The organism is Gardnerella sp. Marseille-Q9185 (assembly GCF_046508745.1).
Lineage (GTDB): Bacteria > Actinomycetota > Actinomycetes > Actinomycetales > Bifidobacteriaceae > Bifidobacterium > Bifidobacterium greenwoodii.
In genome coordinates, this window is record NZ_JBKFWK010000005.1 from 1 (window position 1) to 57,671 (window position 57,671).

Genomic DNA, 57,671 nt, shown 5'->3' on the forward strand with positions numbered 1-57,671 from the left:
GGTATAACTGCATTACATTCCCAATACTTACCAAAGGCTCGAAAATAGAGTGAACCGCCTAAATGCTTTATGGTATCGCGATGAAGCAGAAGTCCTTTTTGAGATACTGAACGAATTGCATCTTTACTTTTCCTGTCCAAAAATCGAACATTGAACTGTTTTATAACAATTTGTTTTTTACGTATCGAAATTCTGATGTAATAAACTAAAGAAGCATATTTTCGCATGTTCAAATATAGTTCTTCGATTAATTCAATAACTTCACAGATGATTTCATCGTTAATATTTTCAGGAATATCGTTACTAGATATATTGCATATGGATCTTCCTTTTAATCCACAAGATGTATTGATTGAGTCGTTCATTTGTAGTGTATCTTCAATGTGCTGAATAAACTCGCTTCGAGCATCTTGCTTAGCAGTATTTCCACGTAGAATGTCGATAATATTATGACCTTCTTCAAAAGCCTGATCTGCCAAATCATTTATTGCCTCAATAGCACTTCGCTGTTTTTTAGAAATAGACTTGTCAAGTAATGCTATTTTACTTTGTAGTGCAATATCTGCAATCTTATTAGTTAATCTATCGTGCATTCGCACAGCCAGATGAAGATTATTAATTGTTTGCTTATCTTTTTCATAAAGAACCATTTTTTGGTGAGAAATGCGCAAAATAATACCAGTGCAAACGCAAAATATATTTATTAAAAGGTAAGCAATAAGATACTTGAAAGACAAAGTTGATAAGTATCGGTATGCAACGTAGTGTAATGCATCTATTACTAAGAATAAAGGTAGTGTAAATTGAATCGGATATAAATACGAAATAAAAACAAATGATATGATGAGCCCGAAAGTTACTGGTGGAAGATTCAGACTAGGAATAACAAGAATGCTGAGGTGTACAAAAATATAGCACATGCTCATAAAATGCGGGAGCAAGCAAAGAAACAAATTTATAGCAGCAAGAATCATGTAAACTATGACAAGTTGTATTGTGCTATTGTCGCTATTTGAGTAAATATATGCATCCATTGCGCTCGACAAACATCCCAATAGTAAAAATGTTTTATTGTCAATAATCTTTTCTCGCAAACGACGCATTAAGAAAATAATCATTGTGTATCATTTCCTAAATATTCATCATGCAGCCATGTGGTAATAAGTTGTGAACGATTTGTCACATTCAATTTTTTGAACACGCGACGAAGGATAGTTTCCACAGTACAAGTTTCAACAAATAAACGTTTAGCGATTTGCGCATTAGTCATTCCTTTACTGCACAACTTTACAATTTCAGTCTCATGATCCGTTAAAGCAAGGCGTCCATTTTTTGGCTTATTTTGCAAACGTTGAAATGCTGTCGTCGTGTCGTCAAAATGAAAATCGCCTATTATTTGTGGCTTGAACGTGCCATGGGCAATACTGCTAAGCATGGCGCAAATAGTTTCTGGGTGGTTCTTTCCAACAATGCCTTGCGCGCCTGCTGTTGATGCTTTTAAAGCATAATCGTTGATAGGGAATGAAGTTATAGCAATTATTATTGGGAGTGAGTATCTTCTTCGCAATTCGTATAATATTTTAATTCCCGAAACCCCAGACATATACATGTCAATTAGCAGCACGTCTGGGCATTGATTTTGACAAAACTGAATTGCTTGATCGGCGTGCGCGGATAACCAGCAAATATTGCAGGACGGAACAACCTGTTCAATATATGTTTTTAGGCCGTGTAGACAAAAACAATCATCATCAACAATGCCAACAGTAATACGCTTTGCTATCATACTGCTCCTTTAGAAAAGCATTATTTAAGTAATAATAATACTTGAATTTGTATGATGAATATCTTGTCTAGGAAAACCTTTACAAAGCAGATTGTATAAAGGTAGTTGCTTGGAGCTTACGGGGGTTACTCCGCAGCGAATAAGTTCGCTTAAAGCTTAGTGATTTAATCACAATGTGGTTGAGGCTATGCGCAAGTAAGTCGCTCGGTAGTGTATAAACTCTATGCAAAATAAATCATTCTCTGGTATTATGCAAGCTCCAAAAATCATAAATAAAATCATCATTTAGTGTGATGCAAACTCTTTACGGCGATTATAAGCTATTAACCAAAAGCTGAAATTCTAAATAAAGTGGTAATCATAAAAGCGTTAATTGCAGCATTACCGAGCCCTTTATTTATTTTGGATCAGTTTGAGAGGCTTGTTTCGACGCATCCTATGCGTTTACGAGTTTGGAGAGTAAGGAGCTTTGTGTTATGCGTAAGTTTACGAAAGTATTCTTGTTCGCTGCTCTGCCAGTGTGTTTGCTTACTGCGTGCTCTGGTAGAGCAGTTGATAATAGTCAGCAGCAGGCATCACATGATTCAGTTCCACTTGTTTCAGTCAAAAAACAGCCTTTAACACAAGTTGTGTCGGGTAAAGCAGCAATAGAACAATCGTCTACCTTTGTTATCACTGCTGTAAGTAGAGGGAATTTTTCTCCATCGGTAAAAGCAGGAAGTGTTGTAAAAGCTGGAAGTGTTCTAGGCTACAATGCTGGTAACAAAATTATTGCTCCCGTAGACGCTAAAGTTGTGTCAGTAGCTGAATCATCTGCGGACGTGCCTAAATCTTTCCCGCTATTCACTCTTAAATATGAAGGTTTTTCAATAAGCCTTAATGCAAAAGCTTTACTTCGTTCTTCGGATATTACAGATGTTAAAGGTCGCTTCCAAGTTGAAGACGGTGTTGGACCAACCAATTGTTTGCAAATAGTACAAAGCGGTGGAACTTCTACCGATGTTGCAGCTTCGGGTAGTGGCAAGAATGATAATGCTGATTCAACTCAAACAGATGAGTCGAGTGCGCAAAGTGCACCTAGTGTATCGTCAAAAGTTTTAACGTGTTTAATAGATAAAAGCGCAGAAGTAGAATCAGGCCAAAATGCGACGCTTGTTTTTAATGGCAAGCATAAACAATCGGTTTTAACTCTGCCTGTTAGTGCGGTTGCTGGAAGAGTTCAAAAAGGCTTAGTCTCATACAAGAAAGGCGATAATTGGGAGAGTAAAGAAGTTGGTCTTGGAATCAGTGACGGCGCTAATATTGAAATTACGTCTGGTTTGCATGAGGGTGATGTTGTAGCAGGTGTTTCTCCTGATCTCATTCCAGGAGTGCAATGATTATGGGAAACAATCCTGTTCCACTGGTTGAACTACAAGACGTGTCAGCGCGTGTAAAACTAGGCAATGGCGAATGGCTTACCACTGTCAACTCTACGTCTATGTTACTTAATCAAGGTGAAACATACGCGGTAGTTGGCAGGTCTGGTTCCGGCAAAACGAGTCTTATTTCTATTATTGGATTTTTGAATAAAAATTTTACTGGAAAATACTATTATTCTGGCAAGTCAATCCAAAAGTGTAGTGATAATACAGTATCGCATATGCGCGCTCGAAATATTGGTTTTGTTTTTCAAAACTATTCGCTTATTAAGCATTTAAGCATTAGAGAAAATGTTGAGTTGCCGCTTTTGTATGCAGGTCTACAACAAAGCAAGCAGACAAGAAGAAAAACGATAGAAGAAGCATTATGTGCTGTTGGATTGCAAGATAAACTAAATGAATACCCTGGAAGTCTATCAGGCGGTGAACAGCAGAGAGTCGCGATTGCGCGTGCTCTCGTTACTAATCCCGAATTACTTATTTGCGATGAGCCAACTGGTGCGCTCGATAGTAGTACGGGAGAAAAAGTGCTTCAAGTGTTGCATGATCGTGTTCAAGAATCTGGAACAACATTACTATTAGTCACTCATGATATGAAAGTGGCTCGTTCTTGCTCTCACATTTTTACTATGGAAGGCGGTGTTCTTTATGATCATGCTGCTTAAAGATTTGCGCCTGTCTCCTATGAGATCCTTCCTTACAGGTTTTTCAATGTTTATAGGCATCATTGCCGTTATTGCGTCAGTGCTTATTGGCACGGTTGGTAAGGGCTATCTTATTGCAACTAACGAGCAGCTAAACGGTCGTAGACCAACATACGAGATTACTTTTTCAGCACAAAATTTTGACGAATATTCAGTATTTGACAAATTCTTAAATCGCATTGAATCCGCAAACCGTAATGCTAACGTTATGCTACAACCAAACACTGGACTACTGTTTAGCGCTTCTATGCCAGCTTTGAAGAGTGTAAAAATAAGCGAAGAATATAAGACTGGCAATCTTCAATATGTTGATGCTGTTTACACTACGGCAGGATACAACAGAGTTTATAACTTACCTATTGTAAGTGGAAGATGGTTTAGTAATAGCAATAAAAGCAACGCATTAGAAATGGTAGTAAACCAATCTGCTAGCAAAAGATACAAGATTGGTGAAGTAGCGTTTATTACTTCTCGCAAAACAACACAAATGAGTCCTATAAGGATTGTTGGAGTTGTGAATGATGGCGTAGACTCGGCAAAAATATATGTGAATATTCTAGGCTTGTTACGTTATGCTCCAACTCTTTGGGAATATTCTGGAAAAGAAGCTCAGGGTTCAATCTACTGGTTAAATAAAGAAAATCGTTCTCAAAAATCAATTAAATCTTATGTTTCAGATACTCTTTATGACTGTTGTGGTGGGCAAGTAAACGAAATTAGAAGACATGATAATAGTGATGATTACGAGAATGTGATAATAGTATTGCAATTAAGTTTTGCTATCGTAGCAGCATTATTGCTTTTTGTTTCCGCGTTAGGTTTAATCAATATTGGTTTAGCATCGTTGGAGCAGCGCACGCATGAACTGCTTATACGCAGAGCTTTGGGTGCTACTAGATGGTCGATTGCTTCACTCGTGTTAGGCAGTGCGATTATTTTAGCGCTGATAGTTTCGATTGCTGCTGTTGCTGTTTCTTTTGGTCTTGTGTCTATAGCATCAAGTTTTTGGGATGCAGCAAGCCCAGTTAGTCCGCCAGTTTACCCATATGAAGCCGCTATTGGAGCTGTTATTGCGGCTTTTATCACAGCACTTGCTGGAAGTGTGGTGCCGGCAATAAAAGCATCGCGTTTACAACCAGCATTAGCATTGCGTTAATTTTCAAAAAATAAGAAAGAAGGAATAATGAATAATCATACTATTGGTAAAGCAACTCTTATTGTTGGTGTGCTTAGTGCGCTTCTTATGCTTAATGCGTGTGGAGGAATAGGCAACAATAATGCGAGTGGTGTGGATGGTGCGCGCTCGCAAAATAGTTCGTCTAGAGAGACTGTTGATTTTGCTCATATAGAGAAGGAGTATCAGGAATCTGTGGCAAAGCTTAGTTGGCCTGAAAAATATAAAGCTCCTGCAAACTTGGTTGGAGAAGAAAAAGACAGCCAGTTCCAGAGTGGATATGGTGATACGCAAGCATCTAATTATTATCAGTGTGCTTGGGAACGGCAATGGTTAGACACGTATGCTAGTGATGAGCAAGCGGCAAGTAAAGCTTTGCATGAGCTCGAAAAAGTGCCTAGCATGCCGTTTATGGGTCCAGACCGTTGTGATGATGCAACGCGAAACTTTTTCAAAGAGCATATGCGTAAAGCAAAACTAGGAGATCCGTCAGGATTCCAACAGGATGTGCAAACTAATTGTCCTGTGATGTAATTGCATTTGCATAGCTTTATTGTGCTTTCGCACTAAATAGCTTGTTATATGATTCTTTTTACCCATGCTGATGGTGTCCAATAATCTTTGGTAAGCATTGATGGGTATGTTTGTTTACGAGCTTGAATAATCCATAAGGCTATACCTGTTGAAACAAGTATTACGCCAGAAGCAATCATTATGAATAATGATGAATTTAGATTTCCCCATGCTAGTACGCTTGCATACCCTACGATAATGCCGCATTGCTCCATAATAGAAGTAAAAGTAGTAGTTGCGCCGAGAATGTGTGTTGGTATGCCATCGAGAAGAGCTGTTTGCCCATAGACAATAGTGGCGTCAAAAATAATACCTGCAATGAAAGCAGAGCAAAGAAAAAGAGCAATCCAATTATTAAGTGCGAAAATAAGTAAAGGAATAGAAAGGAACCCAGGTAATAAAATAGAGTATAAAATCTCATAATGTAGCACAATATATTTGCATAATAGCGAACCTACAATCATGCCAATGTTAAATATGCTGACTATTGACCCCCACGTGGATGCCGAATGAAAAAGTGTGAGACAATGGTGTGCTCCCATTAGTCTGAATGCAGCAAGCCATGATCCAGATTGTAATGCTGATACTACTCCTAAGACTATTAACCATGGTGTAGATTTCATATAGTGTAGAGAAGCTGCAAAACCAGCAGTTTTATTGCTTCCTGTCTTCGTATTGTTTGAGCTATTTTGTGCTTGCTGGTTTAGATTAACTAACAGTAGAGGTAGCGCCGCTAGTATCATCACAATAGCAATGCTCGTAAAGAAAATGAGCGGATTACATATATCAACAAATATGCCAGTAATCGCAGGTGCAGCAAGCCTGCTGAGATTAATCCACATACGCATGCTTGCCAAAAACTTGGTTTTTTCGCCAGTTGGTGCGCTATATGCCATTAATACTTTTTGATTAGGCGAAGAAAATGCAGTAAAGAACCCGAATATTATGCCGAGTAGTGTAACCGTAATAGCAATAAGATTATGCTGTGCTACTAAAGCGAAACCGTATCCAGTACACAACAAGGCAAAACAAAACGTTAGAGCTATAAACAATCTAGTTGGTGGATATTTATCTGCAATAATGCCGCCAAGCGGTGCTGCTACGCAGGTCATAAGTGCTACGGACACTGCGTTAAGCGCTGCGTGAGATAAGTCGACATGTATTAAAAGATATAGACTTACGCCAAATCTACAGCTCGTTAAAAGAAAAGCATTAAGCGATAAAACGGATATAATCAAACCCGATCGTACTCGTGCTACAGCGCTCATTGCTTACTCTTCTTACTTTTCTTTCTTTCATATTAAGAATGATATGTGTCTTTTGATATGTACACCTTTATTTACACCTTTTTATGGACTGTGAGCGAAATGAGTGTTTTGTTGCAGTTTATAGGCAGGGGTTGCGGCTACTGGCGATAGTAGGAGAGGAAGCTAGAGAGTTTGCTCATTGCGTCGCGGAGTGTTTGCAAGCGCGGCAAGTAGACTACGCGGAAGTAGCCTGGAGTCTGCCAATTAAAGCCTTTTCCATGCACAATCAGCAACTTTTGATCGCGAAGCAAATCAAGCGCAAACTGTTCGTCGTCGTGAATGTTGTAGCGAGCAGGATCAAGCTTTACAAACATGTAGAAAGCAGCGTCTGGCCGCTCAACGCTTACGCCGTCCATCTCCTGAAGCGCGTTATAGCAATACTCGCGCTGCTCGTACACGCGCCCACCCGGCTCCAAATACTTTTCAACGCTCTGGTATCCGCCCAAAGCAGTCTGAATAATCGATTGCGCAGGAACGTTCGAGCACAAACGCATATTAGACAGCATGTTAAGTCCCATAATGTAGTCGCGAGCCTTGGATTTATCTCCCGAAAGGCTCATCCAACCAATGCGGAAGCCAGCAATCATATGCGACTTAGAAAGTCCGCTAAAAGTTACGCAGAACACGTCTGGAGCAAGAGAAGCAATCGAAATATGCTTCTTGCCGTCCATAACAAGACGGTCGTAAATCTCGTCCGCAAAAATAATCAGATTAAACTCGCGCGCAATCTTAACAATCTCTTCCAAAACTTCGCGACTATACAGCACGCCCGTAGGATTATTTGGGTTAATAATCACGATTGCTTTAGTGCGAGGCGTGATTTTAGAGCGAATGTCGGCAATATCCGGGTACCAATGCGACTTTTCGTCACACATGTAGTGCACAGGAGTGCCGCCGGCCAAGCTCGCGCACGCAGTCCACAACGGATAATCTGGGCTTGGTATAAGAATCTCGTCGCCGCAATCAAGCAGCGCTTGCATAGAAAGGTTAATCAGCTCGGAAACACCGTTGCCAGTGTAAATATCTTCCATTTGCACGCCTGGAATGCCCTTGAGCTGGTCGTATTGCATAATTGCTTTGCGCGCAGAGAAAAGTCCGCGACTATCCGAGTAGCCTTCGCAGTCAATAAGCTGCTGCTGCATGTCGTAAATTACCTCGTCTGGAGCGCGGAAGCCAAAAGGCGCAGGATTTCCAATGTTGAGCTTTAAAATATGCGTTCCATTTGCTTCCATGCGGTTTGCTTCTTCAACAACAGGACCGCGAACGTCGTAAAGCACGTGTTCGAGTTTTGTGGATTTGTTGAAGTTTCTATGTTTGAGTGTTTGTGAAAGTTCAGCTTCTGTAAGCTGTGGATGATTTAATTGTGATTCTTCTGCAGACTGGCAGTTTTGCTCGATTTTTGCACAAGAATGACCGCCTTTGATTCCGTCGCCGCTGATTCCAAGAATTTCAGCAAGCATGTTACGTACGTCTTTGCGAGGCTCAGTTTTGCCGCTTAAATACTGGCTTAACTGGCTTTTGCCAAGTTTATGGCCGTTTTTTGATGCAAGCTCGATTACGTCAATCTGCTTGTATCCCTTGCGTTTCATAGCTTTCTTAAGCTCGTCAGCAAAATTCTGTGCCATAATCTGTCTTTCTCGTAAAACCAGCATTTATAAATTGAACAAGTTCACAATAAAGTTCAAAATATAAGTATTAAATTGAATTATTTGCCCAATAATAGTAGCTGAAATTGTTTTTGTATAGTAATTTTTCAAAAAATGACGAAAAATAGTAGAAAAATTGAACTAAAGTATAAGAAATTGAATTTATTTTGAACTTTCGTGAATGTGTTTTGTGGCTTAAGTTTAGGAATAATGCGTGATTTACGCTATTGCGTACGTCTTGTATAAGCTCTGTTAAGCGGTTTGATACCATAAAGGCTATGTATTTCTTTACTCCGAGGCGCTGCGAATCTACCCAAAAAATCATGTATAAGAATAAAGGGCAGGCTCTTATGGCAGCGGAGCAAAGTTTACGAGAGCGCGGAACACAGTTGTGGGTTTATGCTTGCGAATATTGCGGATGCTGGCATTTGACGCATAAGAATCCGGTAGATCGCATGTATTCCGATATGCGCTCGCCGTCTGCAAGTACGAAGCCTAAATCTAGAAAGCGTGGATACAAGCCAAGACGGCGCTAAGTTAAAGTGGTGCTAAGTTAAGGCGGAGCTAATTACGCAACGTTAAAACCTTGCCTTGCAACTTGCTCAACATCCTCTGCCTCATGCTTTTTAGCGCTATTATCAGTTGCTAACGCAACAATTTGCGCACTAAAAGCATCAACTGGTCGGCTAGCGTTTCGCAAATCGTAATATTGATGCACGCGATTGTCGAAATCAGCAAGATTTTCTAATAATTCAGCGTCGTCAGCAGGGTAAGTGTTTTCAAAAATCTGCATGTTAGTGCTCATTCGCGGCTTTAATTCCGGATTTTGCGCAGGCTTACCAATTGCCAAGCCGAGCACAGGGTACGTGTATTCAGGCAAATTCAAAATATCAATAAGCTGAGTTCTACTGTTCAAAATTGAACCAAGAATTACGCAACCAAGTCCCAAAGATTCCGCGGCAGTTTCCATGGCATGAAGGGCTAAAATAACGTCATTTTGTGCTTGAGTAAAGCGGTAACGAGTTTTAAGCATGAAGTCGTCGCTGCTGGCGTCGATGCCATTTTTTTGCGCGATTGCAGCGTTTCTGTGTTGGTCGATAATAAAAACGTACAACAGCGGAGCAGTGGCAATATATGTTTGATTGCCGATTTCGGAAAGCTTCTGCTTAATTGAGTTATCCGTAATTTTAATCGCTGACCAGTCGTTCAAAAACTGGCTGCAAGCGGCTCGCTGGGCTACGGTTTCAAGAGTTGCGACTGTATCTTCGTCAATTGCTTCGTTGCAAAAAGCGCGAATAGAGCGGCGGTTTAGTAAAGTATCAATAGTTTCGTTATGGCGTAAGTTTTGCACGTTGCTTTTATCCCTTATCTTATTTTTCTTTTTCTTATTTCTGCATTCTCAGTTCATTTGTTCAAAATCAGAATTTATTTTTTCTAAATTGGCGCTTTCTTTGCCTTCGCGCAATATAAGATAAGGTTCCGCTGCTTACTAAGCGACCAACAATCGTAGTAAGAATCGCAGAAAATACTGCAAAACCAATAGACATTAGCAACGGCTCTTCTTGCTTAACACGTTGCTTTTGCGCAATTTTTTCTTTAGAAAGATTGTTAGAACGATTATTAGAGTTTAAATTGATTTTCTTAGTATCAACATGTTTTTTCCATATTACGTGCGCAATTTGCCCGGCAATAAACGTTGCAAAAGACGGAAGCGCGGCTTTAAGCAACGAATCTCCTAAAGTATTTGGGTTTTTTAATCGGCGCTCGCGAAGCACATCAATCTTATGATTTGCTGCATTAAGTCGCTGTACTGTAGCTTGAGCTGCGCGATGATTGCGAGCGAATTTATTATTTGCCGATGATAATTGCGTCATATTTTCTATGTTAGTGGTAACGAAATACCAATTTTGGCGGTAACATAGAACAGTAATCTTGATTTGCAGCAGTGTGGATGCATTTTGAGAATTGTTTACGTAAAAATAAGTCGTGCTGTGCGGCGCCCGGCGCGATAGAAGGGTACTTGGCGCGCTAAAGGAATGTGAAGCTATGCAAACTAATGGCACTCAAGAATCGAATGATGAAAAGTGTGAAGAACTTGGACGTTTAGTGCTGCTTCGTCACGGCCAAACAGCTTGGAGTGTGTCCGGTCAACACACTGGGCGCACAGATTTGCCGCTTACTGAAGTTGGTGTTGAACAAGCAAAAGAAGCTGGGGAGCGTTTGCGTAAGGAATTTCCGAAAGGTTTTAATACAGATTGTGTGCTTGTTAGCCCGCTTCGTCGCGCGCAGCAAACAGCTCAGGGCGCTGGATATTCTCCATATACTTTGTGTGAAGGGGTTGTTGAGTGGGATTATGGGGCAGCAGAAGGTCGCACGCGCGCTGATATTGCTGAATTAAGTGGAGTTGAGGCTTGGGATGTGTGGAAGCACGGCCCTAAAGCACTTCCTGCGCATATGATTACTGATGCTAAAGAAACTTTGCCAAATGGCGAAAATGTTTCAGTGCACCGTACGTCTGGTGAAACTTTGCAAGAAGTTGCAGAGCGCACGCAAAGCGTTATTGATGCTGCAATGCCTAAACTTAAGCAGGGTAAAAATGTGCTTGTGGTTGCGCATGCTCATGTTTTGCGCATACTAACTACTCGCTGGCTTGGAGTAAATCCTGAATTTGCGCGACTTCTTCGTATGGATACTGCGCATTATTCTGTTTTGGGCGAGTACAAAGGCGACAATGTGATTGTGCATTGGAATTGCTGAAATACAGTTTAGAATTTCAGATATTTTCAGATATTTTATTGCGATTTGCGCAAATTTTTTTTTGCAAAGATATTTATATATTTGAGTCTCGCGTTTGCTGTAATATTAGCTCACTATTGTGATTTATTCAGTATTCAATAGCAGTAATTAGTTAGTTCGTAAGAGATTAGCAGTGTGTGGAAAGGTTCGATGATGAGTCGTTCAGTTAAGTCGATTATTGCGCTAGTGGTTTGCGCTGTTTTGGCGGCTTGCGCGTTTACTGCTTTTGGTTTTTCTAAGTCTTTTGGCGCAAATACCGATAGGTCTGCTAATGGGAAGGTTATTTTCTTCAATTTGAAGCCTGAAGCTACTGCTGCATGGGAAGAAGTTGCTAGAAAGTACAAGGATGAAACTGGTGTTACAGTAAGCATAGTTACACCAACTGGTGGTCAGTATGAAAAGAGACTTAAAACTGAAGTAGAGAAAAATGCAAATAAGCCAGATGACATGCCTACGTTATTCCAGATTAACGGTCCTGTTGGCTACGCTAACTGGAAGGATTACACTGCTGATTTAACTAATTCTCCTCTTTATACGCAACTTAGCAATAAAAATCTTGCTTTTATGGATAACGGTAAGCCGGTTGCTGTGCCATATGTTACTGAAAATTACGGCTTGATTTACAACAAGGCTTTGCTTGCTAGGTATGCGGATCTTAAAGATGCAAAGTTGAAGCCGGAAGAAGACGGAAAATCTTTTGAAGATCAAATAACTTCTTTCGGTAAGTTGAAGGCTGTTGCAGACGATTTGCAAAAGCGCAAGGATGAGCTTGGGATTGACGGTGCTTTTGCGTCTGCAGGTTTTGATTTGAGCTCAGACTGGCGTTTTAAGACGCATCTTGCAAATATGCCTTTGTATTATCAATTCGTTAAGAATAACGTTAATGGTCAGCCTCAGTCAATTAATTACGACTATGTTGATAATTTCAGGAAGATTTTTGACCTTTATATTTCTGATTCCACAACTCCTGTAAGTCAGTTAAGCACTAAAACTGGTGAGGATGCTGTTTATGAGTTTGCTCTTGGTAAAGCTGTGTTCTACCAGAATGGTACTTGGGCTTGGGGTGATCTTTCAAAAGCTGGCATAAAGCCTGCCGATGTTGGCATGCTCCCAATTTACATTGGTGCTAGGGGCGAAGAGAAGCAAGGCATGGCTACCGGTTCTGAAAACTATTGGTGCATTAATAAAAAGGCTTCAAAAAAGAATCAGCAGGCTACTAATGCCTTCCTTAGTTGGTTACTTACTTCAAATTATGGTAAGGATGCTTTAGCTAATAAGATGGGTTTTGCTACTCCTTTCATAGGTTTCCCTAAAGCAGAAAATCCTCTTGTTCAGGCCGCTGTTGAGTACACTGCTAAGCCAGGCAAAGTGCCTGTTAAGTGGGTGTTTCTTACTATGCCATCTAACGGTTGGAAAGACGATGTTGGCTCTGATCTGCTTACATACGCTCAAGCGACAAAAGACGGTATGACTTCTATTGGCGCTGAAAAGGCGTGGGATACTCTTAAATCCGCGTTTGTTAACGGCTGGGCTAAGGAATATAAGATTGCTCATGGGCGTAGTTAGCTTAATTAAATAATTTGTTTTGAACTATAATCCTCAAGGGGTTGCGCAATCGTTTACTAAATTGTTGCGTAATCCCTTTAATTATTTTCAAAAATACCTGCCAATTTCATTAAAGATATTATTATGTGCAGTTTTTATGGCGACACGCGTTAATTTAGGTTATGCCATCGTTTGCAATATTCAAATATTTGAGGCATAATAAGTATTGTCGATAAGGACACCTAGTGGTGTGGCAGTCCAATGAAGGGATTGTCGGCATACGAGAAAGGTTCGATGATGAATCGTACGATTAAGTCAACAATTGCACTGGTAGCTTGCTCAGCGATGGCTTTTGGCGCTCTCGCAGCTTGCGGTTCCTCTTCCAGCGAAAAAGCCGCTGAGAAGGGCAAGGTTTACTTCCTGAACTTCAAGCCAGAAGCTGCAAACCAGTGGAAGGAAGTTGCTAAGGAATATACCAAGAAGACTGGCGTTCAGGTAAAGGTTCAGACCGCTGCTTCTGGTACATACGAGCAGTCTTTGAAGAGCGAAATCAGCAAGGGCGACGAAGCTCCTACACTCTTCCAGATTAACGGTCCAGTCGGTTATGCAAGCTGGAAAGATTACACTGCTGATTTGAAGGATACCGAGCTTTACAACCAGCTCCAGAACAAGGATATTGCTCTTAAGGATGGAGATAAGGTTGTTGGTGTTCCATACGCAATGGAAACCTACGGCTTGATTTACAACAAGGCTTTGCTCAAGAAGTACACCGAGCTTAAGGATGCTAAGGTTAAGTCTGCTGAAGAAATCAACTCCTTCGACAAGTTGAAGGCTGTTGCTGACGACATTCAGAAGCATAAGGCAGATCTTGGTGTTGATGGTGCATTTACTTCTGCAGGTTTCGATTCCAGCTCTGACTGGCGCTTCAAGACCCACCTTGCAAATCTTCCTCTGTACTACGAGTTCAAGGAAGATCACGTTACCAAGCAGCCTGCAAAGGTTAAGGGTACGTTCCTTGATGGTTACAAGAAGATCTTCGATCTCTACATCAATGATTCCACCACTCCTGCAACTCAGCTCAGCTCCAAGACTGGTGAAGATGCAAACGCTGAATTCTCCCAGAACAAGGCTGTGTTCTATCAGAATGGTACTTGGGCTTGGGGTGACCTCTCCAAGGCTGGTATGAAGGCTGAAGATCTTGGCATGCTCCCAATTTACATTGGTGCTAAGGGCGAAGAGAAGCAGGGCTTGGCCACCGGTTCTGAGAATTACTGGTGCATCAACGATAAGGCTTCTGACGCAAACAAGAAGGCTACTAAGGACTTCTTGAAGTGGCTGCTTACTTCCGATGCTGGTAAGGATGCTTTGTCCAAGCAGATGGGCTTCACAACTCCATTCAAGAGCTTCGCAGACATTAAGTCCGACAACCCATTGACTCAGGCAGCTGTTGAGGATGCAAAGTCCGGTAAGACCCCAGTAAGCTGGAACTTCACCGTCATGCCATCTGACAACTGGAAGAACGATCTTGGTTCCGCTTTGCTTGAGTACGCTCAGGGCACTGGCAAGTGGGATAAGGTCAAGACCGCATTCGTTGATGGCTGGGCTAAGGAATATGCTCAGGCTCACGAAGACGATGAGTGATCTAAAATAAATTAATAAACGTTACACCTCTGACGTAAGTAAGCAAAGGTGACGTAAGCGAATCCGCTAGGATACTGACACAGTTTAGTGTTAAGTCCTAGCGGATTTTTGTTATTTAAATAGTGTGTAGGAATTATAAAAAGCTACTCGCTTAAATAAAATAAAATATTTACTCGCTTAATAAAGCCGCTGTGCTTGAGCGCACAATAAGTTGAGCTGGCACAATTCTATAAGGATTGTCAACTTCCTGACCGTTTATAAGCGAAAGTGTTATTTTAGCTGCAGTTGCCGCAATTTCAACCGGATCTTGCCTAATAGTAGTTAAACCAGTTTCATGAGCGTAAAAACTATCGTCAAAACCAATAATTGATACATCGCTAGGAGTTGCATAACCGCTACGAGCAAGCTGGAACATAAGAGGTATTGCAATTCCGTCTTCCTGGCAAGCAATAGCAGTTGGCATTATTGCGTTTCCAAGAAGCATAGAAACTATAGCGCTTATTCTGTCTAAATTAGCTGGAGCAACAATTTCAATTGGCGTAAGTGCGTTCTTTTTGCACTCGTCAATGAATGAATGATAACGTTGCAAAACGCTGAAATGTAGTGAAACATCGCGAGTAGTGCGAACATAAGCAATATTGTGATGCCCTAATCCAATCAAGTGACGTGCCATAAGACGCGCGCCTTGATCATCGTCAATATTAATAGTTGCATCAAAATCGCAGTCCTTAGGATGCAAGCAATTTATGCCAACAATAGGCACTCCTGTAGTTTTAAGCTGCTCAATTTCGTTAGTGTTTACGTCAAAAGAGCATACAACAACAGCGTCTGCGTTTCGTCTAGTTGGAAGCATTGTGAAAAATTCGTTGCGTTCTTCACTACTAGAAATCTGGAAAATAGATAAATCGTAGCCTGCGCTGTGAAATACTTGGTTAAGACCTTGAATAATAGATGCGCTGAACCATAGGCGGATTTGGTCGCTTACAAGTAAAGCTATGCGCAAAGTTCGGCCGGATTTTAATGCTGCTGCAGATTTGGAAATAGAAAAGTTCAACTTTTCTGCGATTTCCAATACCTTGTTGCGAGTTGAAGCTGAAACTAAATCTGGGCGTGTAAATGAACGAGACACGGTAGAAACAGACACGTGTGCTTTATCTGCAACATCTTGAATATTTGCCGGCATGTGAACTCCTTTATTCCCATACACCAAACGTTTTAACACGGCATCGTGTAGGTTGTTTGATACGAACTTTTGTGGTTCGTAATAAACAAACGTTTGCAACCGTTTCCATTTTAGCAGATTTTGTTAAAAAGCCAATGATAGCAAGCAATTTTTTAATTATAGAATCGCAATTTGTTATAAATTCTTTGCAAGAAAATGACAACGTTTGACATCGCTCATTCATGTAGTAGAATGAAGATATTGGTTCGGACATCGACGTCTATGGTGACGTCGCACTCAAGGAGGAGAAAGTGACGAGTCATGATTAGTATGAGCGGAAAAGCAATACGTAAATGGTGGGCGTTATTCGCTTTGCCAACATTTGCGGCTTTTATTATTGGTTTTGTTGTGCCGTTTATTATGGGCGTGTATTTGAGTTTTACTAGATTCCATGCTGTTACGGATAGTAAATTCATTGGCGTTCGTAATTACGTTAAGGCGTTTAAGGATCCTCATTTCCTTCATTCGCTAATGTTCACTATAGCGTTTACTGTTGTAACAACTGTTCTTATTAACGTAATTGCTTTTGCAATTGCCTATATGCTTACTAAGAAGTTCAGTGGATCAAACGTTTTCCGCACTGTGTTCTTTATGCCAAATCTTATTGGCGGCATTGTGCTGGGCTATGTTTGGCAGCTGGTACTTAATGGTATTTTGGCATACTTCGGCCGTTCTATTACATATTCTGCCGTGTATGGCTTCTGGGGATTGGTTCTGCTTATTTGCTGGCAGCAAATCGGCTATATGATGATTATTTATATTGCTGGTTTGCAAGCTCTTCCAGGAGATGTTATTGAGGCTGCAGCAGTTGATGGCGCAACCCCGATGCAAACGCTGTTTAAGATTACAATACCTCTTATGATGCCTTCGATTACTGTTTGCACATTCTTAACAGTTACCAACGGTTTCAAGCTATTCGATCAGAACTTGGCTTTGACGAACGGTATGCCTTCTCATAAGTCTGAAATGTTGGCTTTGAACATTTTCAACACTTTCTACGGGCGTACAAATGGTGAAGGCGTTGGTCAGGCAAAAGCAGTTGTGTTCTTCGTGATTGTAGCTGTTATTGCTTTGATTCAGAATATGCTTACTAGGTCTAAGGAGGTAGTGGCATGAACGAGAAAATGAAGCATCCGGTACTTTGGACAATCTTCTTTACCGTCGTAAGCTTACTTTGGATTTTCCCAATCGCTATAGTTTTTATAAATTCCTTCAAGTCGAAGATTTATATTGCTAGCGAGCCTTTTAGCTTTGATCCAAAAACGTTTATTGGGCTTGGTAACTACTCCCTAGGTATTGAGCGCACGAATCTTATAATGAGCTTCTGGTGGACTATAGTAATTACCGTTGGAGCTGTGATTTTAATTCTGCTTTGCACATCAATGTGCGCATGGTGGATTGTTAGAGTCAACAATTGGTTCGCTGTAATGCTTTACGTGCTGTTCCTATTTAACATGATTGTGCCATTCCAAATGGTTATGTTCACTCTTTCCGACATCACTAACAAGCTCGGATTGAACACTCCATGGGGCTTGTGGATTATCTACTTAGGCTTCGGCGCTGGTCTTGCAGTGTTTATTTTCACTGGTGTAATTAAGGGAATACCACAAGAACTTGAAGAGTCTGCAATGATTGATGGCGCTTCTGTGCCGCGCATATTCTTCCAGATTATTATTCCAATTATGCGACCAGCAATTGTGTCTGTGTCTATTCTGCAAACTATGTGGATTTGGAACGACTTCCTGCTTCCGTACCTTACCTTGGACTTGAACAAGTACAAGACGGTTTCAATTGCAGTTCAGTATTTGAAGGGTGGCTATGGTTCCGTTGAAATGGGTGCCATGATGGGCTGCTTGGTTCTTGCCATTCTTCCAATTATTATCTTCTACCTCATCTGCCAGAAGTATATTATCAAAGGCGTTATGTCAGGTGCGGTAAAAGGCTGAGATTTCTTCTCCTCCAAAATCTCAAGTGGTTAAAATAATGGTGGTGACTACGGTCGTAAGATTTGTAAGTCACCACCATTGTATTGTTGGTAGGGGTATTGTTAGTAAGAGTATTGCTAGTAAGTCAGCTATAAATAGCGCAAACAGAAACGTAAAGGAGATATATTAAATGTTCTCGTTTGGAAGCCCGGATTCAAAGTTTGCGCAAGGTATGGAAACATTTGCTAATACAGTGTGGCTTACCATACTTATGATTGTTACTAGCATACCTTTAATCACCATTGGTGCAGCTGTTAGCGCAGCGCACGACGCTGCAAGACGTGTAGAAAATGCTGAAGGACACATGACTTCTGCATACTTCCGCGCATTTGCCAGCAACTTTTTGAAATCAACTGTAATCTGGATTGTAATGGCTCCATTTTTGGCTCTTATATTATGGGCTTGGATTGCAGTTAGAATACCACCGCTTTTAATACCGCAATTTGCAATAAGCATAATCTGGATTCTTATAGCAGAATGGGTTTTCGCATTACAAGCGCGTTTTGAAAATTCTATTGGCAAAACTATTCTGAATGCTTTTATTTTCAGCGTTGCATACTGGCAAGCAACGCTTGGAATGATTATTGTTGACGCTATTTTTATAGGTCTTGTGGCTGCATCAGTTATTTACTTTCCGCAAGGCTTACCTTTGCTATTATTCATTGGTTGGGGATCGACTATTATGCTTCACACGCCTTTGTTGGAGCGTGTTTTCGCAAAGTATATTAAGAAGTGATTTATGCAAATAATTAATGAGGCGAGCATCATCGTAGACGCTCGCCTCACATAGGACATCATTGCAAGAAATATTTTAATTTGCTACTATGCAAACCATATTCCTTGCGGGGAATTGAGTCGGTTCTCAGTAAACCAACGTTTTAATTATACTCACTTCCTTGTATTTTCGCCGCGCATAACCGCTGTCATAGAAAGCACTCGTGGCGACTTAAATACTTCATCAGTGTGTACTACGCGACCATCTGCATCAGCAAGCGGAATACGCCAATTTGGATACTCCGTGCTAGTGCCAGGCTGATTCTGAGAGCGGCGCTCGCCAACAGCATCAACCAAAGCAACTTGCAGCAGCAGCGATGGGGAAGTAAGCATAATCGCATGCATAGCTTCCACAATCTCTTGTACGTGATTTTCAACATCCTCGGCAGCTTCTTTACTAATCCAGCCGCCTTCAAGAAGCATCTTCATCATTGCATCGCGTTCAGCTTGAGCGTTCTCCAGGAACGTTTCTACAGAATCCGTAAGCAAGTGAAGCTGTTCGCGAAGTTTTACGTGCTCAAACGCAAGATAACCCGCTGTAGGCGGCATATCGTGCGTTGTAACAGAAGCAAGTGCATACTCGCGGTACTTAGAAGGATCAGCAAATATAATCTGCTTCTTTCCAAGCTTCTTAGTAGCAGCTTCAGCTTCGTCGTCGTGAGTAAACCACTCAACAACAGTGCCAAGCACGCCGTGAGAAGCAAGAACTTTAGAAACATACTTCGGTACAGTTCCCAAATCTTCGCCAATAACAACACCGCCTGCGCGAGTTGCTTCAATAGTCAGAACTGCAATCATTGCGTCTACGTTGTAGTACACGTATGCGCCGTTTCTTGCTCCCTGGCCTTGTGGAATCCACCACAGGCGGAAAAGCCCAAGAACGTGGTCAATACGTGCAGCTCCAGCATGCAAGAACACGTTATGAACCATATCGCGGTAAGCAATATAGCCTGTTTCGTCCAGGTAATTTGGATCGAATGGAGGCTGACCCCAATCCTGGCCCTGCTGGTTGTAGAAATCAGGAGGGGCGCCAACGCTTACGCCGTTAGCAAATCGTTCCGGACTCCACCAAACGTCAGCGCCATAACCATGCACACCAACAGCCATATCCTGCATAAGACCAATCGCCATGCCTGCAGCCTTAGCTTCAGCGTGAGCTGCAGCAACCTGCTCGTCCGCAATCCACTGGAGCCAACGATGGAACTCAAACAAATCAGCATGCTCGCGCTTAAGTCGTTCAATTTGCGGAGTGCCTTTACCAGTAGTGTCAAACCACAAGTTTTCTCCCCAAGGAGCGCCCCAAACTTCAAAAGCAACACACCAAGTGGCAAAAGCATCAAGATCTTCACCGGAGCGATGCTTAAACTCAGTAAACTCGCGCTCGCGTTCTGCAGAGCGAGGCTGCTTGAAGATTATACGCAGAGCCGGAAGCTTAGCGTCCCAAGCAGCGTTAATATCCATAGGATTTGGATTATTGTTTTGAGGAGCAATAGACTCGTGCAGTTGCTCGACTTTAGCAAGATCTTCTCCGTTTAATTCAGCATATTCTGGAATATCTTGCGGACGAATATACGTAACATTCAAGAATCTACGCGATTCAGGCAAGTATGGCGAAGGCTCAAGTGGAGTTACAGGAGCGCATGCATGAATTGGATTTATCAGCATAAAATCAGCTTTGCCGATTTCTCCAGCATCCTTAAGTAGGCGACGCAAATCGCCATAATCGCCAATTCCCCAAGAGTCTTTAGAACGCACAGAATACATTTGCGTCATAAAGCCCCAACGGTGCTGCTTCTTTACGCTTTCCGGAAGAGGAATGCGTGCCGGGGCTGCAATCAATGTAACGTCTGCATTCTGCGAAATTTCGCCGTTTTTATTCGTTACTTGAGCGTGCAAAGTGTGGTATCCCATTGGCAAATCGTCAGGAAGTTCAGTGTATAGGTCGCCGTCTTCCTCCGTTAGGATATTCCCTAATTTGCCTTCATAATCAGTGCCGTCTTCAAGCGTAAGCGAAAGTCTAATATCTTCCGGCTTAGAACCCCCAGCGTGAATTGGTACGCAAGTTTTTGTGCCGTTAAATGAAACTACAGTTGGAGGAAGTAGTTCACTGGCTCTCTTAGACTGCACTCGCTTGTACGATGACGCTATATTATCTTGAGTGTCAGCAGGCATCCCTAATGCGTCAAGCACTCCAACCAATGCTTCGTCTGTAATCTCTGTGTAGCTTCCCTGCTGATCAATATAAAAAGTGGCAACACCGCATGCTTTTGCAAGTTTTATAAGCGGGCGTGCAAGACGCTCAGCGCTTTCTTCCATAGGCTTATCAGTGTCAGCTGTGCCGTTAGCTGTTTTGCTCATGGTGCTCCTTCTATCTATTAATCTGGCACATCCCTAACGTCGTCGTAAGCGTGCCAAACGTGCCACTATGGCGGTAGAGTGCACTCAATACATCTCTGGATTGAAATACGCTCTGTTTGTCAATTATATAAACACCTGATATCGTTTGCAAATTAGCGTTGCGATATCAGGTGTAAGTTTTTTAAAACGCAGTTATTTAGCACTAAGCACTACGAAAGTGCGTCTTGGCAAATGCAGAGTAGTATTATTTTCTTCATTTGCAATAAATGCGTCAGACTCAGGCTTAGAGCCTGTCCAATCGGAATAATAATCGTTTGAATTAAGTATGCAATTCCAGCCCTTAGACTTTGTGCTGTGAATTGTTGGTAACTCAATAGTTGCGTCTTCATGATACATAGGATTTGCGCAAACAATAATATTATTGCCGATTCTAGTAGCTAAAACAGTGCGATTAGATGTAGTAAGCTGCTTTCGCTTGCCGTCGTACAATGCGCTGTGTTCTGCTCGAAGCGCAATAAGATCCTTATACCAATTAACTAAAGGCTTGAATTGTTCAGCGCGCGCCCAATCAAGCTGATTTAGCAAAACGCCGCGATTGTAAGAATTATCGCAACCGTGCTTAGTGCGTCCAAACTCTTCTCCACTTAGCATAAATGGGATGCCAGCAGAGCAAAGAACCATTCCTGCTGCAAACATGTTTGCGTTCAAAATATCTGCAACCTGCTGCTTGTCTTGGGCGTTAAACTCAAAATCGCCAGCATTGTCACGCATAGAAATACAAAGCTTATCCCACAAAGTTAAATCGTCGTGAGCAGAAGTGTACTGAACGATTTGGCCAACGTCTTTACCTGCAGAAGGCGTATCTCTCCACGCGTCCAACGCTTGACGAGCAGCATCGCAGCACCAAAATTCGTTGCCATTAACATAGCCGCGGTCGCGATGATTCATAACATTGCCTTTAAGCGAATCGCGAGATTCGTCGCTAAACCAGCCAATGCGCTCGTTAAGAGTATGACGTCCTTCCTTATTTCCCAAAGAAATTGCTTCGTCGGCAGCAGGGTCTGAAGCGCCCCAAGGTTCACCATACATAACAATATCTTTGCCGCCAGGAAGATTATCTAGTTCTGCGCGAGCCTGATTCAAAGTTTCTGTATCCGTCAAACCCATAAGATCGAAGCGGAATCCGTCAATATGGTAGCAGCGTGCCCAATGTAGCAAAGATTCAATAATAAACCTGCGGAACATAGGGTGCTCAGAAGCCATTTCGTTGCCGCATCCAGAACCATTAGAGAATGATTCATCTGCGTTACGCCTGCAGAAGTATCCAGGAGCAACACATTCAAAAGCATTTTCTGCGGAACGATACATGTGGTTGTACACAACATCCATAATTACGCGTTGACCATTAGCATGTAATGCCGCAATCATCGCTTTACATTCGCGTATGCGTGCAGTGCCATCGTAAGGATTGCTGGAATACGCACCTTCTGGAACGTTATAAGCGTGAGGGTCGTAACCCCAGTTGTATAGAGAATCTAATTCTTCGGATGAAGCACCATTTTTGCGCGCATTGTCGATTGCAGCTTCGTCAACTGTTGCAAAATCGTAAATAGGTTCGAGCTGTACGTGAGTAATGCCAAGCTTCTTTAAATAATCCAATCCGGTAGGGAAGTTGCAGTCGGAAGAATCTGGGTTTTGTAAAGTTGTATGCTCTTCGGTAAAAGCGAGATACTGGCCGCGATGTTCCGGCTTAAAACCGCCATTAGGATTGCTGCTGAAGTCAGCAACATGCGTTTCCCAAACAACCATTGCGTGGCGCACAAACTTAGGAGACTTATCTTTATGCCAATTGGCAGGAGATATGCGCTCTTCGTCTACAACAAGGCTGCGCTCGCCGTTTACGCCACTCGCAATACCCCAAGGGTCGCTTGTGCGATTTACAGTGCCATCAGGAAAAGCGATGAGGTAATCATAGTATATGCCGTCCAAGCGCTTGCGGAAATTAGCTCGCCAAGCGCCATCGTGCAGCGGTTTTAACTCGTGTGTTTGAGTAGGCTCGCTGTTATTGCCTGTTTCAAAAAGTCTTAAAGTCACAGTTTGTGCAGTCGGAGCCCACATGGTGAAAGTTGTGGACTTTGAGTTCAAAGTAAAACCGAGAGGACCTTCGTACACTGGCCAGGTTGCCGAAGATGGGAACGTCATGTGTAATATCCTTCTTATTTTGTTATTTCGTAAGTACTATCTTACTGTATGTTTTGCAATTAAGTGTGATATTAAATTTTACGATTTACTTATTTTTAATTTATTAGTTGGAATTTTTATTTGTACGTAACTTTATTCGAGCGTCATTTGGCTTAATGCAGTAAGGTTTTGTAACCAGTATCGTTTTGAGTCAAACTGCGAGTAGCTTAAGTTATTTTAGATTATTTTTAACCTCGACTATTTAATTTTTTAATTTTTTTTTTTTTGATGTTTTGAATTGCGTAATAAAGAAGGCCGAAACGCTCGAAAGCGCCTCGGCCTTCATCTTTTTTTTTAAATCCTACAAATCACTTGCAGAATATCAGCCCTTAACGGAGCCAGACATGGACTCTTCGTAGAAGCGCTGCATAATGATGAACAGGATTGCAATAGGAATCGAAACGCACACAGCGCCTGCGCAGAATCGCGCAAACCAGTGGCTAATAAATTCCCTATCAAGCATCTTCCACAAGCCCAAAGCAACAGTGTAGTTGTCCTGGCTGTTGGCAATCGTCTTAACCATAACGAAGTCAAGCCATGGGCCCAAGAAGCTTGTGATTGCCTGGAACACAATCATAGGCTTGCAGATTGGGAGGATAATCTTGTAGAAGACTTGCCAAGTAGTGCAACCATCCAAGTAAGCAGCTTCATCCAAAGACTTTGGAATCGTATCCATGTAGCCCTTCATAACGTAGAAGCCGGCGCCGCTACCTGCGGAGTAGACGATAATAAGTGCGATTAGAACAACCGAACCATTCGTCAAACCGAGAGCCTTCAAAATGAAGTAGATAGCGATAACTGCCATGATGCCTGGGAACATGCCCAAAATCAAAGCAATATTCATGAATGTCTTACGTCCGCGGAAGCGAAGGCGAGACATGCAGAACGACACGGCAAGTACGAAGAGCAAGGAAATAATGCACACGAAAATGGACACAACCAAAGTGTTCAAGAACATGCGCGGGAAGTCCAAGGCTTCGCGCTCGGTGAACAAGCGAATATAGTTATTGAACGAATACTCTGTTGGGAAGAATGTCTTCTGGAATGGGGATTCGTTCTTGTTGAAGCTTTCCAAGAAAACCCAAACAATTGGAATCAACCAAATAATCGACAGTACAGCCAAGAATAGGTGGGAGAAAATATCTCCGATTATTCTTCGTATACGTTGATCTTTAAACAGAGAGACGCTACGAGTGCTGTGTACAACAGGTTCTTGCTGCATAGCGGTATTTTTATTACTCACCGGAATCCCTCCTCGTTCTTATAAGATCCAGAGTTGCGATACGTAATAAGTGCTACGACGGCTAGAACAATGAACGTCATAATACCGATAACAGCACCAATGTTGTAGTCTCCGCGATCCACTGTCAACTTGTAGAGCCAAGTAATAAGCAAATCTGTCTTACCTGCGGAAGAATCAAGTGGTGTCGGTTCGCCGCCAGACAAGAGGTAAATAACGTTGAAGTTATTGATGTTACCAGTGAAGGTTGTAATCAAGTATGGAGTCATCACGAAGATGATGTATGGCATAGTGACGTTCATGAAACGCTGCCACCAACTTGCACCATCGAGCTCTGCAGCTTCGTAAAGTTCTGCAGGAACATTCTGCAAAATACCCGTAATCTGCATAATCGTGAATGGAATACCAACCCAAAGGTTAATAAGAATAACTGTTACGCGAGCCCAAGTCACATCCTGGAAGAATGGAAGAGGTTGAGCAATCCAATGGTTTTCCAGAAGGATGCTGTTAATAGCACCATTTCGCTGAAGCATGTTGTTCATAACAAGCAAGGACACGAACTGTGGAACTGCAATGGTAAGAGAGAAGCAAGTACGCCATAATCCCTTAAGACGAGTGGACTTGCGGTTAATAATCATTGCAATAAACATACCGAAGAAGAAGTTCAGGAATGTTGCAAAGAATGCCCAAATAAGAGTCCACAGCAAAACGTCGAAGAATGTAGCTGCGTTAATAGAGCTCTTAGCGTTACCAATTGCGAAGAAGTTGTTTAATCCAGTCCAAGTAAACAGAACTGGGTGATTCCTATCGTAGCTGGTGAATGCCATAGAAATCATGAAGATTAATGGCAAAATGGTGAAGAGAACAATACCTGCGGTTGGAAGTGTCATCAAACCAATGTGCGCTTTGCTGTCTAGCAAAGACGAAGCATCTTTAATAAAGTTTACTGGCTTTTGGCCGCTTGCTGTAATAGCCTGTGCCTTATAAGCGCTGCGTAGAGATAGCGTTGCTAAGTAAATGAGCACGATAACTGCTGCAATCGCCATAACGCTGTACAGCAAAATTTCTACAGAATTATCTCCGGCAGTATAACGCCAGAAACCATTGACTTTAATCTTGCCTTGCTTTTTTGTGCCAAGCGTAAGAATTTTTGGAAGGTACTCTGCACCGGTTGTGAATAAGAATCCAAAAAGAACAGCTTCACACAAAAGGAACAAAATGCCTTTAATGAATTGTTTGCGAACAAAAGTGCCGAAACCAAAGATAATAACGGAAATCCACGAAAGAATGTCTGCGTGCTCTGCAGCCTCTTTCAGTGAATATGGTGAAGGAGCAAAGCGTTCTATATTTGACGTCTTCTTCTGGCGCCTTTCTCGCTTTGTGGATGTCGTGCCAGTCATGACATACCTTTCATATAAACAGTGAGTGCTTTAGAGAAGTATATATAAATAGCACGCCCCGGCCCCTTTTCACTAGAGTGGGGACTGGGGCGTGCTATTTGCAAATGCACAAGTTACTTGTAATTTTCACTTACGCATTTATATAAACTTATTTAATTATCGAAAGTAAATGCTTACTTTACGGCGCCAGCTAAGCCCTTGGCAAAGTCAGCGGTCTTAGCATCAGCATTTGCTTCGGTAACTTCATGATTGGCAATTGCCTTACCGAAGTTGCCCATTGGCTCCCAGAAGCTACCCATCTCAGGGATTGCTGGCTGCAAGACAGAAGTCTTAGCAATGGTTTCCATCTGAGCAACAGCAGCTGGATCAGATTTCACGGAATCAGCAAGAGACTTGTCGGAAGGAATAACGCCCTGCTTCTCGTAAGCAATCTGCTGGGACTTCTTGGAGCCCAAGAATGCAGCAAACTTAGCAGCCATCTCTGGGTGCTTGGAGTTAGGGTTGTAAGCAACAGCCTTAGAACCAGCGAAGGACTTCATCTGATGTTCGCCGGATTCAGTCTTGAAGGTAGGAAGAGCAGCAGCAGCGTAGTTGTCGCCGAGAGCCTTCTTTACATCAGCAGCATCCCAAGAGCCGGAGAAGTAAGCGTCAACCTTACCGCTCTTGAGGCCGTTCAAGCCAGCGCTGTTGCCGTCAAGAACGAAGTTCTTGTTTGCGAAAAGCTTTGCGATATACTTGGTGACTTCAGCAGCCTTGTCGCCGAGCTTCATGCCAGCCTTGGCATCAGTGCCCTTCTCGCCGAAGAGTGTCATGTTGCCACCGAGGTAGAAGCCTGGGAGGTACCAAGCGTTGCTAAGATCGAATGCAACCTTGCCCTTCTCGAGCATCTTGTCGAGGGACTTTACTTCGTCAGCGGAGAACTTAGCCTTGTTGTAGTACATGAACCAGGTGTTGCCGGTGTAAGGAACGCCGTACATGTTGCCGTCCTGAGCAGTGACGGAATTAACCAAAGTATCTTCGTTCTGTTCCTTAACCTGCTTTACAGCGTCATCGCTCAACTGGCCAATTGCGCCAGCCTTAACCAAGTCGCCAAGCTGATCGTTAGGGAAGAGATAAACATCAGCAGCAGCCTTTGCGTCCTTCTTTACAGACTCAGCAGCTTTTGGTGGCTCAACAACAGTGTTCTTGAACTTAACGTTTGGATTGGCCTTCTGGAATTCCTTCTCGACGGTGTCAACCCAACCGCCTGCCTTCTGATCTTCAGAAGCAGACCAAACTGTAAGCTGAACAGGGCCGGACTCAGCAGCCTTATTATCGGTGTTTGTGCTAGAACCGCAAGCTGCAAATCCAAACAATGTAGCAACAGCAAGACCTGCACCCAGCATCTTCTTAATATTCGTCATCCTTGACCTCCTATATCATGCCAAAACTGGCATATCATTTGGTGGCGTAGTAACGGATTTCGTTGTGGCGCAACATCGCGATAGCTGCGTAGAGCAGCGTCACAAGTCTCACAAAAATCCGTTCGTAAGCAATGTGTAGTATACACGGATATTATGTCGTTTGCAAATGAATGGCGGGTTGTTTGTATTTTTTTGAATAATATGTTTTTAAAGTGTCGTCGTATAAACTTTATATAGCAACAAAAGAAGGGTAAAGCAATGGGATTATATAATCATGCTCAATGGCTTAAAGACGCGGTTTTTTACGAAATTTATCCGCAAAGTTTTTATGATGCAAATGGCGATGGTATAGGAGATATTCAAGGAATTATTGAAAAATTAGATTATGTAAAATCGCTTGGCTGCAACGCAATTTGGCTTAATCCTTGCTACGACTCTCCTTTTAAAGACGCTGGTTACGATGTGCGTGACTACAAAAAAGTAGCTGCTCGCTACGGCACTAACGAAGACTTGCAGCAGCTTTTTAATGAAGCTCACACTCGTGGAATGCATATTTTGCTTGATTTAGTGCCAGGTCACACCAGTGAAGAGCATGAGTGGTTCCGCGAAAGTTCAAAAGCTCAAGAAAACGAGTTAAGCAAGCGCTACATTTGGACAGACAGCGCATTTAGTGGCTATTCTATGCCTTTTATTGGCGGAGAAACCGAGCGAGATGCTACCTACATTCTAAACTTCTTCAAATGCCAGCCTGCATTAAACTACGGTTTTGCACATAGGGATCGCGATTGGCAATCTTCGCCTGATTCTAAAGAGGCTGCCGAAACTCGCGCCGCAATGGTTGATGTTATGTGTTTTTGGCTTTCGCTCGGCGCTGACGGTTTCCGTGTTGATATGGCTGATTCGCTTGTAAAAAACGATGACAATAATGGCGAAGGAAGTCTTGGGAAAGACAATACAATTCGCGCATGGCAGGAAATGCTGGGCGCTGTAAAAGAAGAGTATCCGCAGGCTGCTTTCGTTTCCGAATGGGGCAGGCCGCGTCAGGCGTTGGCAGCTGGGTTTGACATGGACTTTTATTTAAGCTGGCGCTGGGATGGAAATCCTAACGGCTACGCACGTTTAGCTCGTGATGTTGATAACGCTTTAGATAGCAATCCTGAACATGATCACAGCTACTTTTCGGCGCGAGGTGGTGGCAGCATTTGCCCATTCTTAGACGACTACTGCCCACAATATGAGTCAACTTGCAACCAAGGTTACTTTAGTTTCATCACTTGCAATCATGACACGCCGCGCATGGCTCCGCGCTTAGATGAGCGTGAGCGCAGAGTAGCTTTCGGAATGCTACTTACAATGCCAGGCGTGCCTTTTGTGTATTACGGCGACGAAATTGGAATGAAATATCGCGATATTCCAACAAAAGAAGGCGGTTATGCTCGTACGGGCACGCGCACGCCAATGCAGTGGGATGACACAAAAAATCTCGGATTCTCAACAGCTGCAAAATCTAAATTATACTTGCCTGTTGAAGTGCGAGCAGATGGAAGAACTTGCGCAAATTCTCGCAAACAAGCTGTAGAAAGTGGCGAAATTCCAACTGTTTCTGCGCAAATTAATTGCGAAGATTCCTTCCTTTCGTGGGTGCGCTCACTTATTGCGCTTCGTCATAGTCGCGCTTCTTTGCAAGCTGACGCATCATGGCGAGTGTTATATGCTCCTGTTGACGGCCGCGGATTTGCTTACGAGCGTTGCGCAAAAAGTAACGAGGGAGAATCGGCTGTCGAAAGAAGCATCGTTGTTATGAACCCTGGAATGAACGCCGAAACGGTACCGTTTGAAACGTTGGCAAATCTTACTCAGGAAGCAGTAGAAAATCCTTTGCTAAAAATCGGCGAAGTATTAAGCTGCGGAAATTCTTTGAAACTCGGCGCGCAAAGTTTTGCAATATTCAATCTGCCGCTTTAAGTCGCAATAAATACTGCGATACAATAAACGGTAGTAAAACAGAGCAGTAAAAAATAAGCAAGCGTTACTTAAAAAGAACGTTACTTAAAAAGAACGCTAGAACGTTACTTAGAGTAAGTGTTATGCGAAACAATTCGTGGAAATACGAGGGAGTGCAAGTCATGGATGTGCTAAAGCCTAAAATTCGTGCAGATAAAAACATAAAAATGGGCATTACTTTGCGCAAGTTTAAAATGCTTGGCGCATTCATGATGATGCTTAGTGCATTTAGCGCTCCCGTAATACCGCATTTGTTCGGCGGCTTGCGCAAAGATAATATGCTTGCTCTTACATTCGCGGTTCTTTGCGAAGTAGTTAGTTGGACTGCGCTGCCATGGTATGCGTGGATTCTTATGCGCGGGTATCACAATACGCATAACGTGAATCTTTATATATTGCGACTTTTGATTTTGGCAATAATTTGCGAAGTGCCGTACGATCTTACTACATCCGGTTGCGCGTTTGATTTGCGCTCGCAAAATCCAGTGTTTGCGCTCGTAATTGCGCTGTTTGTTCTTATGGGAATTGACATGGTTCGAGAGCGTTTTAGCGGTTTTTTGCGCAGTGTTTCGTATGCTGCAGTAGTAATTGCAGGATTATTGTGGAATATTATTGGCAAAGTTTATGTGCGTCAACAAATTTTCTGGGGAGGCGCGCTATTCCTTGTGTTTGTGCTGATTTTTGAGCTGATGCAAAAGCATGAAATTCGCATGGAGCTGATTTCCGGCATGTTTGGCGCTATGTCGATGCTTGCGCCTGGTATTGGCGTGGCAGTTTTGCACTATCGCAGCCCTTACGGAGACGGCCATAAGGATTCGCCAGTATTTCGCTGGACAATGTACGCATGGTATCCGGTAATGCTGGCGATTGCAGCATTATTCGCAGTATTCGTCAAATAAAAACGCGCGTTAATTAATAAAAAGCAAAGGTGCAAAAATGGACTTTTCCAAGTCGGGAATTTTTTATAAGTACGTAACTGATTCAAACGCAAAAGCACAGGATACTCAGGTAATTAAAGGCGAAAAGTGGCGAATTACAGTTATTACAGATTCGTTGTTGCGTCTTGAGTGGAGTGACGACGGAAAGTTTGTTGACAATCCTACGCAAACTGTAATCTGTCGCAATTTTGCTCACAAAAGCTCGGATGCTCAGCCTCAATTTAGTGCGCGCAAAAACGAAAACGGATGGCTGGAAGTCGAAACTGAAAAGCTGCATCTTACTTATAATTGCGAAGCTTTTAGTAAAGAAGGATTAAGTATTGTTGTGCGCGGAGTGCCGTGTACTCAATTTAACACGTGGCATTACGGCGACGACTGCCCGGGAAATCTTCTTGGAACTTTTAGAACTTTGGATCAGGCGAACGGCCCAGTAAAACTTGGTAAAGGAATACTTTCGCGCGACGGATGGTCTGTTTTAGACGATTCTGCAACTTGCGAAATTGTGCCAGCTGAGGAAATAAATGGCAAACCAAACCCGTATGGGGCTTGGGTTAAGTCGCGTGCGCAAAAAGTTAGCGAGCAATCAGGAAGATATAAAGACTTATACTTCTTCGGCTACGGACACCACTACATTCAAGCAATTCAAGACTTTTATAAGCTCACAGGCGCTCAGCCGCTGCTTCCACGTTTTGCGTTAAGTAATTGGTGGAGCAGATACTATCGCTACCGTCAAGACGAATATTTGCAATTGCATAATCGTTTTAAGCGCGAAGGCATACCTTTTAGCACGGCTGTTATTGATATGGATTGGCATGTGACGGACGTTGATTCGAAGTATGGTTCCGGTTGGACGGGTTACACGTGGAATGAGGAGCTTTTCCCGGATCATCGCGCTTTTTTGCGTAAACTTAACGCGGCTGGATTGTCTCCAACTTTGAACTTGCATCCGCGCGACGGAGTGCGTGCGTTTGAAAAAGATTATGCGCAAGTTGCGCAAGATGCTGGCATTGATCCGGCGAGCGGCAAAGCTGTGGAATTTGATTTAACGAACCCGCAATTTGTTGAAGCTTACTTCAATATGCATCATCGCATGGAAGATGAAGGCGTGCGATTTTGGTGGATTGATTGGCAGCAGGGTGGTGTGACGCGCGAGCCTGGTTTGGATCCGCTTTGGATGCTGAACCACATGCATTATGAGGATGCTGCGCGCGACGGCCGCTGGCCGCTTACATTCTCTCGCTATGCGGGGCCTGGTTCGCATCGCTACCCAGTTGGATTCTCGGGAGATACCGTTACTACTTGGGATTCCCTTGCTTTCCAAACTTACTTCACTTCTACAGCTTCAAATATTGGCTACGGATGGTGGAGTCACGATATTGGCGGCCACATGCTTGGCGTTAGAAATAACGAGTTGGAAGCGAGATGGTATGCTTTCGGCGCGTTTAGTCCTATCAATCGTCTGCACTCGACTTGCTCACCGTTTGCTGGAAAAGAGCCGTGGAATTTCCCTCAGGAAACTCGCGAAGCAATGGTGAAAATGCTTCGCTTGCGCGCGGAACTTTTGCCATACGTTTATACGATGAATTATCGTGCAGCTTTTGATGGCAGGCCGATTATTGAGCCAATGTACTGGCAGTCGCCGGAAGTTGGAATGGCTTACGAAATTCCTAACGAATACCGTTTTGGAAGCGAGCTTATAGTAGCGCCGATTACTTCGCCTAACGATGCTGCTACTTTGCGCGGATGCGCTGGAGTTTGGTTGCCTGAAGGTGACTGGTACGATTTGTTTGACGGGCGCAGGTACGTGTCTCGCGGCTGGAATGGTCGCAGGTTTGAAGCGTGGCGCGCGATTGACCGCGTTCCTGCTTTTGCGCGTGCTGGAGCGATTGTGCCTACGCAAGTTTTGCCAGAAGTGGCAGATTGCGAGCGTAGTGCTGAGATTGCTGAATCTGTTAATAGTGTTGAAAATCCTCGTAATTTGCGCGTGCTCGTGTTCCCTGGAGCTGACGGCGAATTTGTGATGCGAGAGGACAACGGTGATTTTGCTGCAGCGTCTGCTGGTAATACTGCCGACACGCGTATGAATTTTGTGTGGCGAGACGGCAATTCTTCTACGCAATTTATTATTTCCGGCGTAGAAGGTGCGGAAGCTGCCGTAGAATCTGTGCCGCAAAAACGCAACTGGAACGTTGTGTTTAGAGGAGTTGCTTGCGCAGATTTTGCGCACGTGCGCGTATTTGTAGGAAGCCGAGAGCTTAACGCAAGCGATTTTGCAATTTCTTACGAAGGCGAAGAATCGACTTTGAGCTTAACTGTTTCTGTAAAAGACGTGCCGGCTCGTTCGGAAGTTCGCGTAATTGTTGACGGTGGATTGCAAATCGCTGCCGATCCTAAAGTTGGTGACGCTTACAGATTCCTGCTTCAAGCGCAAGTGCCGTACCGCGGTAAGGAAATGGCTTTTGACGCAGTGCGTGAGGCTGGCGGAAGTGCAAGCGCTATTGCTGCAATCTCAACTCTTGAATACGAAAACGAATCGGAAGCAGAAAAGTATCGCAACAGCGTTGATATGCTTAACGCTTACGCAACTGATCAGCCATCTGTAGTTAAGTGGGCGCAATGGCGTTGCACGCTGCCTGTTTCGGTAAAGCATGCGCTTGAGGAGATTTTGCTGCGTTCGGTTGAGTGAGTAGGTCTGTTTATTGGCAAACAGACCCTATGAAAATTGACTGCGAAATGGTACAATTCATCATTAACGGGCTGTATGGACGCAATAAAATACGCTAAAAGATTGCTTTATGCAGAAATATACATTTACGCATATTTGGATGCATTTTTAAATGCGTACGTGGCATAATTTACAGCCTAGAGAGCATAAGTGCATTTTGAAGAGGAGGAATTATGGGTTCAAAGTCTGTAAAGCGTGAGAGCAAGGTAATCTTGGATGCTTCTGTTAGCAGCGCTATTGCGAAAGCTGTGAATACACGCAAAGTGGCTGCACTCACTATAGGCGCTGCCGGAGTGCTTGCCGGTGCTGCGTTAGCCTTTAGCGTTACTCCTGCGAATATTGCAAAAGCTGCAGAGGTGAAAGATTCACAGGTTGTTCAAAGTGATGCTCAAAAAGGCGGGCAACAGAAGAATGAGCAACAAGTTAACGATAAGCAGGTTCAGAAGAAGAATGTGACTGAAACTCCTGAACACCAAATGGGGGGGGGTCTGCCTTCTAAGAAGGATGTTGAGCAAACTAAGGTAGAGAAGCCTGAAGTAGAAAAGACTCAAGCAAAGCAAACTGAAGTAAAGAAAACTGAAGATAATCAGCCTAATGCAAATAGAGACGAGGCAGAGCAGCCTAAGCTAAAATCTACAGCTTCGCCATTTATGGTGTTAGCTACTAATGCTGACGATGGGGATGATGAAGATTACCCAATGCCGCCAATGTTCCCAAATACTGATCTTAATTTTGATAAGCCAGTAATCAAAGATCCTGAGCATTTGACTGATTCTGAAAAACTTGAGATTAGGAAGCGTGTAGCTAAAGCAAATAAAGTTTCCGTTGATAAAGTGACTTTTGGCGATAACAGGAAAATTGTTATTAATTTTGGGCAAATAATTCCAGGGCAGGGTGACTATACAGACACAATTAACTTGGATGATGCAATCATAAAAGAGATTGATAAATCTAAGATTACCATCCCTTCTGGCGATAATGCTGTGCCTGTGTATAATCCAATCGGTTTTTCTAACGACGAGCTTGATCGCATTAAGCAAAAGTTATTTGACGATAATAAAAGCAATACGAATCTTGGGCTTACAAGCAAAGATCAAATCAAATTTGATTGGTATTCAGGTAATACTGCTCACTGGATTGATGATGGTCCTCATAGGGCAATTTCAAATGGTATGGCAGAAAATACCATCACTGTTACGATAAAAACAGATAAAGCGTATGTGCAGTTTAAGTCGGATATTAAACACGGCAAGCTTACACGCGCAGTTGATATTCGTAAGGACTATAACCTTGAGTGGACTAAGCAGCAAATGGATGGGCGCAACACCGATGAAGGTTTTAGCTGGAGTAGTGACAAGAATACGCTTATTTACCGCTATGATGCCACAAAAGCGCAGAAATTCAACACGGAAAATGTTGTTAAATATTTGAAAGCAACGCCCAAAATTGCCAATTCTGGTTTGCGCACGATAATTGGCGGAGAGACGCTTGCTAGCGAAGGCAGAAATGGTAAAGGGCAAAGATCTAATATGCACTATTTGCTCGATGCTCAGGACAACCCAACAACTTCGCTTACGATGGGCAATATGGGCGGCCCATATTGGAATGGTAATCCTGCAATTGATAATTCGGATCATAATTTAGATGACCATAATTCAGATGTGCAGGATTATCATTTTGGCAATGATGCCCATATGCAGCTTGCTGCTAAGAGTGGCAAGGTATATCCAGCTCATTTGTATTTGGCTCCGTACGATTATTCGTATTTTAAGCTTGCAGTCTCAGTTAGCTCTATTAACTTACTGTTTGTGCCGCAGCCTTCGCATGATAAAACTAAATTGAAGGCGTCGATTGATGAGTATACAACTGCGCAGGTTGGGGACAAAAAAGTGCCAACTAAGTCAAAGTATTACAATGCGTCGGATACTTTGAGGAATAATTACGATACTGCGCTTAGTGAGGCCAATAATCTTTATAAAGACGTTAAAGATACTGCTAAAGAGAATCTTACAGAGCAGCAGAAAGCCGATATTGATAACGCGGCTATTAAGCTAAATAAAGCGTATAAAGCTCTTAATGGTGATCCTACAGATAAGAAAGATCTTAATAAAGATATTACGGATCAGGGGACTGCTTCAACCGCACAGGGAGCGGCAGCTACTGGAACGCATGCAACTGATAGGTATAAGAACGTAGCTAATCCACAATTTAAGAAAGCGGATGGTTCGCCTGATACAGAGAAGAATAATAAAGCTACTCAGGCAAAAACTGCGTACGATGAAGCTCTTGCAGAAGCTCAAAAAGTAAACGCAAACCAGTATGCTACGCAAAAAGAAGTAAACGCTGCCAAAGAGAAGCTTGATAAAGCGCGCAGAGCATTGGATGAGTTTGAAACCAACAAAGATAAGTTGAGCGAGATTATTTCATCTGATGCCAAGGTGAAAACTGGTACGTCTGGTGATATTTCAACAGCTGATCCTGCGTATCAGAACGCCACAGAAGAAGAGCGCAATAAATACAATGAAGCTGTAAAGAAAGCGCAAGAGCTTTTTGCTGACCCGAATGCTTCGCAAGCCGATGTTGATTTGGCTATTGTGCAGCTTAATAATGCCAAGAAAGCAATTGATGCTAAGGCAACGAATAAGTCTGTTCTTGATGCGCAGGTTTTGCAAAGTCATGACCACGACGGCGATGGTGAAAATCAGAAGAGCGTTTTCTATAAGAACGGTACCTACGACAAATACTTTGATGACAATCTTCCTGAAGGTTTAAATAAGGAAGAAGCTAAGCAGTACGCATCTAAGTACGATGAGGCTCTACAAAAAGCAAAGGAAGTTATTAATAATCCTAAGGCAACGCAAGCGCAGGTAGATGATGCGCTCAACAATCTTAAAACAGCCGAAGAGAATTTGCATAAGCTTAAAACAAATAGCTATGACTTAATTCAGACCCTTGCAAATAATTTCAGCGGTAATAAGCTTCCTGCATACTTTAATGCGTATGAGGAAAGCCAAAACGGAGCTGATGCTGCTAAAAAGACGCAGGCTGGTAAGGACTTTGTTGCGTATAACGATGCGTACGCGGAAGCTAAAACTATTAAGCAAAGGATTGATGCTGCCACAACAACTACCATTTTTACACAGGAAGAGATTAATGCAGCAAAAGCTAAACTCGATAAAGCGCGCGATGCTATTGTAACTTATGCAACTAAGCCGTCTGCTTTGCAAACTTCTGCAGATCAAGATGATGTGACTCAAAACACAACTGCTTACAAGAATGCAAAAGCGTTGGCTGCTAAGGCAAGCGATGCATCGCTTACGGGGGAAGCAAACACTAAAGCAGAAGCAGCTAAGAAGATTGTTGATGAGTATAATAACGCGCTTGCTGCTGCAAAGAAAGTTTTAGCAAATCAAGTTGATAAAGACAAGAATGCTAGTGGAGCAGTAATCGATGATTCTGTGGAAGGCACAGGTGATCCAAGCTCCTCAACATTCCTCGACGGCGTGCAAAAGCATCCTGAAAATAAGGCTTTGCAGAAAGATGTTGATGCAGCTCTTAAGCGCTTAGAGGCAGCGCGCGCGGCACTTTCTACTTACGCGACCAAGAAGGATGATTTGCGTAAGTCGGTGGATGCTGATGCAGACACTAAGCAACTGCCTCAATATAAGAACACGGATAATCCTGTGTTTAAGAACGATAGTGGTGAAGACAATTCTAAGAATACGCAGGCTTCTGCCGCTAAAACAGCGTACGACAATGCGCTTAAGTCTGCTAAGGATACGCTTGCAAAGCAAGACGCAACTCAAGTGGAAGTAGATACTGCGCTTAAGAATCTTGATGCAGCACGCAAGGCTTTGGACACATACAACACTGATTTTGCTAAGCTGCAAGAAAGTGTTGTCAAGAACGGTTCTCCTAAGACTGATACTGCTGAAGCTGTTGAGGGAACTGTAACTTCTGACGCATATAGGAATGCTTCTAATCCGCAATTTATGAAGGCAGACGCATCTGGAAATCTTGTTCCTGATACAGATAGAAATAACGCAGCTGCCGCAGCAAAGACAGCGTACGATTCTGCGCTCGCTAAAGCCAATGAATTGCTCGCAAAGAGTAAGGATACTAGCACTCCTGCAGAAGAAAAGCCAACGCAAGCGCAGGTAAATGAGGCTCTTGCTGCACTTGAAGCGGCTCGAACAGGTCTTGATGCATATAAGACCAATTCCGCAGATCTTAAGTCTGAAACTGAAAAGTCTCAGGCAGATGACGCAACTGGCGAACCTGCTGCTGATAAGTTTGAGCACAAGCTTCAGATTAACAATGCCAAGTATCTTCTTGAAAAGCTTAAAGGCAATCAAGATTCTCTTGCATACAAGGATGCAAAAGATAAGCTTGATGCTTACAACACAGCATTAACGAAAGCGCGCAAACTTGTAAAGGATGCTGAAGATCAAACGCTTAGTAAGCATCCAACTCAGCAAGAAGTTGACGAGGCTCTTGCGGCTTTGAAGAAAGCAAAGTCCGACATCGAAAACGATGCGCAGTTCAACACTGATAAGTCTTCATTGCAAAATGAGATTGACGGTAAAGATAAAGACGGCAAAGTAATTACTCCGAAGTTCGAAGATACTCCAGAGTTTAAGAATGCTGCTGGTTCTAGTGAGGCTACTGCGTATACAAAGGCTTTAGCAGACGCAAATAAGGTTCTAAGCGATACAAACGCCACGCAAAAGCAGGTTGATGAAGCTTTGAAGGCTTTGCAAGATGCTAAGAAAGCTATCAGCCAGTTTAGTACAGATAAATCTAAGCTTCGAAACGAAGTAGAAGGTAAGGATTCTGACGGCAACATAATAACTCCAAAGTTCAATGAATCTGCGGAGTATAAGAATGCTGAAGCTAAGGCTAACGCAACTCCTGCAGACGAGGATGCGAAGAAAGATCTTGAAAATTACACGAATGCTTTAAATGAAGCTAATTCCGTGCTAAATGACTCCTCTGCTAGCCAGTCAGCTGTTGACGCGGCTTTGAAGAGGCTTCAAGAGGCTAAGAAGAAGATTGCCGATTCTAACAAGACTGATAAGTCTAAGCTTCAGGATGAGGCTGATGATGATGCTAACTTCCGTAAGTCGCCGTACTTCATTATTGGTAACAAGGCTGATATTGATGCGTATGAGGATGCTTTGGCTGAGGCTCGTAGCGTGCTTAACGATCCTAATGCTACGCAGGCTCAGGTTGATGCGGCTTTGAAGAAGCTTGCTGCAGCTAAGAATAAGATTAATAATCCATTCGGTCGTGGCGGAAATGGAAGTGGCTCTGAATCCGGTGCTGATTTTGGCTCTGATTCAGAAAATGGCTTCGGATATGGCTACGGCAATGGTTATGGTCACTTCTACGACTCTGACGGTTTAGGCGATTCTTCCAATGGATCTGCAGATAAGTCTGCTTTGCAAATCGAAGTTAATAATGCTGTGGAGACTAATGCTAATACTGCTGAGGCTGTGGCTTACAGGCAGGCTTTGGCTGAGGCTAAGAGCGTGCTTAACGATCCTAATGCTACGCAGGCTCAGGTTGATGCGGCTTTGAGGAAGCTTCAGGATGCTAAGGCTGCGTTGCTTAATAGTTTCAGTGGCTCATCTGGTCATAAGATTGCTAAGACTGGTGCTGCAACTGGCTTGTTTGCAGGATTTGCTGTAATCTTCGCTGGTCTTGGTGCTGCAGGCGTGGCTTCTCGCCGTCGCAAGCACTCTAAAGAGTAACTTATAGCGCATGCCTAAAATCCCTCGCGATTATCTTCCGATATTTCGCGAGGGATTTTTTTCATGCTGCTGCACGAAAGAACGCTCGCGCGGTTAACGCGCTCGCTACTGAGCTTGCGTTGAAAGCACACCGTGCTTTCAACTTGAGCAAGCTCACGCTCCGAGTTGCTTTCGCGCGCGAAAGCAGGTCGTCGCGCACGTTTGGAGCGAAACTTATCTTCAATCGCTCCAAATGTGAGGTATGTTTCTCGCGTTTGGAGTGCTGCACTAAGCTAATTGCTCCAAACGTGAGATAAGTTACTTGCGCAGAAACTGTACTGCGCTAGTAACGAAAAATGCTTAGTTTTGTGATTTGACATGCCGTCTCAATTAACAGATTTTTTGTAAAAGTGTTAGAATGCTACACGGTAGTGTGACGAAAATCACATAATTTCGTTACGTCTATCTGTAGCGTTTGTAATATCGCTAAAGTTGGCAATATTGCAGTGCTTTACAATCGCAGTTTTGAAGGTCAAAGCTACGAAACGCGGGAGCTTGTTCTATACAGGCTGAGAGGGCGAAAGCCGACCGTAAACCTGATGCGGGTAATGCCGCCGTAGGGAAGGAGTATATATGCGAAATATTCGTATTATTGGTGCAGGTATTATTGGTTTAGCAACAGCGTGGAGACTTACGGAAGCCGGCGTAAAAGTTAGCATAATTGATCCGGATCCAGTCTCTGGCGCTTCTCACCATGCTGCCGGCATGTTAGCTCCTACCGCAGAAATGCAATATCAGCAAGAAGCGTTGTATCCACTTATGTTTGAGTCCGCAACCATGTATAAGGAATTGGTTGATTCGGTTGCAAAGTATACTGATAAGCCAACCGGTTATTTAGAGTGCGGCTCTTACGTAATCGGCGGCGACGCTGCAGATAACGAGCACGTGAATGAGTTGCTAAACTTGCAGCACCGTTACGGACGTAGAGCTGAGCATATTTCTGTGAGTAAGCTTCGTGAAATTGAACCTGCTCTTTCGCCAACTATTGCTGGCGCTGTAAGCGTGCCGGACGATCATCAAATCAACCCTCGTCTTTTCACTGCAGCAATGATTGACGCACTCGAAAAGCGCGGTGTTGTTATTGAGCGTCGCGCAAGCACTCCAGACGATTTGGGTCCTGACACAGTTTTGGCATCCGGCTTGGGAGCTAAGGATATGCTTCCTCAGCTTAAGCTTCGCGCTGTGTGGGGCGATATGATTCGTATGACTATTCCAGAGCCTTTGCGTCCAATTTTGAGCTCTGTGGTTCGTGGATTTGTGCATGACCGTCCAGTTTATTTAGTGCCTCGCGCTAAGGAAACTGGCGAGCTTGTGCTCGGCGCTACTTCTCGCGAAGACGACCGCGATATTCCAAAGGTCGGTGGCGTGCTCGACTTGCTTCGCGATGCCGCAAGCGTGCTTCCTGGCATTCAGGAATGCTCGATTACTGAGGTTACCGCTGGCGGCCGCCCTGGAACTCCGGACGATTTGCCATTCATTGGTATTGATCCTAAGACGCATACTACGATTTCCACTGGCTACTTCCGTCACGGCATTTTGCTCACCGCTTTGGGCTCTTCTTTGACTACAAAGCTTGTGCTTGAGCAAGAGTTGACCGAGAAGGAAAAGGGATTCTTGGAAAGCTGCAATCCTGCTCGCTTCTAGTAACGCAAGTTTCTAGTAGCTCAAGTTTCTAGTAACGCAAGTTTTAGTTGCGCAATTTTAATAGACGTTAATAAAGGTTGAATTATGCAAATCGTCGTCAATGGTGAAACTATTGAAGTTCAAGATGGGTTAACTGTTGCTGAGCTCATTGCTCAACGTTACGGTTCAGACGCTGGTCCTGGCATAGCTGTTGCTATTGGCGACGATGTGCTTAAGCGCAATCAGTGGGCATCGACTGTGATTTGCGACGGGAATCAAATCGAGATTCTCAGCGCAGTTCAAGGCGGCTGATACTTACAAAATATTAAATTTTAAATAAAAGGCTTAAAATGACAGAAAATAATTCTGAAAACAATACGCAAGAAAGTGCCGATACTTGGCAACTTTGTGGTAAGACTTTACATTCGAGGCTTTTGCTTGGCACTGGCGGCATGACAAGCATTGACATTATGGAGAAGTCGCTTGTGGCTTCGGGTGCGGAAGTAGCAACGGTTGCTTTGCGTCGTCACGCAAAAACAGGCGTGGATATTTACGGCATGTTGCAGCGTCACAATATTAACGTTTTGCCAAATACTGCAGGCTGCAAAACTGCGCATGACGCTGTGCTTACAGCAAAAATGGCTCGCGAATCTCTTGGAACCGACTGGATTAAGCTCGAAGTGATTGCAGACGACGATACTTTGCTCCCAGATACTCGCGAAGTTTTGCTTGCTGCAGAAAAGCTCGTTGAAGAAGGATTTAGCGTGCTTTGCTACACGAATGACGATCCGATTGTGGCTCGTCGTTTGGTTTCGCTTGGTGTGAAGGCTGTTATGCCTGGTGGCGCTCCAATTGGTACTGGTCTTGGTATTTTGAATCCTCGAAATATTGAGCTGATTGTGCGCGAATGCAAGGAAGCTGGCGTTCCTGTGATTTTGGATGCCGGCGTTGGCACTGCTTCCGACGTTGTTAAAGCTTTTGAAATCGGCTGCTCCGGCGTGCTTCTTGCAAGCGCTGTAACTCGTTGCCCAGATCCAGTTAAGATGGGCCGCGCAATGGCTGCTGCTGTAACTGCTGGAAAGCTTGCTCACGACGCTGGGCGTATTCCAATGCGAAATCATGCTCTCGCTTCCTCGCCTGTTGAGGGCCGCGCTTGGGCTGATTCCGTGCTGTAAATTTTGTACTATGAATTTCGGCATATTTATTTAAGCATGACGATTAATAAAATTTACGACAACCTGCAGGAGCTTGAGGCAGAGCGCACGTGCCGCCACTTGCTCCTGCCGGGCTTTACACATGAACATCAGCAGTTACTTCGCAATGCGAAAATCTGCATGGTTGGAGCAGGTGGACTTGGTTCTCCATGCCTACTTTCGCTTGCTGCAGCAGGAGTCGGCGAAATCACAATTTGTGACGACGACGTTGTTGAGCTTTCTAACTTGCAAAGGCAGACTTTGTACACTGTTGATCAGTGCGGCCAATCTAAAGCGCAACTTGCAGCTAAACGCTTGCAGGCGCTATCTCCTGGCTTAAAAATCAACCTTGTAAATAGATTTAATGAAGATAATGCAAAGCAGCTTGTAGAAAATCACGACTTGATAATTGACGGTTGCGATAATTTTGCTACTCGCTTTTTGATTGCGGATTCTGCATGGAGTGAGGGAACTCCGGAAGTTTATGGCTCGGTGCTTTATTACGAGGGTCAAGTAAGCGTTTTTATGCCTGGAGAGGGGCCAGGATTGCGCGACTTGTATCCTTGCCCACCTCCGGAAGAAACGGTGCCAAAATCGGCAGTATTAGGCGCGACTGCGGCTATTGTTGGCGCAATGATGGCAACTGAAGCAATTAAACTTATAACCGGTATTGGCACGCCGCTTATTGGTGTTTTGGCGCGTTACAATGCGCTTAATAATTCACTTCGACACTTTAAGTTCAGCGCGTGAAGTTTTCCTTATATTTGCTCAAATTGCAAAACTTGAGTCTAGTTGTATAAAGTTTTTTGTAATTTTTGGGAATAAAAGTTGACTTTTACAAGTTGAGTGTAGTAGGCTCAAGTTTTGGAAAGTAAAAAAGCTGGTGATTTACCTAGTTTCCAATAAGGAATCTAAATAAAGCTCAGCTCACGTAACTACAAAACTTAAAGGAAAACGTAATTGCACAAAACGTGCAATACCTAGTTAAGGAGAAATTATGGGACGTGCAGTAGGTATTGATTTGGGTACAACTAATTCTTGCATCGCTACTCTTGAAGGCGGCAGCCCAACCGTTATTGTGAACGCTGAAGGCGCTCGCACCACACCATCTGTTGTGGCATTTAGCAAGTCCGGCGAAATTCTGGTTGGCGAAGTTGCTAAGCGTCAGGCTGTAACAAACGTTGATCGTACAATTAGCTCCGTAAAGCGCCATATGGGCACTGATTGGACTGTTGAAATCGACGGTAAGAAGTGGACTCCACAGGAGATTTCCGCACAGGTTTTGATGAAGTTGAAGCGCGATGCTGAAGCTTACTTGGGCGAGCCAGTAACCGATGCCGTTATTACCTGCCCAGCATACTTCAACGATGCTCAGCGTCAGGCAACTAAGGACGCAGGTAAGATTGCAGGCTTGAACGTGCTTCGTATTATTAACGAGCCAACTGCTGCAGCTTTGGCTTACGGCCTCGAAAAGGGCAAGGAAGACGAGCGCATTTTGGTATTCGACTTGGGTGGTGGTACTTTCGATGTGTCCTTGCTTGAAATTGGTAAGGATGACGACGGATTCTCCACAATTCAGGTTCAGGCTACTAATGGTGATAACCACTTGGGTGGCGACGACTGGGATCAGAAGATTATCGACTGGCTTGTTGGCGAAGTTAAGAACAAGTATGGCGTTGATTTGAGCAAGGATAAGATTGCTTTGCAGCGTTTGAAGGAAGCTGCTGAGCAGGCAAAGAAGGAGCTTAGCTCTTCTACTTCCACCTCAATTTCTATGCAGTACTTGGCAATGACTCCTGACGGCACTCCAGTGCATTTGGATGAAACTTTGACTCGCGCTCACTTTGAGGAAATGACTTCCGACTTGCTCGGTCGCTGCCGTACGCCATTTAACAACGTGCTTTCTGACGCTGGAATTTCCGTAAGCCAGATTGATCACGTGGTTCTTGTTGGTGGTTCTACTCGTATGCCAGCTGTGAAGGATTTGGTAAAGGAACTTACCGGTGGTAAGGAAGCTAACCAGTCTGTGAACCCAGATGAAGTCGTGGCTGTTGGTGCAGCTGTGCAGTCGGGCGTTATTAAGGGAGACCGCAAAGACGTTCTGCTTATTGACGTAACTCCACTTTCCTTGGGTATTGAAACCAAGGGTGGAATTATGACAAAGCTTATTGACCGCAACACTGCTATTCCTACGAAGCGCTCGGAAGTATTCTCCACTGCTGAAGATAATCAGCCATCCGTGTTGATTCAGGTTTACCAGGGTGAGCGTGAGTTTGCTCGCGATAACAAGCCTCTTGGCACTTTTGAGTTGACTGGTATTGCTCCAGCTCCTCGTGGCGTTCCTCAGATTGAAGTCACTTTCGATATTGACGCCAACGGCATTGTGCACGTTTCCGCTAAGGATAAGGGCACTGGCAAGGAACAGTCCATGACTATTACAGGCGGTTCCGGCCTTCCAAAGGACGAAATCGACCGCATGGTTAAGGAAGCTGAAGCTCACGAAGCTGAAGATAAGAAGCGTAAGGAAGAAGCTGAAGTTCGCAACCAAGCAGAAGCCTTTGCTTATCAGACTGAAAAGCTTGTGAACGACAATAAAGACAAGCTTTCCGACGAAATCTCCAAGGAAGTTACCGAAAAGGTTAACGCTTTGAAGGAAGCTTTGAAGGGTGACGACGTTGAGAAGATTAAGTCTGCTCAGAGCGAGTTGATGACTTCTGCTCAGAAGATTGGTCAGCAGCTTTACGCTCAGCAGGGTGCTGCTGGTGCTCAAGCTGGTCCTGCTGCTGGCGCTCAGGCTGGTGCAAATGCTGGTGCTGAATCTGCCTCTAAGGATGATGACGTGGTTGACGCCGAAGTGGTGGACGACGACAAGGACGATAAGGACAACAAGTAATGTCCGACTTTAACACCAACGAATATTTGCAGGGAATGGAAGATTCTGACTCGCTGGATGTAAACACTGCAGAAGATTCTGAGAAGACTTCTGCACAATCTTCAAAGCAAGCTGAAAACGCGAATCGTGCAGAAACGAAAGCTGACGCGCAGGCTGATGCTAACGTTTCTGCAGATTCTGCGGATTCTGCAAATGCTGCAAATTCTTCTGAATCTTCTGAATCTTCTGAATCGAAAGATAGTAAAGATGCAGACGACGGCAGCTTAACGCCTTTAGGCAAAGCTAAAAAAGAGGCTGCTGAATACTTAGAAGCGTTGCAGCGCGAGCGAGCAGAGTTTATTAACTTCCGCAATCGTTCTGCAAAAGAGCAGGATCGTTTCCGACAGCATGGAATTATTGACGTGCTAACAGCATTGCTTCCAGCTTTGGATGATATTGACCGTATTCGCGAACACAGCGAAATGGATGATTCATTTAAGGCTGTTGCAACCAAGATTGATAAGGCTTTTGCAAAGTTTGGCGTAGAAAAGTTCGGCGAAAAAGGCGAAGACTTTGACCCTACAAAGCACGATGCTGTTTTGCATCGCCCTGATCCAGACGCTACAAAAGAAACTGTGGACGCTGTGGTTGAGGCGGGGTATCGCATAGGAGAGCGCGTTATTCGCGCCGCTCGTGTGGTCGTTTCTTCACCAAGCAATTCCTAGCGAAACTCTTAGTCGTAACTTTATTGCATAAAACTTGCTCGTGTTAGCTCATAAGAGTTGGCACGAGCAGGCTATATTTGGTCAAAAAGCGAAATAGCCAATGTGCTTGTAAAGAAAGGAGGCACAAATGGCTGAAAATGAGTGGTTAGCTAAAGATTTTTATAAAGTTTTAGGTGTCTCCAAAGACGCTGACGAAGCAACGATTACTAAAGCGTATCGTAAGTTAGCACGTAAGTATCATCCGGATTTGAACAAAACAAAAGAAGCTGAAGAAAAGTTTAAGGACGTTTCTGAAGCTTATGATGTTCTAAAAGATAGCCAAACGCGCCAACGCTACGATGCTATTCGTCAATTTGGTGCAGGCGGCGCTCGTTTTGCCGGTGGAGCCGGCGGAGCAGGCGGATTTGATGCGTCAAGCTTCTCGGATATTTTCTCCATGTTTAATGGAGGAGCCGGCATGGGCAACATGGGCGGTATGGGCGGCAACGGCTCGCGCATTCGTTTCGCAACTAGTGGCGCTGGCCCAAATATGGGCGATATTTTTTCCATGTTTAGCGGCGGACGTCAAAATCCTGGTGCGTCTTCATTCCAAGGCGCAAACAACTTTGGCGACGAGCAGTACGAAAGTGCGCAAAACCAAAACGTGCCTACAAAAGGTGACGATATAACAACAGATATTAAACTCACTTTTAAGCAGGCATTTAAGGGCGCTACTGTTTCGCTGCGTGCAGCCGGCTCGACTTTTAAAACGCATATTCCAGCCGGAGTAAAAAACGGTCAAAAAATTCGTTTAAAGGGCAAAGGAAAGCCAGGAAGATTCGGCGGTTCTGCAGGAGATTTGTATTTGCAAGTTCATGTGGAAGAATCTAATAAATTCACTTTGCGCGCAAATGATTTAGTTGCAACTCTTCCGCTAACTTTAAGCGAAGCTGTGCATGGGGCAAAAGTTACGCTTAATGACGTAGATGGCAATCCTGTTACGTTTAAAGTTCCAGCTTGCTCATCTAGCGGAGATGAGGTTCGTGTGAAAGGCGCTGGAGTTCCGGGAGAAAATGGCGATTTCGTTGGTATTGTGCAAATTCGTTTGCCGCAACGAGCAAATATGTTGCTTAAGCGTGTAGCAAAAGAATTTGATAAGACTGCCGGCGAATCTTACGCGGAAGAAATTAATAATTTGAGACAAAATTAGTGTAAAAATAAATTAAGAAAAGTAAAAGCAAAGTAAAGGAAGGCGTGCTATGAAACCTATAACGCGTGAAACTAAAGCACTGTATGAAATGTGCGCAGTTGCTTTAGTGCGGGGTAGTGCAACGCTTGACGGCGCGGACGAAGTAGGTTTTACAATCGATTTGCCAATATTTACCGTCAGCCATGTAGCACGCCTTACCAATACTCATCCGCAAACACTTCGTCAATACGATCGTTTGCGTTTAATCATGCCTCAGCGCACAGAAGGTGGCGCTCGCAGATATTCTTTGCGAGATATAAGCAGAATTGTACAAACTCAGCATTTAAGCCAAAATGAAGGTATCAATTTAGCTGGAATTATGCAAATTCTGGATTTGCAAGAAGAAAATCGACAGCTTAAAAGGCAAGTTCGTCATTTAACAGAAGCCGCAGAGTCTTCAGAACGCAATATTTTTGCAGCAAACGCAGATGGCGATATTGTGGAAATGCAGCGTTCGCGCAATGCTCGTCGCTGGAGGCGAGATATTCGCACTGAGCGCCGAGCTTTGCCGTCGTCTTATTCGTTATCAGAGTATGCAAGCGCAAGCGATAATAACGCAATTAAAGACGAGAAATCTGTTGTTCTGTGGCGAGCTTGGCGCGTTTAACAACAATATTTTCAAGAGTTTTTGCGCTCGCACCTTCATACCCATTAAGCTCAGCGTGATGCTTACTTTCCTCAATATTTGCGCGCGAAAAACCAGTTTGCGCAACTACAGTAGCTCCAGAATTAACTGCAGCAGTAAGACCAGATAAAGAATCTTCTATAATCACGCAGTGAGCCATTTGTTCAGCGATTTCTTCCTCGCTTCCACAAATACCAACCATTTTTCCAGCAGCCAAATATGGCTCAGCGCTTGGCTTAGGCTTAAAACCATCGTCGCCACAAACGTATCCAGCAAAAGCGCCTTCTGTAGCATGCTTAACAATATTTTCTACTAGGCAACGCGGCGAATTGCTGACTAAAATAGAAGGAATACCAGCATTTGTGAGGCTTTTAAGAAGGTCTAGAACTCCTGGAATCCACGGAACGCGCTCAGCTTCGCGAGCTGCAACGTAATCTACCATTCCTTTGCCGATTTCTTCTACAGTAAGTTTAGTTCCGGAAGGAATCATCTTGTTTGCAACTGTTTCCAAAGATCCGCCAGAACATTCCCAAGCTAAATCTTCATCCCAATATCCGCCGTATTTTTCTACTAAATAAAATTCAGACTCATGCCAATACGGTTCCGAATCAATAAGCGTGCCATCCATATCCCAAAACACCGCACGCAAAATATTCTTGCTCGATTGTGTATTTGTAATTTTTTCTGATTTTTCAGTTTTTTGTTCCACTATTTATAATTCCTTATACTTTCTGTAATTACTGCCCGCTGTGTGGAGTCGAAGCGTCGGATTGGCTTTCGCCAGTGCTTCCAGATTCCGAATTTCCGTAGCTGCCACTGTAACTATTTCCGTAGCTTCCGCTACTTGTATAGCTATCCCACGGATTGTCCGAACGATTGATATGGTCAGGGTCTAAATCGTCTTTATCTTTATCCTTATCTTTATCTTTGTCCTTATTTTTATCTTCTTCATCTTCATCATGAGTGTAAGCATGTCGATCGCCTAAGCCCCACGTGCCGTCCGGCCCACCAATCTTACCAGTATCTTTTACTTCAGGGAATTTAGCAACAGGAGTTCCTGCTACAGCTTGGCGCATGTACCTAGTAAACAAGTGAACAGGGTAGTCGCTTCCGCCAAGATACCCGTGGAATGGCTTAATTACTTGCGGGCTGCCATTTGCGTCTGGATTCCAAATTGCAAAAGCCGTAACAATATTAGGCGTAAATCCTACGAAGCTTCCAGCGGTTTCGTCGTTTGCTGTTCCAGATTTACCAGCTACAGGCCTTCCGATTGATCTAGCCTCGGTTGCAGTACCGTGTTGGACTACTCCAACCATTGCTTTTGTGGCTAATGCGGCATCTGTTGGCGAGAAAACTTGCTTTCCAACAGTTGGCGCACGATAAAACTCTTTGCCATCAGGATTCTTTACGCTAGCAACAATATGCAAATCTGGGCGTCTGCCTTGATTAGCAAAAGTTGCGTAAGCGCGCGCAATTTCGCTTACATGAACCGAATCATTACCGAGTACGGTAAACGGATTTTTACCATTAACTCTCTTAGGGCTTAGTCCTGCAGTAACAGCTGTATGCGCAACTTTTTTAGCGCCAAGTTTACTCTGCAAATCCATATAGACCGTATTAACGGAATCTGCAGTTGCTTTATACAAGTTAATCATGCCGTAGCTTGCGTTCGCAAAGTTTCCAACAGGTTTTTCAATACCGTCAAACTTGCGCGGCGAATTTCCGTTGAACATTGTGTCAAGACTTGTGCCTGCTTGAATTGCGCCAATTAAAGCAAAAGGCTTCATTGTAGATCCAGGCTCATAAAGTGCTTGAGTTGCGTTATTTAACTGTTTTGTTAAATAGTCGTCGCCTGCATAAACCGAAATAATCGAGCCGTCTTTTGCGTTTACGGAAATTCCGCCAATTTGCAATCCTTGCGGCACAATCCCACGTCCGCCTTGAGAAGGACTTGCAACGTTAAACATTAAATCTTGTTTAGACTTATCAATCGTAGTAATAATACGGTATCCGCCACTATCGAGATCTTCCTGGCTAAAAGCACCATTACTAGTCAACTCGTCGCGAACCATGTGCAGCAAGTAGCCTTGAGGGCCTGCATACATATTTCGCGTAGTTTGTGTAATTGTTTTTGGAATTTCAGCTTTTGCCGCCTGAGAAGCCGTAATGTAGCCGTCTTTTTTCATAATTTTCAGCACTCGCTTAAAGCGAATCTTGGCTTCTTTAGGGCCGATTGCAGGATCCCAACTACTTGGAGCAGGAATTATGCCCGCCAAAAGAGCTGCCTGAGATAATGTCAGATCTTTAGCTTCTACGCCGAAATAAGCTTTTGCTGCCGCTTGAATACCATAAGCGCCGCGTCCAAGATAAATAGTGTTCATGTAATTGCATAAAACAGTATCTTTATCTTGTGTTTGAGCGATTTTCAAAGCCAAAATAGCTTCGTGAAGTTTACCGAGATACGTTTTAGTTTCGCCAAGATAGTAGCGTTCGGCGTACTGCTGTGTAATGGTAGAGCCGCCCCAGCGACCACGTTTAGTAACGTTATGAATAAGAGCGCGGCCAATTCCCTTAAAATCAATTCCGCCATCTTGGTAGAAGGAGCGGTTTTCTGAAGCAACTATTGCCTGTCCAACGTATTTAGGAAGAACTGAACAATTAATAATCTCACGGTTTTGTTCAGCAAAAGACCCCAACTCTGTTTTTCCATCTGCGTAATAAACCTTGGTTTTATCTGCCATAGCAACTTTGTCAGGAGCAGGTATGTCGGTAGTTGCGTACATATAAGCAAAAATTGCTGCGCCGATTAAAATAGGTACAAAAATTAGTATTAGTGCCCAAAAAATAATAGGGTGCCTTCCGCGCCAAGTCTTTCTGCGCTGTTGACGAGTGTATGCGCGTGAGCGTTCTCGTCTTGAGCCTCGGTTGCTATTGCCGGAACCTGAAGAATGATATGAGCCGTATGAGCCTTGTCCACGAGGTGGAAGAGAGGCTGGTGTATTCGTATTTTTTTGTGATTGTGACGATACGCTTCTTGGCTCGTTTTTGCACGAATTCGACGCTCGTCTTCCAGCTTTATTTACAACCATACATTCCACCGTAGCGCCCGGTATTGAATTTTTCACAGAAATTACATGTTTCGGCGTAGAAACGACTGAAAATCTCCCATATTGCACATAATGCTTATGGAAATAGTATTATGAAATGTGTATGAGTGCGGCATAACGTAATGCCGCTGATTTTTTGCAGGCAAGGAGTCTATATGAGCATCCGCGTTGCCATTGCCGGAGTAGGTAATTGCGCTTCGTCGCTGGTTCAGGGCGTTGAATATTACAAAAACGCTGATGACGGTGAGAAAATTCCAGGGTTGATGCACGCTGTTTTTGGACAGTATCGTGTGCGCGATATTGAGTTTGTTGCAGCATTCGATGTTGATTCTTTAAAAGTTGGGCATGATTTAAGCGAAGCAATTGGAGCTTCACAAAATAACACAATTCGTTTTGCTGACGTGCCAAATTTGGGTGTGGAAGTTATGCGCGGCCCTACTTACGACGGCTTAGGTGATTATTATCGTGAGATGATTGATGAGTCTGAGGATGAGCCTGTTGACGTAGCTCAAGTTTTGCGAGATAAGCATGTTGATGTGCTTGTTTCTTATTTGCCAGTCGGCTCTGAAGAGGCAGATAAAGCTTACGCAACATTTGCAATGGAAGCTGGTTGCGCTTTCGTAAATTGCTTGCCAGTATTTATTGCATCCGATCCTGAGTGGGCGCAAAAGTTCCGCGATGCTGGAGTTCCTATTATTGGTGACGATATTAAAAGCCAGGTGGGTGCAACTATTACTCACCGTGTTATGGCTCGACTTTTTGAAGATCGCGGCGTTCGTTTAGACCGCACCTATCAGCTGAATGTTGGCGGAAACATGGACTTTATGAACATGCTTCAGCGTTCAAGGTTGGAGTCTAAAAAGATTTCTAAGACTCGCGCAGTAACTTCAATCGTTCCTCACGAAATGGATGAGCACAATGTTCATATTGGCCCATCCGACTACGTTGCTTGGTTGGATGACCGCAAGTTTGCTTTTGTGCGTTTGGAAGGTACGACTTTTGGTGATGTTCCTTTGAACTTGGAGTACAAGCTTGAGGTTTGGGATTCTCCAAATTCTGCAGGTATTGTTATTGATGCTGTTCGAGCTGCAAAAATCGCTTTGGATCGCAAGCTTTCTGGACCGATTTTGGCTCCAAGTTCCTACTTTATGAAGTCTCCTGCAGTTCAGCATGAAGATAACGAGGCTCGCCAATTAGTTGAGCGTTATATTGCTGGCGAAGTTGAAGCGGATGAGCTGCAGCTTAATGCAGATGTTGAAGAAGCGAAAGAGCGCGGTAAAAGCGTTTGGAGAGCCTAATTTATTGCTAATAGTAGCTATTAATTTATTTTTAGTTTCTATTACTCGTTGTTACTACTCGACATGTAGCGAAAATCGTGTAATATAGTTAGAGCCTCCGCGTGGCACTATGTCACCCAATCCCCCCAGGGCAGAAATGCAGCAAGGGTAAGTGGCCTCTGGTGGGTGCGTGGAGGTTTTATTTTGTCAAAATTTTATTATGCTCAAAACTAGCGCTGTCATAGAGACTGTCGTAAAGTCTAAAGTATGAGCGAAGAATTTACAGGAACAAATGACGGCTTAAACGCCAATAGTTTGAAAGATATTGAAGAGCTTCCAGACTTGCCAGAAGTTAAGGCTTTTTCTGCAGTGCCTAGTAGCGATGAATCTACAGTCGGGCTATTAGATTCAAAGAAGATTGCGGAAGCTGTCGCAGAAACCGGCGTAAAAACTGGCGTAGAAACGAACGCAAAATCAAAATCAAATAAAGATTCTTCCTTACAAGAAGACGATGTTGACGAGTTTGATCCTCTACTTAAGCGCCCGCGTGTTTCCACAATATTATGGTGTGTTGCGCTTGCAGTCATATTTTTAGCTTCTGCAGTTTGTGTTTGGTTTGTGAGCGTGCAAACAATACTCGGCCAAAGCTACGAGGAAATGGTAATTGACGGTTTTGGTTCTAGAGGAATGCCAGCGTGGTTATCTACTTGCTTAAAACCGCTCTGCAATTCACTTGTTGTTATTATTCTCGGTGTTGTTATTGCGGCAGTCGCTTTAGTTTTAGCTTGCGTTAGAAAACGCTGGTGGCTGCTTGGGCAGTGTGCAGGAATCATTATTTTGGCCGCAGCAGCTGAACCTTTAAAAAAGATTCTTCCTCGACCAATGCTTATCAATATTGAGTATTTGTCGGCAAATTCAGCACCTTCTGGTCATGCTCTACTTATTTGTGCGGCTTGTGCTTTGCTTATTTGTACCGTTTCTAGAGTTTGGCGTGCGTGGGTTGCTGTTGCAAGCGCTGTAATAACTATTTTGGTGCAACTTTCACTGGTTGCTGGGCACTGGCACAGGTCTTCCGACGTGCTTATTTCATTGCTAATAGTTGCTGCAGCAACTCTTATTGCGCTTGCTTTAACGCGTTGCAGCGGAATGGACATGCCTGCGTATAGAAGATCCTCAATTAGCGTGCAAATTGTAGGAAGTTCTATGATTACTTTGGGTGTTCTTGCTTGCCTTTACTCACTATATTTAATATGGCAAATTTTGCCAGGCGTAGATATTTTTGCACAGTGGGCGGCTAGTGTATCTTATACTGCAACATATTGGCTGACTATTGGTGCATCTTTGCTTGTTTATGGAGTGATTATGGTAATGCGTCATTCTACAGCTTCCCCGCTTGGAAGGCTTGGATTAGTTGGTGCACCTCCAACACCACCGTCTGCTGCATGAAAAATGTCTACTCTATCTGCTTTTATCCACCGAGGTGGAATTTAATAGACGTACAGCGTAACTTGCGATACAGTTAGTGCGAAGCATACAGTTAATGCGTGTATGTTTGATTGTGTTAGGAAAGGAGCGAATATGGCAGCTGAACATAAGCTAGTCATTGTGGAGTCTCCCACGAAAGCGCGCAAAATTGGCGGGTATTTGGGTAACGGATACACGGTTATGGCGTCTGTGGGGCATATTCGCGACCTCGCTCAACCAAGCCAAGTTCCAGCCTCGCGCAAAGCTGCGTTTGGCAAGTTTGGTGTAGATGTTGATCATGGTTTTGCTCCATACTATGTTGTTGGAGCAGATAAAAAGAAAACAGTTGCCGATTTAAAGTCTGCGCTCGCCAAAGCCGACGAGCTGTATTTGGCAACTGATGAGGATCGCGAAGGTGAGGCTATTGCTTGGCATTTGGTTGAAGCTTTGAAACCAAAAGTGCCAGTAAAGCGTATGGTTTTTCACGAGATTACTAAGGATGCTATTCAAGCCTCGTTAAGTAATACTCGAAATGTTGACGGCAATATGGTTGATGCGCAAGAAACGCGTCGTGTGTTAGATCGTTTGTATGGCTACGAGCTTTCTCCTGTGCTCTGGAGAAAAGTTGGTCCAGGTCTTTCTGCTGGACGCGTGCAGTCTGTTGCAACAAGGCTTATTGTTGAGCGCGAGCGCGAGCGCATGGCGTTTAGGAAGGCTTCATACTGGGATATTAGTGCTATTTTAAGCTCTAAAGACTCTGATGGTAAAAGCGTTGATTTTGAAGCGCGCATGAGTGAGCTTTCTGGCCGTCGTCTGGCTGGTTCTAAAGATTTCAATTCAAAAGGCGAGCTTGTTTCTGCAAAAGGCGAGTCGCAGAAAGCTTTGCATGTTGACTCTGATTTTGCGTCCGAGCTTTCTAAAGCTCTTGAAAATTCAGATTTTGTAGTTGACTCTATGGAAACGAAGCCGTATCGTCGTCGTCCTTTGCCGCCTTTTACTACATCAACTTTGCAACAAACTGCTGGAAACCGCCTGTCGATGAGCTCTCGTCAAACTATGCGAGCGGCGCAATCCTTATACGAAAACGGCTATATTACTTACATGCGTACGGATTCCGTAACGCTTTCTAAAGAGGCTATTGAGGCCGCGCGAAATGCCGCTCGTGCAGCGTTCGGTGCGGAATATGTTTCTAAATCTCCTAAGCAGTACGCAACTACGTCTGCTGGAGCGCAGGAAGCTCACGAATGTATTCGCCCTGCTGGAGCACGTTTCTTAAGTCCGGACGAGCTTGCGGATAAATTGCCTGCAGATCAGCTTAAATTGTATACGCTTATTTGGCAGCGAACTCTTGCGTCTCAGATGGAAGACGCTACTGGTTTTACAGCAACAGTTAAGTTAAATGCTTCTGCTGGAGAATATGGTGAGGCTTTGTTCCAAGCTTCTGGAACAGTAATTACTTTTGCTGGTTTTATGAAGGTTTTTGCTAATTCGTCTGCGGCTGAAAGTGATGGCGAAGGCGAAAAGGCACTTCCTCAAATGCAGGCCGGGGATGTTCTTGAAGCTAAAAGTGTTAGTGCGGATTCTCACGAAACTCAGCCGCCTGCAAGATACACCGAGGCTTCTTTGGTAAAAACGCTGGAAGCTAAGGAAATTGGCCGCCCTTCTACTTATGCAACTATTATTTCCACGATTATTGATCGCGGATACGTGTATGAGCGTGGACGTGCTTTAATTCCTTCGTGGCTTGCGTTTGCTGTAATCAAGCTTTTGGAAGCTAACTTCCCAAAGTATGTTGATTACGCGTTTACCGCGGATATGGAAAATGGTTTGGACAGGATTGCACACGGTGAAGAAACCGGTCGTGACTGGCTAACTAGATTCTATTTTGGTTCTGGAGATGGCTCTGCGAAGTCTGCTGACGAAGCGCATATTGGTTTACAGCAGCAGGTTGCGGAACTTGGTGAAATTGACGCGCGTGAAATCAACACTATAAATATTGGTGACGGATTGCACGTTCGTGTTGGCCGTTACGGACCTTATTTGGAAGATACTACGCATTTGGACACTGAGGGTAATCCTCGACACGCCTCTCTTCCAGAAACTTTAGCTCCGGATGAGCTTAGCGTGGATGTTGCGCGAGAATTGTTGGATAACAATGCTGAAGGTCCGCGCGTGTTGGGCAAAGATCCTGAAACTGGTGGCACTGTTGAGGTGCGAAATGGCCGTTTTGGCCCGTACGTTGCTTTAGTTGACTCTCAGGATAATGAAGATACTAAGTCTTCTAATTCTGACGCAAAATCTTCTAAGTCGCGTCCAAAAATGGCGTCTTTGTTTAAGACTATGGATCCTTCAACCTTAACTTTGCAAGATGCTTTGCAGCTTTTGCACTTGCCGCGTTTGGTTGGCGAGTATGAAGAAGTTGATGCTGAAGGTGTGGTGAAACTAGCTCGAATTGAGGCCAGCAACGGGCGTTACGGCCCATACTTAACTAAAACATATTCTGCTGTAGATGCTTCTGCCGTAGAAACTGTGGAATCTAAGCCAGAAACGCGCTCTTTAGCTAGTGAAGACGCTATTTTTAGTACTACTTTAGAAGAAGCGAAAGCTTTGTTTGCGCAACCAAAGTACGGTAAGCGTACTCGCGGCGCGGCTAAGCCTCCTCTTCGTGAGCTTGGTGCGGATCCTGAAACAGGAAAGCCTGTTGTAATTAAAGATGGTTTCTACGGGTCTTATATTACTGACGGCGAAACGAATCGCACTTTGCCAAAGCAGTACACGCCTGAATCAATTGACCCTCAGGATGCGTTTGCACTATTGGCTCAAAAGCGCGCAGCTGGACCTGTAAAACGCAAGAGGAGTGCTGCTAAAAGCACTGCAAAATCTTCCGCAAAGAAGTCTACTGCGAAAAAATCTACAGCAAAGAAAACTTCTGCAAAGAAGACCGCTTCAAAGAAATCTACCGCTAAAAAAGCATAGGAATGAAATCTAAAGATTAAATAGACCTTGCGTATGGAGTCACAAAATATGGAGTCACAAAATATGGCATCTAAGAATGGTGATTTTTCAGGCGGTTGCGCTTGCGGAGGAAACTGTGGTTGCAACAGTGAAAAATATGCTGAAAATAAAGGCTTATTTATTTCTTTTGAAGGAATTGACGGCGTTGGTAAAACGACGCAAGTTGAGGCGCTGAAAAAGCATTTGCAATCTTTGGGGCGAGAAGTTGTAGTTACGCGCGAGCCGGGTGGAACTGATCTTGGAAAGTCTTTGCGCGAAATATTGTTGCACGGATCTTATGTGTCCTCTAGAACTGAAGCTTTATTGTTCGCAGCAGATCGCGCTCAGCATGTTGCTCAAGTGATTCGCCCAGCGCTTAGCCGTGGAGCGGTAGTAATTACAGATCGTTACATTGATTCTTCTCTTGCTTACCAGGCAGGCGGCCGCGAACTGACTATGGATGATGTGCGAACTTTAAGCGAGTGGGCAACTGACTCTCTGTGGCCTAATCGCACTTATTTGCTAGACATGCAGCCAGAAGCAGCTTTTGAGCGTTTGCATCGTGAGCAAGATCGAATGGAATCAGCCGGAATTGATTTCCAGCGTCGCACTCGAGAAGCTTTTTTGGATTTAGCGCAAGAATCTGCAAATAGGTATCGTGTATTAGACGCAACATGTTCTGCACAATCCTTAGCGGAACTAATTTCTAGCGATGTGAATAATTTAATTGCGCAAATTGAATCTAAATAAAATGCGGCAAATCGAAATTTAGGTGGTGAAGCAGTGAGCGTTTGGGATAATGTAGTTGGTCAAGAGCAGGTGATTAAGCGTTTGCAAAAAGTTGCTTGCGCGGACGCCAGTAAAATAGCCCAATCTTGGCTAATTTGCGGAGCTGCCGGCTTCGGTAGCGTACAAGTTGCGCGCGCTTTTGCTGCTGCTCTCGAAAGCCCGGATTGTTTAGACGCAAATCGAAATATTAATGGGGAAGAAGAGCTTAGTAAAACTGCCAAAGAAGTTTTAGCGGGCTCGCATCCGGATGTTCATACGCTTGCAACCGAAGGTGTTACTCTCAGTATTGACGATGTTCGTGAAGTTATTGGAATTTCAGAGCAAATGCCTAGCACTGCTCCGTGGCGAATAATAATTATTGAAGACGTTGACAGAATGTTGGAACGCAGCACAAACGTTCTTCTTAAAGAGATTGAAGAGCCTAGCAATCACACTATTTGGATTCTTTGTGCTTCAAGCGCTAAAGATGTGCTCCCAACAATTCGTTCGCGCACACAACTTGTGCAATTAGCCATGCCGGATGAGCAGTCTGTAGCAGAATATCTTATTAAAAAAACGGATGCGGATAATAAGCTAGCAAGTCGCGCAGCTAGACTTTCTCAAGGAAATATAGAAACCGCGTTGATTTACGCAAGCGACGAGCGTGCTTTAGGTAGGCGAGATGAGTTAGTTGCAGGGTTGCTTCGCATGCATGATGCTGCTGACGCAATTATGCTTGCTGCAATGCTTATTGAAGACGCAAAAGCTCAAGCAGAAGATGAAGTTCAGCGAAATGTTGAAGCTCAGCAGAAAGAATTTTTAAGAATTAACGGCTTAAAAGAAGGCGATCGTATTGCGCCAAAATTGCGCACAGCTTATAACGCAATTGGTAAAAAAGATGAGGTAAAGCGCAAAGTTACTCGTGTAAGTCGCGACGTATTGGGTCGTTCTTTAGACGCAATTAGCAGCGTGTATCGAGACGTTTTAGTAATACTTAACAATGCGCAGGATACTTCGCCAATAATAAATCAAGAATACAAGTCTGGAATTGTGGGACTTGCTAAAAGACTAACGGCGAAGCAGGCGCTTGATTTTGTTGACAACATTGCTACAGCTCGTA

Annotated in this window: 42 protein-coding genes, 1 other RNA gene and 1 riboswitch (1 of these 44 running past the window's edge); of the genes, 29 read left to right on the top strand and 14 right to left on the bottom strand. The window is 43.7% G+C overall.

Annotated features, from left to right (window positions below):
• Positions 1-1,118, bottom strand: a 1,118-nt coding sequence (locus ACLD5M_RS04900; protein WP_410314709.1) for a histidine kinase, incomplete at its 3' end; no start/stop codon positions are given.
• Positions 1,115-1,786, bottom strand: coding sequence for a response regulator transcription factor (locus ACLD5M_RS04905; RefSeq protein WP_004137067.1), 672 nt, complete (start codon positions 1,784-1,786; stop codon positions 1,115-1,117). The genes ACLD5M_RS04905 and ACLD5M_RS04900, both read right to left, overlap by 4 nt.
• 476 nt (positions 1,787-2,262) lie before the next feature.
• On the opposite strand from ACLD5M_RS04905, the gene ACLD5M_RS04910 reads away from it, so the two are divergent.
• From ACLD5M_RS04910 to ACLD5M_RS04925, 4 genes are read left to right on the top strand one after another with little or no spacing between them, the layout of a single operon-like run.
• A complete protein-coding gene (locus ACLD5M_RS04910; protein WP_410314710.1) occupies positions 2,263-3,165 on the top strand; it encodes an efflux RND transporter periplasmic adaptor subunit in 903 nt (300 codons plus the stop codon).
• On the top strand, positions 3,162-3,872 hold the full coding sequence (locus ACLD5M_RS04915; protein ID WP_410314711.1) for an ABC transporter ATP-binding protein: 711 nt from the start codon (positions 3,162-3,164) through the stop codon (positions 3,870-3,872). Before ACLD5M_RS04910 ends, ACLD5M_RS04915 begins: the two co-directional genes overlap by 4 nt.
• The gene (locus ACLD5M_RS04920; RefSeq protein ID WP_410314712.1) at positions 3,856-5,067 is read left to right on the top strand and encodes an ABC transporter permease; all 1,212 of its coding nucleotides are present in this window, start codon (positions 3,856-3,858) and stop codon (positions 5,065-5,067) included. Before ACLD5M_RS04915 ends, ACLD5M_RS04920 begins: the two co-directional genes overlap by 17 nt.
• 27 nt (positions 5,068-5,094) lie before the next feature.
• Positions 5,095-5,619 carry a hypothetical protein gene (locus ACLD5M_RS04925; protein WP_410314713.1) on the top strand — a complete coding sequence of 175 codons (525 nt, stop codon included), beginning with the start codon at positions 5,095-5,097 and terminating at the stop codon, positions 5,617-5,619.
• Positions 5,620-5,663: 44 nt separating this feature from the next.
• Here the strand turns inward: ACLD5M_RS04925 and ACLD5M_RS04930 are convergent, their stop codons facing one another.
• The gene (locus ACLD5M_RS04930) at positions 5,664-6,926 is read right to left on the bottom strand and encodes an MFS transporter (protein ID WP_410314714.1); all 1,263 of its coding nucleotides are present in this window, start codon (positions 6,924-6,926) and stop codon (positions 5,664-5,666) included.
• 137 nt (positions 6,927-7,063) lie between these two features.
• The gene (locus ACLD5M_RS04935; RefSeq protein ID WP_308582945.1) at positions 7,064-8,590 is read right to left on the bottom strand and encodes an aminotransferase class I/II-fold pyridoxal phosphate-dependent enzyme; all 1,527 of its coding nucleotides are present in this window, start codon (positions 8,588-8,590) and stop codon (positions 7,064-7,066) included.
• Between the two features lie 299 nt (positions 8,591-8,889).
• Between ACLD5M_RS04935 and ACLD5M_RS04940 the strand changes: the two genes are divergently transcribed.
• A complete protein-coding gene (locus ACLD5M_RS04940) occupies positions 8,890-9,147 on the top strand; it encodes a hypothetical protein (protein ID WP_080550914.1) in 258 nt (85 codons plus the stop codon).
• Positions 9,148-9,179: 32 nt separating this feature from the next.
• Here the strand turns inward: ACLD5M_RS04940 and ACLD5M_RS04945 are convergent, their stop codons facing one another.
• A complete protein-coding gene (locus tag ACLD5M_RS04945; RefSeq protein ID WP_410314715.1) occupies positions 9,180-9,962 on the bottom strand; it encodes a nitroreductase family protein in 783 nt (260 codons plus the stop codon).
• A gap of 67 nt (positions 9,963-10,029) precedes the next feature.
• A complete protein-coding gene (locus ACLD5M_RS04950) occupies positions 10,030-10,485 on the bottom strand; it encodes a DUF4235 domain-containing protein (protein ID WP_410314716.1) in 456 nt (151 codons plus the stop codon).
• Positions 10,486-10,657: 172 nt separating this feature from the next.
• Between ACLD5M_RS04950 and ACLD5M_RS04955 the strand changes: the two genes are divergently transcribed.
• The 3 genes from ACLD5M_RS04955 to ACLD5M_RS04965 all read left to right on the top strand — a co-directional run bounded on the left by ACLD5M_RS04955 (position 10,658) and on the right by ACLD5M_RS04965 (position 14,593).
• A complete protein-coding gene (locus ACLD5M_RS04955; protein WP_410314717.1) occupies positions 10,658-11,368 on the top strand; it encodes a histidine phosphatase family protein in 711 nt (236 codons plus the stop codon).
• Between the two features lie 189 nt (positions 11,369-11,557).
• The gene (locus tag ACLD5M_RS04960) at positions 11,558-12,973 is read left to right on the top strand and encodes an ABC transporter substrate-binding protein (protein WP_410314718.1); all 1,416 of its coding nucleotides are present in this window, start codon (positions 11,558-11,560) and stop codon (positions 12,971-12,973) included.
• 273 nt (positions 12,974-13,246) lie between these two features.
• A complete protein-coding gene (locus ACLD5M_RS04965) occupies positions 13,247-14,593 on the top strand; it encodes an ABC transporter substrate-binding protein (protein ID WP_032841747.1) in 1,347 nt (448 codons plus the stop codon).
• 169 nt (positions 14,594-14,762) lie between these two features.
• Here the strand turns inward: ACLD5M_RS04965 and ACLD5M_RS04970 are convergent, their stop codons facing one another.
• Entirely contained in the window at positions 14,763-15,776 is a 1,014-nt protein-coding gene (locus ACLD5M_RS04970) for a LacI family DNA-binding transcriptional regulator (RefSeq protein ID WP_410314719.1), read from the bottom strand.
• Between the two features lie 300 nt (positions 15,777-16,076).
• Here ACLD5M_RS04970 and ACLD5M_RS04975 point away from each other — a divergent pair, with 300 nt between their 5' ends.
• The 3 genes from ACLD5M_RS04975 to ACLD5M_RS04985 all read left to right on the top strand — a co-directional run bounded on the left by ACLD5M_RS04975 (position 16,077) and on the right by ACLD5M_RS04985 (position 18,536).
• Positions 16,077-16,931 (top strand): carbohydrate ABC transporter permease, encoded by an 855-nt coding sequence (locus tag ACLD5M_RS04975; protein WP_116794466.1) that lies wholly within the window; start codon positions 16,077-16,079, stop codon positions 16,929-16,931.
• Complete coding sequence (locus ACLD5M_RS04980; RefSeq protein ID WP_308582622.1) at positions 16,928-17,761, top strand: carbohydrate ABC transporter permease; 834 nt, start codon at positions 16,928-16,930, stop codon at positions 17,759-17,761. Before ACLD5M_RS04975 ends, ACLD5M_RS04980 begins: the two co-directional genes overlap by 4 nt.
• A gap of 169 nt (positions 17,762-17,930) precedes the next feature.
• The gene (locus ACLD5M_RS04985; protein WP_004137098.1) at positions 17,931-18,536 is read left to right on the top strand and encodes a DUF624 domain-containing protein; all 606 of its coding nucleotides are present in this window, start codon (positions 17,931-17,933) and stop codon (positions 18,534-18,536) included.
• Positions 18,537-18,688: 152 nt separating this feature from the next.
• Here the strand turns inward: ACLD5M_RS04985 and malQ are convergent, their stop codons facing one another.
• From malQ to ACLD5M_RS05010, 5 genes are all read right to left on the bottom strand, one after another.
• The gene (malQ, locus tag ACLD5M_RS04990; RefSeq protein ID WP_004137100.1) at positions 18,689-20,932 is read right to left on the bottom strand and encodes a 4-alpha-glucanotransferase; all 2,244 of its coding nucleotides are present in this window, start codon (positions 20,930-20,932) and stop codon (positions 18,689-18,691) included.
• Positions 20,933-21,124: 192 nt separating this feature from the next.
• On the bottom strand, positions 21,125-23,134 hold the full coding sequence (gene pulA, locus ACLD5M_RS04995) for a type I pullulanase (RefSeq protein ID WP_410314720.1): 2,010 nt from the start codon (positions 23,132-23,134) through the stop codon (positions 21,125-21,127).
• Between the two features lie 361 nt (positions 23,135-23,495).
• Complete coding sequence (locus ACLD5M_RS05000) at positions 23,496-24,416, bottom strand: sugar ABC transporter permease (protein ID WP_004129320.1); 921 nt, start codon at positions 24,414-24,416, stop codon at positions 23,496-23,498.
• Positions 24,413-25,813 (bottom strand): carbohydrate ABC transporter permease, encoded by a 1,401-nt coding sequence (locus ACLD5M_RS05005; RefSeq protein ID WP_246906248.1) that lies wholly within the window; start codon positions 25,811-25,813, stop codon positions 24,413-24,415. Before ACLD5M_RS05005 ends, ACLD5M_RS05000 begins: the two co-directional genes overlap by 4 nt.
• 173 nt (positions 25,814-25,986) lie before the next feature.
• A complete protein-coding gene (locus ACLD5M_RS05010) occupies positions 25,987-27,216 on the bottom strand; it encodes an extracellular solute-binding protein (RefSeq protein ID WP_410314721.1) in 1,230 nt (409 codons plus the stop codon).
• Between the two features lie 258 nt (positions 27,217-27,474).
• Here ACLD5M_RS05010 and ACLD5M_RS05015 point away from each other — a divergent pair, with 258 nt between their 5' ends.
• The 12 genes from ACLD5M_RS05015 (at position 27,475) to ACLD5M_RS05070 (ending at position 46,923) form a co-directional block, all read left to right on the top strand.
• Entirely contained in the window at positions 27,475-29,181 is a 1,707-nt protein-coding gene (locus ACLD5M_RS05015) for an alpha-amylase family glycosyl hydrolase (protein WP_410314722.1), read from the top strand.
• Positions 29,182-29,342: 161 nt separating this feature from the next.
• Entirely contained in the window at positions 29,343-30,119 is a 777-nt protein-coding gene (locus tag ACLD5M_RS05020; RefSeq protein WP_410314742.1) for a TraX family protein, read from the top strand.
• Positions 30,120-30,156: 37 nt separating this feature from the next.
• Positions 30,157-32,844, top strand: a complete 2,688-nt coding sequence (locus tag ACLD5M_RS05025; protein ID WP_410314723.1) for a TIM-barrel domain-containing protein — start codon at positions 30,157-30,159, stop codon at positions 32,842-32,844.
• Positions 32,845-33,056: 212 nt separating this feature from the next.
• Entirely contained in the window at positions 33,057-38,636 is a 5,580-nt protein-coding gene (locus tag ACLD5M_RS05030) for a hypothetical protein (RefSeq protein WP_410314724.1), read from the top strand.
• A 516-nt stretch (positions 38,637-39,152) separates the two neighbouring features.
• A riboswitch (TPP riboswitch) is annotated at positions 39,153-39,256 on the top strand.
• Positions 39,249-40,319 carry a glycine oxidase ThiO gene (gene thiO, locus ACLD5M_RS05035; protein ID WP_004104781.1) on the top strand — a complete coding sequence of 357 codons (1,071 nt, stop codon included), beginning with the start codon at positions 39,249-39,251 and terminating at the stop codon, positions 40,317-40,319. It overlaps the preceding riboswitch by 8 nt.
• 84 nt (positions 40,320-40,403) lie before the next feature.
• Positions 40,404-40,610 (top strand): sulfur carrier protein ThiS, encoded by a 207-nt coding sequence (gene thiS, locus ACLD5M_RS05040; protein WP_004574745.1) that lies wholly within the window; start codon positions 40,404-40,406, stop codon positions 40,608-40,610.
• A 38-nt stretch (positions 40,611-40,648) separates the two neighbouring features.
• Entirely contained in the window at positions 40,649-41,473 is an 825-nt protein-coding gene (locus ACLD5M_RS05045; protein ID WP_019260519.1) for a thiazole synthase, read from the top strand.
• Between the two features lie 36 nt (positions 41,474-41,509).
• Positions 41,510-42,241, top strand: a complete 732-nt coding sequence (locus ACLD5M_RS05050; protein WP_410314725.1) for a HesA/MoeB/ThiF family protein — start codon at positions 41,510-41,512, stop codon at positions 42,239-42,241.
• 247 nt (positions 42,242-42,488) lie between these two features.
• Entirely contained in the window at positions 42,489-44,384 is a 1,896-nt protein-coding gene (dnaK, locus tag ACLD5M_RS05055; protein ID WP_004137127.1) for a molecular chaperone DnaK, read from the top strand.
• Complete coding sequence (gene grpE, locus ACLD5M_RS05060; protein WP_410314726.1) at positions 44,384-45,088, top strand: nucleotide exchange factor GrpE; 705 nt, start codon at positions 44,384-44,386, stop codon at positions 45,086-45,088. Before dnaK ends, grpE begins: the two co-directional genes overlap by 1 nt.
• Positions 45,089-45,215: 127 nt before the next feature.
• Entirely contained in the window at positions 45,216-46,277 is a 1,062-nt protein-coding gene (locus ACLD5M_RS05065) for a DnaJ C-terminal domain-containing protein (protein ID WP_019260522.1), read from the top strand.
• Positions 46,278-46,326: 49 nt separating this feature from the next.
• On the top strand, positions 46,327-46,923 hold the full coding sequence (locus tag ACLD5M_RS05070) for a heat shock protein transcriptional repressor HspR (RefSeq protein ID WP_410314727.1): 597 nt from the start codon (positions 46,327-46,329) through the stop codon (positions 46,921-46,923).
• On the opposite strand, the gene ACLD5M_RS05075 is transcribed toward ACLD5M_RS05070, so the two are convergent.
• Both ACLD5M_RS05075 and ACLD5M_RS05080 read right to left on the bottom strand, forming a co-directional pair.
• Positions 46,877-47,650, bottom strand: a complete 774-nt coding sequence (locus ACLD5M_RS05075) for an HAD family hydrolase (protein WP_410314728.1) — start codon at positions 47,648-47,650, stop codon at positions 46,877-46,879. The two genes, ACLD5M_RS05070 and ACLD5M_RS05075, sit on opposite strands and share 47 nt — an antisense overlap.
• A gap of 28 nt (positions 47,651-47,678) precedes the next feature.
• Entirely contained in the window at positions 47,679-50,030 is a 2,352-nt protein-coding gene (locus ACLD5M_RS05080; protein WP_410314729.1) for a transglycosylase domain-containing protein, read from the bottom strand.
• 173 nt (positions 50,031-50,203) lie between these two features.
• On the opposite strand from ACLD5M_RS05080, the gene ACLD5M_RS05085 reads away from it, so the two are divergent.
• From ACLD5M_RS05085 to ACLD5M_RS05110, 6 genes are all read left to right on the top strand, one after another.
• Positions 50,204-51,346 carry an inositol-3-phosphate synthase gene (locus ACLD5M_RS05085; protein ID WP_116794446.1) on the top strand — a complete coding sequence of 381 codons (1,143 nt, stop codon included), beginning with the start codon at positions 50,204-50,206 and terminating at the stop codon, positions 51,344-51,346.
• Positions 51,347-51,434: 88 nt separating this feature from the next.
• An RNA gene (ffs, locus tag ACLD5M_RS05090) (signal recognition particle sRNA small type) lies at positions 51,435-51,531 on the top strand.
• Positions 51,532-51,592: 61 nt separating this feature from the next.
• Positions 51,593-52,771, top strand: a complete 1,179-nt coding sequence (locus ACLD5M_RS05095; protein WP_410314730.1) for a phosphoesterase — start codon at positions 51,593-51,595, stop codon at positions 52,769-52,771.
• A 132-nt stretch (positions 52,772-52,903) separates the two neighbouring features.
• Positions 52,904-55,765, top strand: a complete 2,862-nt coding sequence (gene topA / locus ACLD5M_RS05100) for a type I DNA topoisomerase (protein WP_410314731.1) — start codon at positions 52,904-52,906, stop codon at positions 55,763-55,765.
• Between the two features lie 63 nt (positions 55,766-55,828).
• On the top strand, positions 55,829-56,533 hold the full coding sequence (tmk, locus tag ACLD5M_RS05105; protein ID WP_004137145.1) for a dTMP kinase: 705 nt from the start codon (positions 55,829-55,831) through the stop codon (positions 56,531-56,533).
• 33 nt (positions 56,534-56,566) lie between these two features.
• A protein-coding gene (locus ACLD5M_RS05110; protein WP_410314732.1) for a DNA polymerase III subunit delta' crosses the window boundary here: on the top strand, positions 56,567-57,671 show its 5' portion. It continues 65 nt past the right edge of the window; the window shows 1,105 of its 1,170 coding nt (coding positions 1-1,105); it begins with the start codon at positions 56,567-56,569; its stop codon lies beyond the right edge, outside the window.

Excerpts from the sequence above, each read along its gene's own strand:
- ACLD5M_RS05065 (WP_019260522.1), top strand. The coding sequence starts at position 45,216 with ATGGCTGAAAATGAGTGGTTAGCTAAAGATTTTTATAAAGTTTTAGGT.
- ACLD5M_RS04940 (WP_080550914.1), top strand. The coding sequence starts at position 8,890 with ATGTATTTCTTTACTCCGAGGCGCTGCGAATCTACCCAAAAAATCATG.
- ACLD5M_RS05025 (WP_410314723.1), top strand. The coding sequence starts at position 30,157 with ATGGACTTTTCCAAGTCGGGAATTTTTTATAAGTACGTAACTGATTCA.
- ACLD5M_RS04915 (WP_410314711.1), top strand. The coding sequence starts at position 3,162 with ATGATTATGGGAAACAATCCTGTTCCACTGGTTGAACTACAAGACGTG.
- ACLD5M_RS04970 (WP_410314719.1), bottom strand. The coding sequence starts at position 15,776 with ATGCCGGCAAATATTCAAGATGTTGCAGATAAAGCACACGTGTCTGTT.
- ACLD5M_RS05030 (WP_410314724.1), top strand. The coding sequence starts at position 33,057 with ATGGGTTCAAAGTCTGTAAAGCGTGAGAGCAAGGTAATCTTGGATGCT.
- ACLD5M_RS04920 (WP_410314712.1), top strand. The coding sequence starts at position 3,856 with ATGATCATGCTGCTTAAAGATTTGCGCCTGTCTCCTATGAGATCCTTC.
- ACLD5M_RS05070 (WP_410314727.1), top strand. The coding sequence starts at position 46,327 with ATGAAACCTATAACGCGTGAAACTAAAGCACTGTATGAAATGTGCGCA.
- ACLD5M_RS04950 (WP_410314716.1), bottom strand. The coding sequence starts at position 10,485 with ATGACGCAATTATCATCGGCAAATAATAAATTCGCTCGCAATCATCGC.
- ACLD5M_RS04985 (WP_004137098.1), top strand. The coding sequence starts at position 17,931 with ATGTTCTCGTTTGGAAGCCCGGATTCAAAGTTTGCGCAAGGTATGGAA.
- grpE (WP_410314726.1), top strand. The coding sequence starts at position 44,384 with ATGTCCGACTTTAACACCAACGAATATTTGCAGGGAATGGAAGATTCT.
- ACLD5M_RS04925 (WP_410314713.1), top strand. The coding sequence starts at position 5,095 with ATGAATAATCATACTATTGGTAAAGCAACTCTTATTGTTGGTGTGCTT.
- ACLD5M_RS05085 (WP_116794446.1), top strand. The coding sequence starts at position 50,204 with ATGAGCATCCGCGTTGCCATTGCCGGAGTAGGTAATTGCGCTTCGTCG.
- ACLD5M_RS04965 (WP_032841747.1), top strand. The coding sequence starts at position 13,247 with ATGATGAATCGTACGATTAAGTCAACAATTGCACTGGTAGCTTGCTCA.
- ACLD5M_RS05050 (WP_410314725.1), top strand. The coding sequence starts at position 41,510 with ATGACGATTAATAAAATTTACGACAACCTGCAGGAGCTTGAGGCAGAG.
- thiS (WP_004574745.1), top strand. The coding sequence starts at position 40,404 with ATGCAAATCGTCGTCAATGGTGAAACTATTGAAGTTCAAGATGGGTTA.
- tmk (WP_004137145.1), top strand. The coding sequence starts at position 55,829 with ATGGCATCTAAGAATGGTGATTTTTCAGGCGGTTGCGCTTGCGGAGGA.
- ACLD5M_RS05005 (WP_246906248.1), bottom strand. The coding sequence starts at position 25,813 with ATGACTGGCACGACATCCACAAAGCGAGAAAGGCGCCAGAAGAAGACG.
- ACLD5M_RS05045 (WP_019260519.1), top strand. The coding sequence starts at position 40,649 with ATGACAGAAAATAATTCTGAAAACAATACGCAAGAAAGTGCCGATACT.
- ACLD5M_RS05080 (WP_410314729.1), bottom strand. The coding sequence starts at position 50,030 with ATGGTTGTAAATAAAGCTGGAAGACGAGCGTCGAATTCGTGCAAAAAC.
- ACLD5M_RS04930 (WP_410314714.1), bottom strand. The coding sequence starts at position 6,926 with ATGAGCGCTGTAGCACGAGTACGATCGGGTTTGATTATATCCGTTTTA.
- ACLD5M_RS04955 (WP_410314717.1), top strand. The coding sequence starts at position 10,658 with ATGCAAACTAATGGCACTCAAGAATCGAATGATGAAAAGTGTGAAGAA.
- ACLD5M_RS04975 (WP_116794466.1), top strand. The coding sequence starts at position 16,077 with ATGATTAGTATGAGCGGAAAAGCAATACGTAAATGGTGGGCGTTATTC.
- dnaK (WP_004137127.1), top strand. The coding sequence starts at position 42,489 with ATGGGACGTGCAGTAGGTATTGATTTGGGTACAACTAATTCTTGCATC.
- ACLD5M_RS04910 (WP_410314710.1), top strand. The coding sequence starts at position 2,263 with ATGCGTAAGTTTACGAAAGTATTCTTGTTCGCTGCTCTGCCAGTGTGT.
- thiO (WP_004104781.1), top strand. The coding sequence starts at position 39,249 with ATGCGAAATATTCGTATTATTGGTGCAGGTATTATTGGTTTAGCAACA.
- ACLD5M_RS04905 (WP_004137067.1), bottom strand. The coding sequence starts at position 1,786 with ATGATAGCAAAGCGTATTACTGTTGGCATTGTTGATGATGATTGTTTT.
- ACLD5M_RS04935 (WP_308582945.1), bottom strand. The coding sequence starts at position 8,590 with ATGGCACAGAATTTTGCTGACGAGCTTAAGAAAGCTATGAAACGCAAG.
- ACLD5M_RS05010 (WP_410314721.1), bottom strand. The coding sequence starts at position 27,216 with ATGACGAATATTAAGAAGATGCTGGGTGCAGGTCTTGCTGTTGCTACA.
- pulA (WP_410314720.1), bottom strand. The coding sequence starts at position 23,134 with ATGACGTTCCCATCTTCGGCAACCTGGCCAGTGTACGAAGGTCCTCTC.
- ACLD5M_RS05095 (WP_410314730.1), top strand. The coding sequence starts at position 51,593 with ATGAGCGAAGAATTTACAGGAACAAATGACGGCTTAAACGCCAATAGT.
- ACLD5M_RS05015 (WP_410314722.1), top strand. The coding sequence starts at position 27,475 with ATGGGATTATATAATCATGCTCAATGGCTTAAAGACGCGGTTTTTTAC.
- ACLD5M_RS04980 (WP_308582622.1), top strand. The coding sequence starts at position 16,928 with ATGAACGAGAAAATGAAGCATCCGGTACTTTGGACAATCTTCTTTACC.
- ACLD5M_RS05020 (WP_410314742.1), top strand. The coding sequence starts at position 29,343 with ATGGATGTGCTAAAGCCTAAAATTCGTGCAGATAAAAACATAAAAATG.
- topA (WP_410314731.1), top strand. The coding sequence starts at position 52,904 with ATGGCAGCTGAACATAAGCTAGTCATTGTGGAGTCTCCCACGAAAGCG.
- ACLD5M_RS04960 (WP_410314718.1), top strand. The coding sequence starts at position 11,558 with ATGATGAGTCGTTCAGTTAAGTCGATTATTGCGCTAGTGGTTTGCGCT.
- malQ (WP_004137100.1), bottom strand. The coding sequence starts at position 20,932 with ATGAGCAAAACAGCTAACGGCACAGCTGACACTGATAAGCCTATGGAA.